At 69.4% G+C, this 56,571-nt stretch carries 50 protein-coding genes, 1 pseudogene and 1 riboswitch (2 of these 52 only partly in view); of the genes and pseudogenes, 32 read left to right on the top strand and 19 right to left on the bottom strand.

Going from position 1 to position 56,571, the window contains the following annotated elements:
• Nucleotides 1-133 carry the 5' end (the start) of a ribonucleotide-diphosphate reductase subunit beta gene (locus tag AFR_RS35860; RefSeq protein ID WP_041841393.1) on the bottom strand. The gene continues 863 nt to the left of window position 1, outside the view, so the window shows 133 of its 996 coding nt (coding positions 1-133); its start codon is at nt 131-133; its stop codon lies beyond the left edge, outside the window.
• A complete protein-coding gene (locus AFR_RS35855; RefSeq protein WP_023561727.1) occupies nt 134-2,527 on the bottom strand; it encodes a ribonucleoside-diphosphate reductase subunit alpha in 2,394 nt (797 codons plus the stop codon).
• 136 nt (nt 2,528-2,663) lie between these two features.
• A riboswitch (cobalamin riboswitch) is annotated at nt 2,664-2,872 on the bottom strand.
• Between the two features lie 113 nt (nt 2,873-2,985).
• Here AFR_RS35855 and AFR_RS35850 point away from each other — a divergent pair.
• A complete protein-coding gene (locus AFR_RS35850; protein ID WP_023561726.1) occupies nt 2,986-3,648 on the top strand; it encodes a UdgX family uracil-DNA binding protein in 663 nt (220 codons plus the stop codon).
• On the opposite strand, the gene AFR_RS35845 is transcribed toward AFR_RS35850, so the two are convergent.
• Nucleotides 3,620-4,321 (bottom strand): GNAT family N-acetyltransferase, encoded by a 702-nt coding sequence (locus tag AFR_RS35845; RefSeq protein WP_041841392.1) that lies wholly within the window; start codon nt 4,319-4,321, stop codon nt 3,620-3,622. The two genes, AFR_RS35850 and AFR_RS35845, sit on opposite strands and share 29 nt — an antisense overlap.
• A gap of 73 nt (nt 4,322-4,394) precedes the next feature.
• Between AFR_RS35845 and AFR_RS35840 the strand changes: the two genes are divergently transcribed.
• The 6 genes and pseudogenes from AFR_RS35840 to rny all read left to right on the top strand — a co-directional run bounded on the left by AFR_RS35840 (nt 4,395) and on the right by rny (nt 13,456).
• Nucleotides 4,395-4,595 carry a DUF3046 domain-containing protein gene (locus AFR_RS35840; RefSeq protein WP_023561724.1) on the top strand — a complete coding sequence of 67 codons (201 nt, stop codon included), beginning with the start codon at nt 4,395-4,397 and terminating at the stop codon, nt 4,593-4,595.
• A gap of 202 nt (nt 4,596-4,797) precedes the next feature.
• Nucleotides 4,798-5,844, top strand: a complete 1,047-nt coding sequence (recA, locus tag AFR_RS35835) for a recombinase RecA (protein WP_023561723.1) — start codon at nt 4,798-4,800, stop codon at nt 5,842-5,844.
• 1,160 nt (nt 5,845-7,004) lie between these two features.
• Nucleotides 7,005-7,580 (top strand): annotated as a pseudogene (locus AFR_RS35830) (regulatory protein RecX); the annotation flags it as partial.
• A gap of 1,065 nt (nt 7,581-8,645) precedes the next feature.
• Nucleotides 8,646-9,413 carry a hypothetical protein gene (locus AFR_RS46480; RefSeq protein WP_148308181.1) on the top strand — a complete coding sequence of 256 codons (768 nt, stop codon included), beginning with the start codon at nt 8,646-8,648 and terminating at the stop codon, nt 9,411-9,413.
• A gap of 1,349 nt (nt 9,414-10,762) precedes the next feature.
• Nucleotides 10,763-11,356 carry a hypothetical protein gene (locus AFR_RS46475; RefSeq protein WP_148308180.1) on the top strand — a complete coding sequence of 198 codons (594 nt, stop codon included), beginning with the start codon at nt 10,763-10,765 and terminating at the stop codon, nt 11,354-11,356.
• 375 nt (nt 11,357-11,731) lie between these two features.
• Nucleotides 11,732-13,456 (top strand): ribonuclease Y, encoded by a 1,725-nt coding sequence (gene rny / locus AFR_RS35815; protein ID WP_023561719.1) that lies wholly within the window; start codon nt 11,732-11,734, stop codon nt 13,454-13,456.
• 1,044 nt (nt 13,457-14,500) lie between these two features.
• Here the strand turns inward: rny and AFR_RS35810 are convergent.
• Nucleotides 14,501-15,325, bottom strand: a complete 825-nt coding sequence (locus AFR_RS35810) for a helix-turn-helix transcriptional regulator (RefSeq protein ID WP_023561718.1) — start codon at nt 15,323-15,325, stop codon at nt 14,501-14,503.
• Nucleotides 15,326-15,451: 126 nt separating this feature from the next.
• Between AFR_RS35810 and AFR_RS35805 the strand changes: the two genes are divergently transcribed.
• The gene (locus AFR_RS35805; protein WP_041843180.1) at nt 15,452-15,658 is read left to right on the top strand and encodes a tautomerase family protein; all 207 of its coding nucleotides are present in this window, start codon (nt 15,452-15,454) and stop codon (nt 15,656-15,658) included.
• A 45-nt stretch (nt 15,659-15,703) separates the two neighbouring features.
• Here the strand turns inward: AFR_RS35805 and AFR_RS35800 are convergent, their stop codons facing one another.
• From AFR_RS35800 to AFR_RS35785, 4 genes are all read right to left on the bottom strand, one after another.
• The gene (locus tag AFR_RS35800) at nt 15,704-16,582 is read right to left on the bottom strand and encodes an amino acid ABC transporter permease (protein ID WP_023561716.1); all 879 of its coding nucleotides are present in this window, start codon (nt 16,580-16,582) and stop codon (nt 15,704-15,706) included.
• Entirely contained in the window at nt 16,579-17,253 is a 675-nt protein-coding gene (locus tag AFR_RS35795; RefSeq protein WP_023561715.1) for an amino acid ABC transporter permease, read from the bottom strand. Before AFR_RS35795 ends, AFR_RS35800 begins: the two co-directional genes overlap by 4 nt.
• A gap of 80 nt (nt 17,254-17,333) precedes the next feature.
• Nucleotides 17,334-18,191 carry a glutamate ABC transporter substrate-binding protein gene (locus AFR_RS35790; protein ID WP_023561714.1) on the bottom strand — a complete coding sequence of 286 codons (858 nt, stop codon included), beginning with the start codon at nt 18,189-18,191 and terminating at the stop codon, nt 17,334-17,336.
• Between the two features lie 126 nt (nt 18,192-18,317).
• On the bottom strand, nt 18,318-19,064 hold the full coding sequence (locus tag AFR_RS35785; protein ID WP_023561713.1) for an amino acid ABC transporter ATP-binding protein: 747 nt from the start codon (nt 19,062-19,064) through the stop codon (nt 18,318-18,320).
• Nucleotides 19,065-19,308: 244 nt separating this feature from the next.
• Between AFR_RS35785 and AFR_RS35780 the strand changes: the two genes are divergently transcribed.
• Genes AFR_RS35780 through AFR_RS35770 form a run of 3 tightly spaced genes read left to right on the top strand, consistent with a single transcriptional unit; the run spans nt 19,309 to nt 22,663 of the window.
• Nucleotides 19,309-19,689, top strand: coding sequence for a hypothetical protein (locus AFR_RS35780; RefSeq protein WP_023561712.1), 381 nt, complete (start codon nt 19,309-19,311; stop codon nt 19,687-19,689).
• 21 nt (nt 19,690-19,710) lie between these two features.
• Complete coding sequence (gene miaB, locus AFR_RS35775; protein WP_023561711.1) at nt 19,711-21,201, top strand: tRNA (N6-isopentenyl adenosine(37)-C2)-methylthiotransferase MiaB; 1,491 nt, start codon at nt 19,711-19,713, stop codon at nt 21,199-21,201.
• Between the two features lie 40 nt (nt 21,202-21,241).
• Nucleotides 21,242-22,663, top strand: a complete 1,422-nt coding sequence (locus AFR_RS35770; RefSeq protein WP_023561710.1) for a GGDEF domain-containing protein — start codon at nt 21,242-21,244, stop codon at nt 22,661-22,663.
• Here AFR_RS35770 and AFR_RS35765 read toward each other — a convergent pair whose 3' ends face one another.
• Nucleotides 22,664-23,377, bottom strand: a complete 714-nt coding sequence (locus tag AFR_RS35765) for an SDR family oxidoreductase (RefSeq protein WP_023561709.1) — start codon at nt 23,375-23,377, stop codon at nt 22,664-22,666.
• 69 nt (nt 23,378-23,446) lie between these two features.
• Between AFR_RS35765 and AFR_RS35760 the strand changes: the two genes are divergently transcribed.
• The gene (locus AFR_RS35760) at nt 23,447-24,349 is read left to right on the top strand and encodes a LysR family transcriptional regulator (protein ID WP_023561708.1); all 903 of its coding nucleotides are present in this window, start codon (nt 23,447-23,449) and stop codon (nt 24,347-24,349) included.
• On the opposite strand, the gene AFR_RS35755 is transcribed toward AFR_RS35760, so the two are convergent.
• A complete protein-coding gene (locus AFR_RS35755) occupies nt 24,292-24,627 on the bottom strand; it encodes a winged helix-turn-helix transcriptional regulator (RefSeq protein ID WP_023561707.1) in 336 nt (111 codons plus the stop codon). The two genes, AFR_RS35760 and AFR_RS35755, sit on opposite strands and share 58 nt — an antisense overlap.
• A gap of 55 nt (nt 24,628-24,682) precedes the next feature.
• On the opposite strand from AFR_RS35755, the gene AFR_RS35750 reads away from it, so the two are divergent.
• Both AFR_RS35750 and AFR_RS35745 read left to right on the top strand, forming a co-directional pair.
• A complete protein-coding gene (locus tag AFR_RS35750) occupies nt 24,683-25,144 on the top strand; it encodes a group II truncated hemoglobin (RefSeq protein WP_023561706.1) in 462 nt (153 codons plus the stop codon).
• A gap of 7 nt (nt 25,145-25,151) precedes the next feature.
• Nucleotides 25,152-26,099 carry a threonine ammonia-lyase gene (locus AFR_RS35745; protein WP_023561705.1) on the top strand — a complete coding sequence of 316 codons (948 nt, stop codon included), beginning with the start codon at nt 25,152-25,154 and terminating at the stop codon, nt 26,097-26,099.
• A gap of 80 nt (nt 26,100-26,179) precedes the next feature.
• Here the strand turns inward: AFR_RS35745 and AFR_RS35740 are convergent, their stop codons facing one another.
• Complete coding sequence (locus AFR_RS35740; RefSeq protein WP_023561704.1) at nt 26,180-27,388, bottom strand: DUF349 domain-containing protein; 1,209 nt, start codon at nt 27,386-27,388, stop codon at nt 26,180-26,182.
• Nucleotides 27,389-27,560: 172 nt separating this feature from the next.
• On the opposite strand from AFR_RS35740, the gene miaA reads away from it, so the two are divergent.
• From miaA to AFR_RS35725, 3 genes are read left to right on the top strand one after another with little or no spacing between them, the layout of a single operon-like run.
• The gene (gene miaA / locus AFR_RS35735) at nt 27,561-28,478 is read left to right on the top strand and encodes a tRNA (adenosine(37)-N6)-dimethylallyltransferase MiaA (RefSeq protein WP_041841390.1); all 918 of its coding nucleotides are present in this window, start codon (nt 27,561-27,563) and stop codon (nt 28,476-28,478) included.
• An 8-nt stretch (nt 28,479-28,486) separates the two neighbouring features.
• Nucleotides 28,487-29,329, top strand: coding sequence for a diaminopimelate epimerase (gene dapF / locus AFR_RS35730; protein ID WP_041843177.1), 843 nt, complete (start codon nt 28,487-28,489; stop codon nt 29,327-29,329).
• Nucleotides 29,329-30,108 (top strand): glycerophosphodiester phosphodiesterase, encoded by a 780-nt coding sequence (locus tag AFR_RS35725; protein ID WP_023561701.1) that lies wholly within the window; start codon nt 29,329-29,331, stop codon nt 30,106-30,108. Before dapF ends, AFR_RS35725 begins: the two co-directional genes overlap by 1 nt.
• A gap of 736 nt (nt 30,109-30,844) precedes the next feature.
• On the opposite strand, the gene AFR_RS35720 is transcribed toward AFR_RS35725, so the two are convergent.
• Complete coding sequence (locus AFR_RS35720; RefSeq protein ID WP_041841389.1) at nt 30,845-32,305, bottom strand: NAD-dependent malic enzyme; 1,461 nt, start codon at nt 32,303-32,305, stop codon at nt 30,845-30,847.
• A 172-nt stretch (nt 32,306-32,477) separates the two neighbouring features.
• On the opposite strand from AFR_RS35720, the gene hflX reads away from it, so the two are divergent.
• The 3 genes from hflX (at nt 32,478) to AFR_RS35705 (ending at nt 37,923) form a co-directional block, all read left to right on the top strand.
• Nucleotides 32,478-33,869, top strand: coding sequence for a GTPase HflX (hflX, locus tag AFR_RS35715; RefSeq protein ID WP_023561699.1), 1,392 nt, complete (start codon nt 32,478-32,480; stop codon nt 33,867-33,869).
• 87 nt (nt 33,870-33,956) lie between these two features.
• Nucleotides 33,957-36,071: a hypothetical protein gene (locus tag AFR_RS46955; protein ID WP_023561698.1), complete on the top strand. Its 2,115-nt coding sequence runs from the start codon at nt 33,957-33,959 to the stop codon at nt 36,069-36,071.
• A 1,069-nt stretch (nt 36,072-37,140) separates the two neighbouring features.
• Nucleotides 37,141-37,923 (top strand): IS5/IS1182 family transposase, encoded by a 783-nt coding sequence (locus tag AFR_RS35705; RefSeq protein WP_023561697.1) that lies wholly within the window; start codon nt 37,141-37,143, stop codon nt 37,921-37,923.
• A gap of 644 nt (nt 37,924-38,567) precedes the next feature.
• Here AFR_RS35705 and lexA read toward each other — a convergent pair.
• Nucleotides 38,568-39,365: a transcriptional repressor LexA gene (gene lexA / locus AFR_RS35700; RefSeq protein ID WP_023561696.1), complete on the bottom strand. Its 798-nt coding sequence runs from the start codon at nt 39,363-39,365 to the stop codon at nt 38,568-38,570.
• 268 nt (nt 39,366-39,633) lie between these two features.
• Here lexA and AFR_RS35695 point away from each other — a divergent pair, with 268 nt between their 5' ends.
• The 4 genes from AFR_RS35695 (at nt 39,634) to AFR_RS35680 (ending at nt 44,701) form a co-directional block, all read left to right on the top strand.
• Entirely contained in the window at nt 39,634-39,957 is a 324-nt protein-coding gene (locus tag AFR_RS35695) for a LysM peptidoglycan-binding domain-containing protein (RefSeq protein WP_238547180.1), read from the top strand.
• 311 nt (nt 39,958-40,268) lie between these two features.
• A complete protein-coding gene (gene nrdR / locus AFR_RS35690) occupies nt 40,269-40,799 on the top strand; it encodes a transcriptional regulator NrdR (protein ID WP_023561694.1) in 531 nt (176 codons plus the stop codon).
• 29 nt (nt 40,800-40,828) lie between these two features.
• Nucleotides 40,829-43,723 (top strand): vitamin B12-dependent ribonucleotide reductase, encoded by a 2,895-nt coding sequence (locus tag AFR_RS35685; RefSeq protein WP_023561693.1) that lies wholly within the window; start codon nt 40,829-40,831, stop codon nt 43,721-43,723.
• A 201-nt stretch (nt 43,724-43,924) separates the two neighbouring features.
• Nucleotides 43,925-44,701, top strand: coding sequence for a barstar family protein (locus AFR_RS35680; protein ID WP_023561692.1), 777 nt, complete (start codon nt 43,925-43,927; stop codon nt 44,699-44,701).
• A 16-nt stretch (nt 44,702-44,717) separates the two neighbouring features.
• Here AFR_RS35680 and AFR_RS44275 read toward each other — a convergent pair whose 3' ends face one another.
• Nucleotides 44,718-46,382: an SGNH/GDSL hydrolase family protein gene (locus AFR_RS44275; RefSeq protein WP_023561691.1), complete on the bottom strand. Its 1,665-nt coding sequence runs from the start codon at nt 46,380-46,382 to the stop codon at nt 44,718-44,720.
• A 234-nt stretch (nt 46,383-46,616) separates the two neighbouring features.
• On the opposite strand from AFR_RS44275, the gene AFR_RS35670 reads away from it, so the two are divergent.
• Together AFR_RS35670 and AFR_RS35665 are read left to right on the top strand one after the other, a co-directional pair.
• On the top strand, nt 46,617-47,483 hold the full coding sequence (locus AFR_RS35670) for a PASTA domain-containing protein (RefSeq protein WP_148308179.1): 867 nt from the start codon (nt 46,617-46,619) through the stop codon (nt 47,481-47,483).
• Nucleotides 47,480-48,157 carry a hypothetical protein gene (locus AFR_RS35665; RefSeq protein ID WP_023561689.1) on the top strand — a complete coding sequence of 226 codons (678 nt, stop codon included), beginning with the start codon at nt 47,480-47,482 and terminating at the stop codon, nt 48,155-48,157. Before AFR_RS35670 ends, AFR_RS35665 begins: the two co-directional genes overlap by 4 nt.
• 9 nt (nt 48,158-48,166) lie before the next feature.
• On the opposite strand, the gene AFR_RS35660 is transcribed toward AFR_RS35665, so the two are convergent.
• Nucleotides 48,167-48,721: a TIGR03086 family metal-binding protein gene (locus tag AFR_RS35660; RefSeq protein ID WP_023561688.1), complete on the bottom strand. Its 555-nt coding sequence runs from the start codon at nt 48,719-48,721 to the stop codon at nt 48,167-48,169.
• 65 nt (nt 48,722-48,786) lie between these two features.
• Between AFR_RS35660 and AFR_RS35655 the strand changes: the two genes are divergently transcribed.
• Entirely contained in the window at nt 48,787-49,572 is a 786-nt protein-coding gene (locus AFR_RS35655; protein WP_023561687.1) for a helix-turn-helix domain-containing protein, read from the top strand.
• Here AFR_RS35655 and AFR_RS35650 read toward each other — a convergent pair.
• Nucleotides 49,566-50,072: a hypothetical protein gene (locus AFR_RS35650; protein ID WP_023561686.1), complete on the bottom strand. Its 507-nt coding sequence runs from the start codon at nt 50,070-50,072 to the stop codon at nt 49,566-49,568. The two genes, AFR_RS35655 and AFR_RS35650, sit on opposite strands and share 7 nt — an antisense overlap.
• A gap of 63 nt (nt 50,073-50,135) precedes the next feature.
• Between AFR_RS35650 and AFR_RS35645 the strand changes: the two genes are divergently transcribed.
• Nucleotides 50,136-51,197: a hypothetical protein gene (locus AFR_RS35645; RefSeq protein ID WP_023561685.1), complete on the top strand. Its 1,062-nt coding sequence runs from the start codon at nt 50,136-50,138 to the stop codon at nt 51,195-51,197.
• Between the two features lie 64 nt (nt 51,198-51,261).
• Complete coding sequence (locus tag AFR_RS35640) at nt 51,262-52,476, top strand: MFS transporter (protein ID WP_023561684.1); 1,215 nt, start codon at nt 51,262-51,264, stop codon at nt 52,474-52,476.
• A 9-nt stretch (nt 52,477-52,485) separates the two neighbouring features.
• On the opposite strand, the gene AFR_RS35635 is transcribed toward AFR_RS35640, so the two are convergent.
• Complete coding sequence (locus tag AFR_RS35635; protein WP_023561683.1) at nt 52,486-53,400, bottom strand: alpha/beta fold hydrolase; 915 nt, start codon at nt 53,398-53,400, stop codon at nt 52,486-52,488.
• Between the two features lie 21 nt (nt 53,401-53,421).
• Nucleotides 53,422-53,877: a hypothetical protein gene (locus AFR_RS35630; RefSeq protein ID WP_023561682.1), complete on the bottom strand. Its 456-nt coding sequence runs from the start codon at nt 53,875-53,877 to the stop codon at nt 53,422-53,424.
• Between the two features lie 59 nt (nt 53,878-53,936).
• Between AFR_RS35630 and AFR_RS35625 the strand changes: the two genes are divergently transcribed.
• Nucleotides 53,937-54,170 (top strand): DUF5522 domain-containing protein, encoded by a 234-nt coding sequence (locus tag AFR_RS35625; protein ID WP_023561681.1) that lies wholly within the window; start codon nt 53,937-53,939, stop codon nt 54,168-54,170.
• Between the two features lie 64 nt (nt 54,171-54,234).
• Nucleotides 54,235-54,789, top strand: a complete 555-nt coding sequence (locus tag AFR_RS35620; RefSeq protein WP_023561680.1) for a hypothetical protein — start codon at nt 54,235-54,237, stop codon at nt 54,787-54,789.
• Between the two features lie 12 nt (nt 54,790-54,801).
• On the opposite strand, the gene AFR_RS35615 is transcribed toward AFR_RS35620, so the two are convergent.
• On the bottom strand, nt 54,802-55,473 hold the full coding sequence (locus AFR_RS35615) for an iron-dependent transcriptional repressor DtxR (protein WP_052359878.1): 672 nt from the start codon (nt 55,471-55,473) through the stop codon (nt 54,802-54,804).
• A 196-nt stretch (nt 55,474-55,669) separates the two neighbouring features.
• On the opposite strand from AFR_RS35615, the gene AFR_RS35610 reads away from it, so the two are divergent.
• Nucleotides 55,670-56,571 carry the 5' portion of an acetoin utilization protein AcuC gene (locus tag AFR_RS35610; RefSeq protein WP_023561678.1) on the top strand. It continues 283 nt past the right edge of the window, so 902 of the gene's 1,185 nt are visible here — the first part of the coding sequence; its start codon is at nt 55,670-55,672; its stop codon lies beyond the right edge, outside the window.

The raw sequence follows: 56,571 nt of genomic DNA, 5'->3' as shown, positions 1-56,571 counted from the left end.
GGTCGGCGAGGTCGGAATGCAGGTCGACCTCCTCGACGGTCCAGGTGTTCTTGATCGCGTCCTTGAAGCGGTCGAAGAAGTGCGGGTACTTCATCGGCCGCAGGGTCAGGTCCATTCCGGGATCAAGCAGCATTTACTGACACGCCTCACACGACTCGGGGTTCTCGAGGGAACAGGCCAGGGCTTCCTCGTCGGAGACCGGGGCGACGGCAACCGTCACCGCCGGTGCGACGGACACCGTGGCCTGCTGGATGCGCGTCGCGGGCCGCGAGCGCAGGTAGTACGTGGTCTTGAGCCCGGCTTTCCAGGCGTAGAGGTACATCGACGAGACCTTGCCGATGGTCGGTGCGCTCATGAAAAGGTTCAGCGACTGCGACTGGTCGATGTAGGGCGACCGTGCGGCGGCCACGTCGATCAGCGCCTTCTGCGGCAGCTCCCACGCCGTCCGGAAGAGCTCCCGGACGTCGGCAGGCAACGCCTCGATGCCCTGCACCGAGCCCTCCGCGCGCTTGATCTGCTCGCGCACCGCCGCCGTCCAGAGTCCGCGCGCCTTCAGCTCGCGTACCAGATAGGTGTTGATCTGGAGGAACTCGCCCGACAGGGTCTCCCGCTTGAAAAGATTGCTGACCTGCGGCTCGATGCACTCGTAACAGCCGGCGATGGAGGCGATCGTCGCCGTCGGCGCGATCGCGATCAGCAGCGAGTTGCGCAGCCCGGTGCCGGCGATCCGCTCCCGCACCGCGGACCACCGGGCAGTCTGCGTCGGGGTCACACCCCAGAGATCCGGTTGCAGGTCACCGCCGGCCGCCCTGGTCTCCGCGTACGCGGGGTGCGGGCCGAAGCGTTCGGCCAGGGAGGCCGAGGTCTCCAGCGCCGTCAGATAGATCTCCTCCGAGACGCGCGTCGAGAGCTCCTTGGCCTCGGCGGAGTCGAAAGGCAGCCGCAGCGAGAAGAACGCGTCCTGCAGACCCATCAGCCCGAGCCCGATGGGACGCCAGCGCGGGTTGCTCGCCGCCGCCTGATCACTCGGGTAGTAGTTGATGTCGATGACCCGGTCGAGGAAAACAACCGCGGTCCGCACCGTCTCCCGCAGCTTCTCCCAGTCCACGTCGCCGCCGCTCAGGTGTGCGCCGAGGTTGATCGAGCCCAGGTTGCAGACCGCCGTCTCGTCGTCGGAGCTGACCTCGAGGATCTCGGTGCACAGGTTCGACAGGTGGATGGTGTTGCCGGGGCGGCCGGTCTGGTTGGAGAGGCGGTTCGACGGGTCTTTGAAGGTCATCCAGCCGTTGCCGGTCTGCGCGAGTGTGCGCATCATCCGGCCGTACAGGTCACGGGCCTTGACGGTTTTGACCGCCTTCTTCTCCGCGATCCGGTAGGCCTGCTCGAACTCCTCGCCGTAAAGGTCCGGCAGGTCGGGGGCGTCGCTCGGGTCGACCAGCGACCACATCTCGTCGGCCTCGACCCGGCGCATGAACTCGTCCGGGATCCAGTTGGCCAGGTTCAGGTTGTGGGTGCGGCGGGCGTCCTCTCCCGTGTTGTCACGCAGTTCGAGGAATTCCTCGATGTCGGGGTGCCACGGCTCGAGGTAGACGCAGGCCGCACCCTTGCGACGTCCGCCCTGGTTGACCGCCGCGACGCTGGAGTCGAGCGTCCGCAGGAAGGGCACGATGCCGTTGGACTGGCCGTTGGTGCCGCGGATCAGGGCGCCGCGACCGCGCACCCGCGACCAGGAGATGCCGATACCGCCGGCAAATTTCGACAGCCGCGCCACCTGCTGGTACCGCTCGTAGATCGAGTCCAGCTCGTCCTTCGGCGAGTCCACCAGGAAGCACGACGACATCTGCGTGTGCCGCGTGCCCGAGTTGAACAACGTCGGCGAGCTGGGCAGATAGGCCAGCGACGACATCAGCCGGTAGAACGCGATGGCCTCGCCCGCCGACGTGGACAGGCCGCAGGCGACCCGCAGCAGCCAGTACTGCGGTGTCTCCACGACCAGGCGCGTCTCGGGGTGCCGCAGCAGATAGCGGTCGGCGACGGTCCGCAGGCCGAAATACTCGAACCGCAGGTCACCGGTCAGGTCGACGGCGTCGTCGAGCTTGCGGGCGTTCTTCGCGACAAAAGCAGCGGTCTCGTCGCCGATAAGCCCTTCCGCACGGCCGCGGGCGATGGACTGGCTGAAGCTCGCGATGCCCTGACCGCGGACCTCCTTGTCGACGAAGGCCGCCAGCAGCCGCGCCGCCAGCCGCGAATACTGCGGCTCCTCGCCGATCAGCTCCGCCGCCGTCTGGATCGACAGTTTGTCGAGCTCAGCCGTGGTTGCGCCGTCGTAGAGACCGCTGATCGTCTTGGTCGCCACCCGCAGCGGGTCGACCTCGTCGAGGTCGGCGACCCAGCGCTCGACCGCTTTGACGATCTTGTTGACATCCACCGACTCGGTGTCGCCGTTGCGCTTGCGAACCTGCATCGCATGTTTGCGTTGCTCGGGTACGCCCGGTTCGGACGCAGTCTTCTCCTGCGTGACCGTCATGAACACTCTCTCCTCGCGAGCCCGTTCCGAAGTGGTCTCCGGGCGCGCAGGAGGACGCCGGTGGACACGCCGATGTCGAGCGCGTACACCTCAGTGGCGTCGGCCGTCCCACGCGGCCTCGGACCACCGCACGCGGAAGCGTGCGGTGCGCTGGCAGGTCTTCGGACTCGCGGGCCTGACCGATCTCCGGTCTCCTACTGGCCGTCGCTTCCCAGGCCGGGGCCCAGTGCTGTTGACGGCGGTCGTTCCCACTCACCGCTGCGGGGCAGTCCCGGTTTTCCACCGGGTTCCCTCTTGCCTCGGACGTCCCGTCGGGACGTCCGAACCAGCTGCAGCAACACCATATCTAGGTGCGACTCGAAACGCGCAACCCCACATGTCGTGTCGGCGTGTCGAATCGTGCTCGTTCAGGTGAGGACTCACGCGTGGACCGGGCGGATGGGGGTAGAAACGTGTCCATGGCAACAACACAAGCCCCGCCGGGGGCTCAGGAGTTCGTCCCCGCCGATACGCACACCCTCGACGAGCTGAAATCCGCGGCGCCCGGATGCCGCGGCTGCGAGCTCTACGAGGACGCGACCCAGGTGGTCTTCGGCCGCGGTGCTGCCCACGCCCGCCTCGTTTTTGTCGGCGAGCAGCCCGGCGACATCGAGGATCAGCAGGGACTGCCGTTCGTCGGACCGGCCGGCCGGCTGCTGCGCGACGCGGTCGGCGACGCCGGCATCGACCCGTCGACGATCTACCTGACCAACACCGTCAAGCACTTCCGTTTTGAGCTCCGCGGCAAGCGGCGCATCCACCAGACTCCCGGTCCCGCGCACATCACCGCGTGCCGGCCCTGGCTGGTCGCCGAATTTTCCCTGCTCAAGCCGGATCTGGTCGTGGCGCTCGGCGCGACGGCGGCGAAGGCCCTCTTCGGACCGTCGTTCCGGGTGACGAAGTCCCGAGGCGAGCTGCTGCCCTGGCCTGCCTCGGCGCAGCGACCGCAGGACTTCCCCGTGGCCGAGTCCAAGGCGCTGGCCACGATCCACCCATCGGCGGTCCTGCGGGCCGACGACCGGGACACCGCCTACCAGGGCCTGGTCGACGATCTCAAGATCGCGGCAGCCGCTCTTTCTTGACCGGTACGCGCAACGACACAGTGGTGTTCTCCTTGCGCCGGACAAAACCGAGCGAGGTGAAAAGCCTGTTCGCCGGTGTGTTGGTGGCCATGGTGTGCAGGAACGGCCGCTCGCCACGGTCGTAGATCGCCGCCGCCAGGGCCCTGACCAAGCGGGCGGCATACCCCCGGCCGCGATGGGCGGGATCGGTGCACACCGCGCTGATCTCCGTCCAGCCGGGCGGATGCAGTCGTTCGCCCGCCATGGCGACAAGCCGTCCGTGCTGCCGGATGCCCAGATAGGTGCCCAGCTCGATGGTGCGGGGGCGGAACGGCCCCGGCTCGGTCCGGCTCACCAGATCGATCATGTCCGGAACGTCGGCGACCGTCAGGACAATGGCTTCGGAGTCGAGTGCTGCCGGCACCTTGCCATCGATGAGCTGGAACGCGGTACTGGTCCCGCGGATCTCCCAGCCGGCATCCTCGGGCGGTCGGGCGGAGATCGACATCTCCGTGCCGGGACCGGCGAGCTCAGCCAGGTCCTCCCAGGAGCGCGGATCGCCAGGATCGGCCAGAGCGAAGAAAGGTGCGACCTCCGGGTCGTACCTGCCGGCCTGCCCGATAATTCGCGCGAATCGGGCGTGCGGACCCGTCAGTGACGCCCAAGTCGGCTGGTCGAGAACATCGACTGTCATTCACAAATAGTGATGTGCGTCTCAGGGTGGAGCGCATCCGGGGCCGCCCTTGGACCGCGGGTACGCTTTTTCCGTGCGGTTGACAGACTTCTGGGGGCGCCTCGAGCAGGCGTTCGGCCCCGCGTACGCGAGAAGCCTCGCTACCGATCAGAGTTTTTCGGCGCTCCAGGGACGCACCATTGAAGAATCCATCGCTCAGGGTGTGGACACGGTGACTATCTGGCGAGCAGTGGTGGCCGCGTACCCCGATCGGGTGCCTTCCCGCCTGCAGTGACCCCTCTTTAGTACGTTTGTTCTGGCGTGTCACTCGTCTGTAGTACAAGTGTTCGGCTATTGTCCTCAGCGGCGTGGTCATCCACAGCTCACGGCCGGGCGGCCGTTTTCTGTCAGACCCAACGTCTAGCGTGACCCGCGTGGTGATGAACAGAAACTCTTCGGCGAAGACGCCTGGTAAGTCGAGTGCAGGGGTGGCGGACATGGTGGCAGGACCTGATCGGGACAAGGCGCTGGACCTTGCTCTCGCGCAGATCGACAAGCAGTTCGGCAAGGGCTCGGTGATGCGCCTCGGGGAACGGCCCGTCACGCAGATGGCCGTCATCCCCACCGGGTCCATTGCCCTCGACATCGCGCTCGGCGTCGGCGGTCTGCCGCGCGGCCGCGTCATCGAGGTCTACGGACCGGAGTCCAGCGGTAAGACGACGGTGGCCCTGCACGCGGTGGCCAACGCCCAGCGCAACGGCGGCATCGCCGCCTTCATCGACGCGGAGCACGCGCTCGACCCCGACTACGCCCAGGCTCTCGGTGTCGACACCGACGCCCTGCTGGTGTCCCAGCCGGACACCGGTGAGCAGGCGCTCGAGATCGCGGACATGCTGATCCGCTCCGGCGCGCTCGACATCATCGTCATCGACTCGGTGGCCGCGCTCGTGCCGCGTGCCGAGATCGAGGGCGAGATGGGCGACAGCCACGTGGGTCTGCAGGCCCGGCTCATGAGCCAGGCCCTGCGAAAGATCACCGGCATCCTGAACAACTCCGGCACGACCGCCATCTTCATCAACCAGCTCCGCGAGAAGATCGGCGTCATGTTCGGCTCGCCCGAGACGACGACCGGTGGCCGAGCGCTGAAGTTCTACTCGTCGGTGCGTCTCGACGTGCGCCGCATCGAAAGCCTGAAGGACGGCACCGACGTCGTCGGTAACCGCACCCGCGTCAAGGTCGTCAAGAACAAGGTCGCGGCGCCGTTCAAGCAGGCCGAGTTCGACATCATGTACGGCAAGGGCATCTCTCGCGAGGGCTCGCTGATCGATGTCGGCGTCGAGCAGAGCATCGTCCGCAAGTCCGGCGCCTGGTACACGTACGACGGTGACCAGCTGGGCCAGGGCAAGGAAAAGGCCCGCGAGTTCCTCAAGGAAAACCCGGACGTCGCGGCCGAGATCGAGAAGAAGATCCTGGAGAAGCTCGGCGTGGGCCAGACCACCGGCGACGCCGCCGGCGGCCCGGAGCTGCCCCCGGTCGACTTCTGATCGATGCGACCTCCGACGACGAGGCGATCCGCTGGTGCACCCGGCCTTCACGGGCCGGGTGACTCCACACCTGTCCACCCGCACAGCTGTCCGTCGGTGCGGTTCGCCGCACTGGCGGGCGGTCCTGCGCGCATTCCGGCGAAGGGCTGAGCCCGATGGCCGGCCGACGTGGCGCCCGCGCGGGCAGGGGCTGGGACGCAATCCCACCCCGTCCCGATGACGAAAGTTCCCCGGACGGTGAGCTCCGGCCCGGCAACCCGGAACGCGGCAACGTAACGGGTCGCCGAAGCCGGAGCTCGCCCACCGACCCCGACCCCGACCCCGACTCTTACTCCGACCCGGCCGACGACGACTCACCTGTGCGCGGCGGCACCTTCGGCGAAAGTGGCAGCGGATCAGGCTCGGCCGGTGGCGGCGCTTTCGGCAGCAGCGGCAGTCGCTCCCGTTCGGGCGGCGCCGCTTTCGGTGCCAGCGGAAGTCGCTCCGGCTCTTTCGGGAGCAGCGGCAGCCGGTCGGGCTCGAGCGGTGCTTTTGGTAGCAGTGGCAGCCGGTCGGGTTCGAGCAGTGCTTTTGGTAGCAGCGGGAGCCGCTCCGATTCGGAGGGCGGTGGCTCACGCTCGCGTCGCGGCGGCAGCAGCGCTTTCGGCCCCGCTTTCGGTTCGAGCGGCAGTTCCGGCGGCGGTCGCAGCACCTCTGGCAAAGGCCGACGAGGTGGACGCCGGTCCGCAAGCCGCGGCGACGAGTTCTTTGACGACGGTCCAGCGAGTGAAAGCGCACAAGACGACGGCGTGTTCGCCGGCCCCGACCACTCAGATCGTGATGCCACGACCCGTGACGGCTATCCGTTCGGCGAGAATCCATCGGGCCGCTACCCACTCAGTGCTGCCTCGCTCGAGGGCCTTCCACCTGGTGAAAGCTCTTCTGGGCGTTATCCGCTCAGTGCCGCTTCGCTTGAGGGTCGCCTACCTGGTGAAAGCTCTTCTGGGCGTTATCCGCTCAGCGCTGCTTCGCTTGAGGGCCGTCTACCCGGTGAAAGTCCCTCCGGGCGTTATCCCCTCAGTGCTGCTTCGCTCGAAGGCCGTTCACCTGGCGAAAGCCCTTTCGGACGTGCTGCAGATGATGCCGCGCAGGGCGGTGACACGCGGGGGAGAGGCAAAGGCCGTCGTGGTCGGGCGGCGGATCGCCCGCCCGAGCCGCCGCGTACCGAATCCGAGATCGCCCGTGAGATCTGCCTCCGGCAGCTGGCCGTCCGGCCCCGCACCCGTGCGGAGCTGGCGAAGGCGCTCGCCCGCAAGGAGATCTCCGAGGAAGTGATCGCCGAGGTTCTCGACCGGTACGACGAGGTCGGCATCATCGACGACGCAGCCTTCGCCCGCATGTGGGTGTCCACTCGGCACCAGGGCCGCGGTCTGGCCCGCCGGGCACTTGCCAACGAGCTTCGGCAGCACGGCGTCGACTCCGAGATTGCCTCCGAGGCCCTGGAGACCCTCGACGACGACGCCGAGGCCACAGCGGCCCGGGCCATGGTCGACCGCAAACTGCGTTCGGCGCGCGGCACCCCCGACCAGGTGTTCCGACGCCTGGTCGGCATGCTCGCCCGCAAGGGTTATCCGGCCGGCGTGGCAATCCGGGCAGTGAAGGACGCTCTGGCTGCCCGCGACGAGGAAGCGGCGGAGTTCGCCGACCAGATCGACCCCGACGCCATGGCGGACGAAGCGACCGACTCACTCTCCTGACCAGCCCGCCGATACCCCGCGCTGCGCAAGCTCTACCCGCGGCAGCGCCTGCCTCACGCGCGGGTCATCAGCGCGGTCAGGGCGGCGATGGCCTCGGGGGTGCGGCGGCCGAGCCGGCATCCGTGGTCCGTAGGCGCGGCTGAGCAGGCGTGGTCGAGTAGGCGGAAGGCCAAATCCAGGGCCGAAGCTGACACCCGCCGTGTCGGTGCGCCGGGTTGAGCGCGGCGCATTGAGGTCGTGTGATTCGGCGCTCGCCCGCCCCGCCCCGCTCCCGCCCCGCGTGCTTGCCCGCCCTGCTCGCCCGCCTGCCCGCTCGCTCGCCCCGCTCACTCGCTTACTCGCCCGCTCGCCCGCCCGCCCGCGTGCTCGCCCGCCCCGCTCACTCGCTTACTCGCTTACTTGCCCGCCCGCGTGCTCGCCCGCCCTGCACGCCCGCCCTGCTCGCCCGCCTGCCCGCGTGCTCGCCCGTCCCGCTCACTCGCTCGCCCGCTCGCCTGCCCGCCGTGCTCGCCCGCCCCGCTCGCTCGGGCAGGCGGCTCCACTGATCCTGCCTGCGGTACCCGCGAGGTCGCCCTCAACTGCGTCCGCGCAGAATCGCCGTATCCGATCGGGATACACCACCCGGGCGGACTCAGCCCATTCCCTTGGGCGCTCGCCGAGCCGCGGCGCTCGATTGCGGTTCACTGAAGCCCCATCTGACGGTCATTCCGATAACGCGAAGCCGCATCCCCAGCGGCCTGACGCAACCGATTTCGACACTCCCGCGATAGGCAATCCGATTGGCTATTCGTGGCTTAATCGTGACGTCTCTGAAGGCCTTGATCACCTTGTCGGAGCCTTCGCGTCGAGCAGCCGCGCACCCTGCGACATGCACCCCTACAAGCTCGGTGTCCGACTTCAACCATATTGTCAATGGTGGATAGAACGGTGGCGTTCCATCGGGTAAGTTGCTCATCGGACTGCGGGGATCTCTGTCCACTGAAGATGGAGCGATCCTTCGACTGTTGACAGACGGGGAGGAAAATGAAGACCAAACATCTCGCGCGCCATCGTGGCGTGCGTGCGATGGCTCGGCTGAGCGTCATCATCGGCGCTGTGGGTGTGGCCGCGCTTGCGGGTGCTTCGGCTGCCAGTGCTTCGACTGTGGAGATTTCCACGCGCGGTGTTGTCGTTCTTGCGGAGCCGGCCGGGACCGAGGGTGGCGTGACCACCAAGGTCGAGCAGGACCCGCCCGGCGATCCGGAAGACCCGCCGGGCGACCCGGACAACCCGCCCGGTGAGGGCGGCGGCGAAGAGCCCACCGATCCGGGTGGCGAAGACCCGGGTGGCGAGGACCCGGGTGGCGAGGACCCGGGCGGTGAAGACCCGGGTGGTGAAGATCCCGGTGGCGAAGACCCGGGCGGCGAGGACCCGGGTGGTGAAGATCCCGGTGGCGAGGACCCGGGTGGCGAGGACCCGGGTGGCGAGGACCCGGGTGGCGAGGACCCGGGTGGCGAGGACCCGGGTGGCGAAGAGCCTGGTGACGGCGACAACGGTCCCGGCGACCCGACCACCCCGCCGGACTCCGGCACCGGTGGCGGCAACGGCACCGATGACGGTGGCGACAACAACGGTGGCGGCAACGGTGACGACGATGGTGGCTCCGGCAACGGGGGCAACAACGGCGACTCCAACGACGCCGGCGGCACCGGTGGTTCCGACAACGGTGGCGGCCTGCCCGTGACCGGCTTCAACGTCGTCGGCCTGGCCGGCGTCGGTGCGGCGATCGCCGCCGGTGGTGTCGGGCTGGTGCTGATCACGCGGCGTCGTCGTCCCGAGGGTGCTGACGCCTGATCGGGTCCGGACCGCATAAGGTTCTGACCGGCCGGCACACACGACGGCCTGGTAACACCGTTCGACGCGACCTCGGTCGATCCGGGCAACTGAAGTAAGGCAATGGACCCGCGGCCCCGCCAGGCTGCGGGTCCATTGTCGTCGATGGATCTTCGCGGGACCTCGCCGATGGCGCCGAACTGGTAATCTGCTGCGTCGTGACAGACGACTTCCACCCAGCTCGGCGCGGTGGCGGCTCCCTCCCGGAGGGCCCCGACGCGACAGCTCAGGTCGTCCCGCACAGTGCGCCCGGAGGCCCGGCCCAGCACGGGGTTTCGCAGCCGGAAATCCCTGGTCAGCGATCTGCTCCCAGCGGCGATCAAGCCGGACGGCCGGCATTTGAGCCTACGACCCACCCGGTTGCCCACCCTCCGACCGGCCCGGCCGCGGCTGTGACACCGACCGGCGATTCCGCGGACGTCACTGCCACATTCACCGTGTCTCCCGCCACACCGGTCCCGCATTACGCGGCCGCCGGTCCGAGCCCCACCCCACCCGAGCCTGCGCCCGGTGACCAAGTCGGCACCGCCGCGGGTGACAACGCTGAAAACAACAACGTGACCAGTCAGCAGTACGGCTACGGCCCGTTCCACGGAAGCCCGCAGCAGCCGAGCGACACCCACCCCGCCGCAACCCCGAACGCACCGACATCCGGCACGCCGCCGGTATCAGCCGCAGGCCCCGGCCACGAAACCAGCCAGCCAGGACCGGGCCACACCAACCCGACCTCCGGCGCCGGCCCGGGCTACGGCGAGAGTCCGACCTCGGGCGTCGGCCCCGGCCATGGGAAGACCCCGGTCTCGGGTCCGGGTTTCGGAGGGGGCAATCCGACCTCCGGCGCTGGCCTGGGCTACGGGAACACGCCGACCTCGGGCGCAGGCCCCGGCTATGGGAACACGCCGGTCTCGAGCGCGGGCCCAGGCTTCGGAGCGGACAACCCGACCTCAGGCGCAGGCCCCGGCTATGGGAACACGCCGGTCTCAAGCGCGGGCCCAGGCTTCGGAGCGGACAACCCGACCTCAGGCGCAGGCCCCGGCTACGGCAACACACCGACCTCGAGCGCCGGCCCCGGCTACGGAGGCGACAACCCAACCTCCGGCGCCGGCCCCGCCTACGGTGAGAACTACAGCACCTCGAGCCCCCCGAGCTGGTCGTCAACCGACCCGATCTCCGGCAGCGGAGCCGCCGCCGACCCCTACGGCTTCTCGGTAGCTCCAGCCTTCGGCGGCGGTCCCCGCATCGAGCCCACCCCGAAACAGCCCAAGGGCCGTTACCTCATCCCAGCCCTGGCCGGCCTGGTCGCAGGCCTCTTGATCTTCGGTACCGGCGGCTTCTTCGCCGGCCGTGCCACCGGCGGCACGGACACCCCCGCACCCCCAGCACCTCCCGCCCCGACGGCCACCGCACCCGCTGGCCTCGGCCCGTACGAGCAGAACCAGGTCGCTCTCAACCAGCCGAAACTCACCGGTTCGCTGGCGGTGATCTCCCAGGGCTGGTTGCCGAACCTCTCCGGCTGTTCCCGCAGCGGTGAGAAGGGCGGCCCCGTCCTGAACAAGGGGGAGAAGGTACGCGTGCGCTGCGAGATGGACGCGATGAGCGCGATCTTCGTGGAGTACGCCACCGACGCCGACCGGGACAAGGCGCGGGTCAAGACGCTCGGGCAGAACGTCGACGCCCGGAAGCTGACCCCTGGTGTCGGGCCGGCGACCGAACGGGCGACACCCTCGGGGCGGACGAACGGCAACTACGTGGAGTTCGCGTACCCGGCGTCGGGCAAGACTGTCAGTGGCATCTGGTGGGATGACGCTGCCACTCCGGTGGCTGCTTATCTGCTCGCGTACTGGAAGGAAGGCACCGGGTCTCAGTGGGAGCCGATGCGCGACATCTGGGCCCGCTACGCCTGAATTGCCCAGCAACGTACCTGAGCAGGGCGTGAGCGTGTCTGTGCCTAACGTCCCATCCACTGCCGAATCATGAGTCCTTGACCGAAGCGGCACTTGCGACCTAGCCTCGCGTTACACAAGGTTTGCTCGACCATCGCAGGCTAAGCGCACAACATAGAACGCATCACATTACGGCATCACTTCAGGCGCAGGGCGCCGTCGATGCCTCCACCGCCCGCAGACCGCGCGGGCGGTGGCCAGACATACCCGGCGGTCGGTCTTCGACGCCGCAGCAGGCGCCGTAGGCTGGTCACGCCCGCGGTCTGCCGCCTTGGTCGGGCATCCCTACGGAGATCCGGCGCAGCCATGCGCCGCGGCGAGGGGAGACGCGGCGAGATGACCGCCCTGGATTGGGTGCTCGTGGTGGCGATCGTCGTTCTTGCCGCCTTCGTGGTGATCGGCCTGGTCCTCGGCGCCCGCGCTCTGCGCCAGCTGCAGGAGAGCAAAACCGCCGACCGCGACCGCCGTGAGCAGACTCTCGACGCCGCCAAGGCCAAGGTCGACGACGCGAACGCCAAGGCCGCTTCCGTCCGCGCCGAGGCCGCCGCCGCCAAGGCCGAGGCGACCGCCGCGCGGGCCGAGGCCCGCCGTGTTCTCGACGACGCTCACGGCGAGGCCGACACGATCCTCGAGCACGCGCACCGCCAGGCCGAGTCCGACGCCGAGCAGGTCCGGACCGCCGCCCGCCGCAGCGGCGAGCGCGAGGTGGCCCTGCTCAACGCGACCGCCAAGGAGCAGGCCGCCGAGGTCGAGCGCCGCGCGGCGCGGATCGACGAGCGGGAGCGCCTCCACGCCGACGAGGTCGAACGTCTGGTCGAGCGTGAGCGTCGCCTCGCCGCGATGGACGCCGACCTGGCGTCCCGCGAGGCCGCCCTGACCGCCCGCGAGGCCGAGTTGACCGCCGCCGAGGAGGGCCGCCGCCGCGAGCTGGAACGCATCGCCGGTCTGACCGCCGACGCCGCCCGCACCGAGCTGATCGAGAACATCGAGACCCAGGCGAAGCGCGAGGCCGCGATCCTCGTCCGCGACATCGAGAGCGAGGCGAAGCACACCGCCGACACCCGCGCCCGGCACATCGTCGTCGACGCGATCCAGCGCATCGCCAGCGAGCAGACCGCGGAAAGCGTCGTCAGCGTCCTGCACCTCCCGAGCGACGAGATGAAGGGCCGGATCATCGGCCGCGAGGGCCGCAACATCCGCGCCTTCGAGTCCACGACCGGCGTCAACCTGATCATCGACGACACCCCGGAAGCGGTCCTGCTCTCCTGCTTCGACCCGGTCCGCCGCGAGGTCGGCCGCCTCACCCTGGAGAAGCTCGTCCTCGACGGCCGCATCCACCCGCACCGCATCGAGGAGGTTTTCGACAGCGCGAAGAACGAGGTCGAGCGCCTCTGCGAACGCGCCGCCGAGGAAGCCCTCGTCGACGTCGGCATCACCGACATCCACCCGGAGCTCGCCACGCTCCTCGGTCGCCTGCGATACCGCACCAGTTACGGCCAGAACGTGCTCAAACACCTCGTCGAGACCGCCCACATCGCCGGCATCATGGCCGCCGAGCTGCGCCTCGACGTCCCCACGATCAAGCGGTCGGCCTTCCTCCACGACATCGGCAAGGCCCTCACCCACGAGGTCGAAGGCAGCCACGCCCTGATCGGCGCCGACCTTGCCCGCAAGTACGGCGAGTCCGAGGACGTCGTCCACGCGATCGAGGCCCACCACAACGAGGTCCAGCCCCAGACCGTCGAGGCCGTCCTCACCCAGGCCGCCGACGCCTGCTCCGGCGGCCGCCCCGGCGCCCGCCGCGAAAGCCTCGAGGCCTACGTCAAACGCCTCGAACGCATCGAGGAGATCGCCGCCGGCAAGGTCGGCGTCGACAAGGTCTTCGCGATGCAGGCCGGCCGCGAGATCCGCGTCATGGTCCGCCCCGAGGACGTCGACGACATCGGCGCCGCGGTCCTCGCCCGCGACGTCGCCAAACAAATCGAAGAAGAACTGACCTACCCCGGCCAGATCCGCGTAACGGTCGTCCGCGAGTCCCGGGTGACGGAGTTGGCCCGCTAAAGCCCCAAAGCCGGGTCAAGTTCTGGATGTCGTGCCTGAGTGCATGGCACCGATCGTCGCTCCCGCCGAGACCGTTCGCTTCGCTCCCTGCCAGGTCCGTGCGCACTCACCCTCGGCCGCTCCGCGCCCAACCCGACGCTCAGCGCTCCGCGCACGCTCAAAGCCGGTGGGCTTTCTCAGCGGTCGACCACGCCAGTCAGCGCAGCGCACGCTCAAAGCCGGTGGGCTTTCTCAGCGGTCGACCACGCCAGTCAGCGCAGCGCACGCTCAAAGCCGGTGGGCTTTCTCAGCGGTCGACCACGCCAGTCAGCGCAGCGCACGCTCAAAGCCGGTGGGCTTCCTGAGCGGTCGACCACCCCAGTCAGCGCAGCGCACGCTCAAAGCAGGTGGGCTTCCTCAGCGGTCGACCCACTCCGGTCAGGGCTTCGCGCACGCTGAAGATTTGTGCTCCGTGCGAGCCGGCCGGGTGGGCATTGAAAGCCCAACTTCACGGAAGTCGGGTGTCGGGGTGCGGGTGGTTGAGTGTCTGTGGTCTTTCATCGCGGTCTATCTGGCCCTGCCCGGTGCTTTGCGCTTGCTCGCCGTGGGTGGTTCGAGCGGTCTCAAGGCCCAACTTCACGGAAGTTGGGCCTGGGGACGGCGTGGTTGAGGGACCGGTGTGCATTGATCGCGGTCTCCCTCACCTGCTCGGGGCCTCGCGCATGTTCAAGATCGGTGGTTCGCGCGAGCGGGGCGCGCCCGGGTCTCAACGGTTGACCCGTTTGCGGTCGGGGCTTCGCGCAGGCTGAGGGACAGGTTGTCTTTGCGGCGGCTCGCCCACGCCTCGAGGTCGACCAGCACCTGTGCGGCCGGCACGGCTTCGAGCACCCCGGTCAGTGTGGGTAACGGTGGCGTTCGGTCGACGACCAGGGCGGCACGGTCCGGATCGTGTTGTCGTTGATGAATGTCCGAACGGGCAGGCCCGGAGACCTGGGGCCGCCGCGGAATCAATGGCGTTCGGTGGCAAATCGCTGAGCCCACTCGGCCAAAGACGATGGAAACCTCTCATCGGTCGACCTCCGAAAGACTCTGCGTGCCTATCACCGACAGTAGGCGGAGTTGTTCGACTGCGTCGCCGCCGATCGGGGCTGTGAAGAATTGGAGGCGTTGATGGCCGTCTTCGCTGAACAGGTTCTGGCAGTTGATGTCGATGATGCCGAGTGACGGATGGTTGATGCGTTTGCGTTCACCGCGGCGCACCGCCACATCACCCGTTTTCCACAGCGCGGCGAATTCGTCACTCGAGCGCAGTAATTCGGTCACCATGGTGCGGGCGGTCGTGTCGTGGTTTCTGCGGGCGACCGCCGCGCGCAGGTCGGAGACCAGCACCTTCGAATGGTGCGGGTGGTCCGCCGGGGGATAGATCAGGCGGCTCGCGGGGTCGGTGAACCAGCGGTGGAGGAAGCTGCCCTGCGCCGGCCCGAGCAGCGCAACGGCGAGCCTGTTCTGCACCACCGTTTCGTGCAGGTCGGTGAGGATCTGCGCCGGTGTGGTGTCGAGGCGGTCGAGCAGCGTCAGCATCGCCGGCTGGACGTGGGAGCTGACGCCGCCCGGTGTTGCCCGGCCGGCGAGGCGGAACAGGTGGTCGCGTTCGTCGGTGTCCAGGCGCAGTGCTCGGGCGAGTGCCGCCAGCATCTGCGGGGACGGCTGGGCGCCGCGGCCGCGTTCGAGCTCGATGTAGTAGTCGACCGAGGCGCCGGCGAGGTGGGCGACCTCGTCGCGGCGCAGGCCGGGGACCCGGCGGCGAGGGCCGGTGGGCAGGCCGACCTCCGCAGGGGTGGTCCGGGCGCGGCGCGTCTGGAGGAAGGCGCCCAGCTCAGCCAGGTTCATGCTGCCAGTGTCGCTGACGCCGGCGGCCGGAGGCAGGGGATGGCGTCCCCCGGGTGAGCGGCTCCTGGATCAGCCGGGACGAGCAGGCCACTGTCGGGGTGCAGCCACCAAATGAAGGAGAACGCCATGCCATTCGCCAACCTCAAGGTTCCCGCCGGTCTGCTCACGCCCGAGCAGAAGGAGACCCTCGTGCACAAAGTCACCGACCTGTACGCGGAGACCTTCGGCGACGACGTCCGCGACAACACCATGGTCCTGGTCGACGAGGTGGTCGACGGCGGCTGGGGGATCCGCGGCGAGGTGCTGACTCTCGCGAAGCTCAGCGGAAACTGAAAATGCGCCCGGTGCCGAGAGGCACCGGGCGCAGTTCCGAAAAACCTACGCGCCGACCGCCTCGCCGGTTTCCACAGTCGCGGCCGGACGCGGACCGGAGTTCTTCGGGGCTTTGCCCTGGCGCCGGGTGCGGCGTTCGAGCCAGCCCGCGAAGGCCGTCAGTGACGCGTTCACCGCGATGTAGATGATCGCCGCCACGATCGCCGCGGCCACGATGTTGCCGAAGTTCGCCGCCAGGGTGTTGACGCCGTCCTGGAGCAGCTCGGAGTAGCCGATGATGTAGCCCAGCGCGGTGTCCTTCACCAGGACGACCAGCTGGCTGACGATGACGGGAAGCATCGCCCGGGCGGCCTGCGGCACGAGGATCTCGCGCATGACCAGGCTCTTGCGCATGCCGATGGCGTACGCCGCCTCGCTCTGCCCGCGCGGGACCGACTTGATGCCGGCGCGGAAGGCCTCGGCCAGGACCGAGCCGTTGTAGAGCGTGAGCCCGATGACCACGGCCCAGAACGGGTCCATCGGCGCCTCGGTGATGAACGGGACGCCGTAGAAGATGAAGAACATCAGCAGCAGCAGCGGCACGGCGCGGAAGAACTCCACGATGATGCCGCTCGGCACGCTGAGCCACCAGTGTTCGGAGAGGCGCCCGACCGAGAAGACGATGCCGAAGATCAGCGAGAGGACCATCGCGACGGCGGCCGCGCTCAGGGTCGCCCACAGACCCGGGAGGATGTAGTCCGTCCAGGTCGACGACTCGGTGAACGGCTTCCACAGCGCCGCCGCCCACTGGCCCTTCTCGTCGAACTTGCGGTAGATCCAGTAGACCAGCGCGAGCAGACCGAGGCCGAAGACGACGGTCAGGATCGTGTTGCGGATCTTCGCGCGGGGACCCGGGTGGTCGTAGAGGACGGCGTCGGCGCTCATCGTTTCACCGCCAGGCGGTTGGCCAGCCAGCCGAAGCCGTAACCGGTCGGGATCAGGACGAGCGCGAACGTCCCGGCGAAGACCAGGAAGATCGGGATGACCGCGTCACCGTTGGCGTTGATGAGTTCCTTCATCGCGTTCGAGGACTCCATCAGGCCGATCGTGCCGACGATCGTGGCGTTCTTGGCCAGGGCGATGAAGATGCTGCCCAGCGGCGCGATCACCGCCCGGCCCGCCTGCGGCAGGATGATCATCGTGAGGGTCTGGAAGAACGACATGCCGATCGCCCGCGCCGCCTCGGCCTGACCGGCCGGGACGGTGTTGATGCCCGAGCGGATCGCCTCGCACACGAACGCGGCCGTGTAGACCGACAGGCCGACCACACCGAGCCAGTAGTTGTTCGTGTCGATGTCGTCCGACAGGGTGACGCCGAGCGTCGAGAACAGACCGAAGTAGCAGAAGAACACGATCAGTGTCAGTGGGGTGTTCCGGAACGTGTTGACCCAGGTCGTGCCGACAAGACGCAGCACGGGGACCGGTGACACCCGCATCGCGGCGAGCAGGACGCCGAGCACGAGGGCACCGACGGTGCCCGCCGCGGTCAGTTTCAGGATCCAGAGGAACCCCGTCACGTACACGTCGATGTTGGTGGGATCGGAGAAGACGTCCATCGTCCTCGCTTCCTCGCGCTGCGGCAGGGAACGACCGGGCGGGGCCGGCTTGTCGCCGGCCCCGCCCGCCTATCGGTGGATCAGCTGCAGTTGGTGAGCTTGGTGACGTCGAGCTCCGGCGCCGCCGTGCCGCTCTTGCCGAGCGTGTTGTCCCACGCGGCCTTGTACGAACCGTCGGTCGCCGAGGCCTTCAGGATCTCGTTGATCTTGTTGCAGCCCTCGGAGTCGTCCTTCTTCAGGCCGATGCCGTACGGCTCCTCGCTGAACTTCTTGCCGACGACCTTGAACTTGCCGGCGTACTGGTCCTGCGAGGCGTACCCGGCGAGGATGATGTCGTCGGTGGTGACCGCGTCGACCTGTCCACCCGCCAGCGCCGTCACGCACTTGGAGTACGAGTCGAACTGCTGGAGCTTCGCGTCCTTGTAGTCGGTCTGGATCCGCTTGGCCGGCGTGGAACCGGAGACGGAACAGACCTTCTTGCCGGCGAGCGACTCGGGGCCGGTGATCGTCGAGGCGGTCGGGACGAGCAGGTCCTGGCCGGCGATGTAGTACGGGCCGCCGAAGTTGACGACCTTCTTGCGCTCGTCGTTGATCGTGTAGGTCGCCACGACCAGGTCGACCTGACCCTGCTGGATGAACGGCTCACGGTTGGCCGACACGGTCGTCTTGTATTCGATGCCGGTCTCGGGCACGCCGAGGCCCTTCGCGATGATCTTCGCGATCTCGATGTCGAAGCCGGTGTAGGTGCCACCGGTCTGCAGGCCGAGGCCGGGCTGGTCGGCCTTCACACCCACGACCAGCTTCTTGTCGCTGGTCGCCTTGCCGACGATGCCCTTGGCGCCGGAATCCGAACCGCTGTCGTCGCCGCCGCCACATGCTGCCGCGGCCATCGCCAGGGCGAACGCTCCGGCTACTGCCGTCATACGGGTGATGCGCATCGTCCTGCTCCTCCTGCTGGAAACTGCGTACTGCTGGAAACTGCAAACATTCTGAACCTGCGCGTGCACTGCAAAAGCTTCAAGTGAACTGTCGGATGCCGGTTCCGAGGTATCCGGAGTGGACAGTCAGTGAGTGAGGATCTTGGAGAGGAAGTCCCTGGCGCGCTCGCTCTTGGGGTTCTCGAAGAACTCGACGGGGGGCGCCGACTCGACCAGCTGACCGTCGGCCATGAAGACCACCCGGTTGGCGGCGTGTCGGGCAAAACCCATCTCATGGGTGACGACGACCATCGTCATGCCCTCGCGGGCCAGGGCCGTCATGACGTCGAGGACCTCGCCGACCATCTCGGGGTCGAGCGCGCTGGTCGGCTCGTCGAAGAGCAGCGCCTTGGGCTGCATGGCCAGCGCCCGGGCGATGGCGACACGCTGCTGCTGGCCGCCGGAGAGCTGGGCGGGGAACTTGTCCGCCTGGCTGGCGATGCCGACCCGGTCGAGCAGGCTCATCGCGCGCTCACGGACGACCGCCACCTTCTCGCCCCGGACCTTGACCGGACCCAGCATCACGTTCTGCAGGATGGTCTTGTGGGCGAAGAGGTTGAACGACTGGAAGACCATGCCGACCTCGCTGCGCAGTTTGGCCAGCGCCTTGCCCTCGGCCGGCAGCGCCTGCCCGTCGAACGTGATCGTGCCCGAGTTGATCGGCTCGAGGCGGTTGATCGCCCGGCACAGCGTCGACTTACCCGATCCCGAAGGTCCGATCACGACGACCACCTCGCCGCGGTCGACGGACAGGCTGACATCCTGCAGGACGTGCAGCGGGCCGAAGTATTTGTTGACGCCCTCGAGAACGATGAGAGGCTCGCTTGTCGGCACCGTCGGACCACCGTCCCGTCGTTGGGTTCACTCGGATGGGGTCACTCTATTGGCGCGGTTGTATCGGTTCACACCGAGATTGGTCACGGAGCGGTAACTGTGCAGGTGCGAAGGGGAAGTGATGTCCACGATGAGCGGTATGGCTGACCCCGATCCGAGCGACGGACTTTGGAGTTGGTGTGCCGCCGGACGCCTCGATGAGGCAGTTGTCCGGTCGGCGGTGTCGGGAGCGTTGCAGCTTCCTGTGACGACACTGGACGTCCCCGTCGATGGAGCGGTGCTCTGTGACGTGTGGCACGTCGACGGCGATTTCCCGACCCTGATCGAGTGTTACCTCGCCCCGGCCGACCTCGCGGAGGCGACGATCGCCAGCGCCGTCTCGGTCCGGCTCGGCGCCGAGCTCCTGCTCCCCGACGACACCCTCAACCCTTCCCGGTACGTGCTGGCCGAGCCCGACGGGACATTACGGGCGGTGCACGTCGACGAGATCGAGACCGACGACGGTACGGAGCGCCGCCACCTGCGCCCCTGCACCGGCGACGACCCGGCGTGCGCCCTCGGCCCCGGCTGTGGCCGTTCGCGGTGGAAACCGGTCCCGACACCGGAGCGACCCGCAGCCGCCTAGGGACTACCCTGGTCAATTGCCATGACTACCGAGACACAGGGCGCCTCCCGCACCTACGACGTGCGCACGTACGGCTGCCAGATGAACGTGCACGACAGCGAGCGCATCTCCGGGCTGATGGAGGGCGCGGGGTACGTCCGCGCGGCCGACGCGGACGCGGCGGACGTCGTGGTCTTCAATACGTGCGCGGTCCGCGAGAACGCCGACAACCGCCTCTACGGCAACCTCGGCCGCCTGCGCCCGACGAAGGTGAAGAACCCCGACATGCAGATCGCCGTCGGCGGCTGCCTGGCCCAGAAGGACCGCGGCGACATCGTCAAGCGCGCGCCCTGGGTCGATGTCGTCTTCGGTACGCACAACATCGGCTCGCTGCCGGCGCTGCTCGACCGCGCCCGGCACAACCAGGAGGCCGAGGTCGAGATCCTCGAGTCGCTCGAGGTCTTCCCGTCCACGCTGCCGACCCGCCGCGAGTCGACCTACGCCGGCTGGGTGTCGATCTCGGTGGGCTGCAACAACACGTGCACCTTCTGCATCGTGCCGGCGCTGCGCGGCAAGGAGAGGGACCGCCGCCCCGGTGACGTGCTCGCCGAGGTCGAGGCGCTGGTCGCCGAGGGTGTCCTCGAGGTCACCCTGCTGGGCCAGAACGTCAACTCCTACGGTGTCGAGTTCGGTGACCGGCTCGCGTTCGGCAAGCTGCTGCGGGCCTGCGGTGACGTCGAGGGCCTGGAGCGGGTGCGTTTCACCAGCCCGCACCCGAAGGACTTCACCGACGACGTGATCGCCGCGATGGCCGAGACGCCGAACGTCTGCCACTCGCTGCACATGCCGCTGCAGTCCGGCTCCGACCAGGTGCTCAAGGCGATGCGCCGCAGCTACCGCTCGGAGAAGTACCTCGGGATCATCGACAAGGTCCGCGCCGCGATGCCGGACGCCGCGATCACCACGGACATCATCGTGGGCTTCCCGGGCGAGACCGAGGACGACTTCGAGCGCACCCTCGACGTGGTGCGTCAGGCCCGCTTCTCCACCGCCTTCACGTTCCAGTATTCGAAGCGCCCGGGCACCCCGGCCGCGACGATGGAGGAGCAGCTGCCCAAGCAGGTCGTCCAGCAGCGGTACGAGCGGTTGATCGCCACGCTCGAGGACATCACCTGGGCGGAGAACAAGAAGCAGATCGGGCGTACGGTCGAGGTCCTGGTCGCCACCGGTGAGGGCCGCAAGGACGAGCGGACCGGCCGGATGAGCGGCCGCGCCCGGGACGGCAGGCTCGTCCACTTCGCCACCGGCGACCTGACCGGCATCCGGCCGGGTGACCTCGTGCAGACCGAGATCACGTACGCCGCCCCGCACCACCTCAACGCCGACCGCGCCCCGCTGAGCCACCGCCGCACGCGGGCGGGCGACGCCCACGAGGCCGGCCGCGCGCCGCGGACAGCCGGGGTGTCCCTGGGTCTGCCGACGCTGGGCGTCCCGGCGCCGCTGCCCGCGACCACCGGCGGCTGCGCCGTCTAGAAAGGCTCATGACCACAGGTCCCCGGCCGATGCGGGGACCATGGTCCTGCGCTGGTACGCCGTGGTGTCCTTCGCCCTGGTGGCGGGATACCTGGCGGTGCCGTACGACCTGCGCACGGTCCCGTTCCTGCTGGTGACCCTGGCCGCGCTGGTCGCGGTCGTCGCCGGGGTACGCCGCAGCCCCGTCACCGCCCGCGCGCCCTGGTGGCTGTTGCTGGCCGGCCTGGTGGCCTTCAACGTCGGCAACCTCGCCTGGTTGTGGATCTACTACCTCCAGGGCGTGACCGGCGACGGTACGGTCGCTGACCTCTTCTACATCGTGGCCAACCTGCTGCTGCTCGCCGGGGCGATGGTCGTCGTGGTGCGGCGCGGCCGGCGGGACATCGGTGGTGTCATCGACTCCGCGATCATCGCGCTGGCCCTCGGTGGCCTGCTCTGGGACACCGTCCTGCTGCCGCAGCTGACCGCCGCCGATGCTCCGGTGGACCGGCAGGCCGCGCTATTCGTCAACGTGCTCGTCATGGCCGGCTCGCTCGGCGCGTTGCTGCGGGTGACGCTGGTGGCCGGGGAGCGGCTGCCGGCGATGTGGATGCTGTCCCTCGGGCAGGTCGCCGGTCTGGTCGGCAACCTGTCCGCCGCGCTGACCATCGACGCGGTGACGGGCGACCGCGCCGACTGGACCAACGTGCCGTTCCTGGCCGGGTACGCGTTGCTCGGGTGTGCGGCCCTGCACCCGTCCGCGGCCCGCATCACCCGGCCCGGCCCGCCGCCCCGCGATGATCTGTCGGTCGCCCGCCTGACGTTCCTGGGCACGATGACCGCGCTCATTCCCGTGGTCGGTGGCGGCCGCGTCGTTTTCGGGCTGCCCACGGACGGGTTGCTGATCGCCGTCGGGTCCGCCGTGGTGATCCCGCTGGTGATGGTCCGCGTGTCGCGGTTGTCGACCCAGCGTCGCCGCGCCGAGCAGGCCCTCGTGCGGATGGCCACCCACGACGCGCTGACCGGGCTGCCGAACCGGGCTGCGTGCCTGGACCGGCTCACAGCCGACCTGACCGGGCCCGGCGTGGCCGTGCTCTTCTGCGACCTCGACGGCTTCAAGGCGGTCAACGACCGGCTCGGCCACGCCGCCGGCGACGAGCTGCTGGTCGCGGTCGCGGACCGCCTCCGCGCCTGTGTCCGCGACCAGGACCTGGTCAGCCGGTTCGGCGGTGACGAGTTTGTCGTCGTCTGCCGCGACGACGACCCGCGGGCCACCGTCGACGCCGTCTGCGCCCGCATCCGCGACATGGTCGCCCGGCCGATCGTCGTGGCCGGTGAGAGCGTCCGCATCGGCGTCAGCGTCGGTGTGGCCTTCGCCGGCGCGGCGAGCAGCACCGACGACCTGCTCGGCCACGCCGACGCCGCCATGTACACCGCCAAGCAGTCGAAGTCGGTCGGCGCCCTCAGCCTCGCCCTCGCCTGATCACCAGGGGATGCGGCCGTTGTCGTCGTAGAAGCCGCCCGTTGTGCCGTCCGGGCCCAGGGTGGCCAGCCGCAGGACGATCGCGGCGCCCTGTTCGGTCGTGCGGGTACCGCGGAAGCCGTTCAGGTCGGTGGCCACAAAACCCGGGCAGGCCAGGTTGACCAGGATGCCTTCGCTGCTGAGCTCCCGGGCGTACTGGACGGTCAGGGAATTGAGGGCCGCCTTGGACGGGACGTAGGCGGCGCTGACGGGCGAGCTCCGGTGCAGCGGGTCGTCCGGGTCGCTCTGGGCCGTCAGCGACCCGCCTTTGCTGGACACGTTGACGATGCGCGCGGCGGGGGAGCGGCGCAGCAGGGGCAGCATCGCGTTGGTCACGGTCAGGACGCCGAAGAAGTTGACGTCGAACACCGCGCGGACCAGCGCCGGATCGACGGTGCTCGGCGCCTGCTCCCATCCGCCCGAGATGCCGGCGTTGTTGACCAGCACGTCGAGCCGCCCGAACCGGTCGGTCAGCCGGCCGGCGGCGGCCCGCACCGAGCCGGCGTCGGTCACGTCCAGGACGACCGACTCGACGCCCAGCTCGGCCGCAGCTTCCTTACCGCGTTGTTCGTCGCGGGCGCCGATCACCACCGTCGTACCGAGTTCTACCAGGCCTGCGGCGATCTCCCGGCCGATGCCCTTGTTGGCCCCGGTCACCAGGGCGATGTTTGTCATGCTTCGAGCCCACCACCGCCGCGGCTCGAGCGGAAAGACCGGTTGAATCAGGCGCGATACCCTCAGGGTATGGAGCGGCTGGAGACCCGGGAACTGGCGTACTTCATCGCGGTCGCCGAGGAACTGCACTTCGGCCGGGCGGCGGCCCGGCTGGGCATCGCGCAGCCACCGCTGTCGCGCGCGATCAAGCAGCTCGAGCACCGCCTCGGGGTGACGCTGCTCGACCGGGACAGCCGGCGGGTGCTGCTGACCGAGGCCGGCGAGGTGTTCCTCCACGAGGGGCGCAAGGCCATGGACGCCGTGGCGGCGTCGGCCCGGCGGGCCCAGCGCGCAGGTCAGCCCGTACGCCGGTTGGTGCTGGTCATGAAGCCGATCAGCGACGGCGGTCTGCTCGGCGACATCCTGTCCCGGTACGAGCAGGAGGCCGAGGCGATCCCGGTCGAGGTGCTGCTGTGCGGCGTCGCCGAGCAGGCCGTCTGGTTGCGGGAGGGCCGCGCCGACGTCGGGTTGCTGCATGCCCCCCACGACGACTTCAGCGGTTTCGACGTCGAGGAGTTGTTCGTGGAGGGTCAGGTCGTGGTCCTGCCCCGGACCCACCGCCTGGCCGACCGGGAGACCCTGCACCTCGCCGACCTCGAGGGCGAGACGCTGCCCCGCCTGCGCGGCCAGGACGACACCACCGCGACCGGCCCGGTGGTGCAGGACTCGACGCAGTTGCTGCAGATGATCGCCCTGGAACGCACGATCGCCGTGCTGCCCGCGTCGGCGAGCCACTACCTGCGGCGGGAGCTCGTCTGTGTGCCGCTGGTCGACGCCGCGCCGATCACGGCGGCGCTGGCCTGGCCCGAACGCAGCACCTCGCGGGCGCTGGCGGCGTTCGTCCGGGTGGCGGCCGAGATCGCCGAGAAGCACCGTCACGGGACGTCGATGGACACTCCGGTGCGTTCGGCGCGGGCCACACCCCAGTCGTAGAGGGCCTGGAGCACCGGCGTCAGGCTGCGACCCTCGTCGGTGAGGTCGTACTCCACGTGGGGCGGCACGGTGCCGAGATCCTTGCGGCTGATCAGGCCGTCGGCCTCCAGCTCGCGCAGACGCTGGCTGAGCATCTTCTCGCTGATGCCCGGGGTCAGGCGGCGCAGCTCGCCGTACCGGTGCACGCCCTCCTTGAGGTGGGCCAGCAGCACGGTGCGCCAGCGTCCGCCGACCACGTCGACGGTCAGCTCGACCGGGCAGGAGTAGCTCTTGGGCACGCACCATTATGTGCGTTCTTGCCGTGGGGTGCGGTGCCGTGCTGGGCTGGTGCGCATGGGGGAGACACCGACGCTCTACGAGTGGGCCGGCGGCACCGACGCGTTCGTGCGCCTGACCGATGTGTTCTACGACCGGGTGGTGAAGGACGACCTGCTCGGGCCGCTCTTCGCCCGGATGGATCCGGGCCACGCCAGGTACGTCGCACTGTGGCTGGCGGAGGTCTTCGGCGGACCGCCGGCCTATTCGGCCGAGCACGGCGGTTACGCGACCATGGTCGCCAAGCACATCGGCATGGCCATCACCGAGCCGCAGCGCCGGCGCTGGGTCAACCTGATCCAGGACGCCGCCGACGAGGCGGGCCTGCCGGGCGACCCGGAGTTCCGGGCGGCGTTCCTCGGCTACGTCGAGTGGGGGACCAGGCTCGCGCGGCTCAACTCGCAGCCCGGCGCCGACGTCGTCTGCCAGGCCCCCGTGCCGCGCTGGGGCTGGGGAGTGGCGCCGCCGTGGCAGGGATGATGGGGGAATGGATCTCAGCTTCGCCGACGTGGCCGCCGCCCGGGACATCGTCTACCGCCACCTGCCGCCGACACCGATGTGGTCGTACCCGGTCCTGGACGCGGCCGTAGGCGCCACCGTCCACGTGAAGCACGAGAATGTCCAGCCGGTCGGCGCGTTCAAGGTGCGCGGTGGTCTCACGCTGCTCGACGCGATGTCGGCCGAGGACCGCGCCCGCGGCACGGTCAGTTACTCCACCGGCAACCACGCACAATCCCTGGCGTACGCCAGTGCGGCGTACGGCGCCCCGTGCACAGTCGTGATGCCGGCGGCCGCGAACCCGGCCAAGGCGAACGCGGTGGCGGCCCTGGGCGCCGAGGTGATCCTGCACGGGCCGGACCTTGAAGCGGCCCAGCACCACGCCGAGGCCCTGGCCCGGGAGACCGGCGCACGGCTGGTCAGCCCGGGTGACACCCCGGAACTGCTGGCCGGTGTGGGCACGCTCTACCAGGAGATCCTCGAGTCGCAGCCGGACCTGGACGCGATCCTGGTCCCGATCGGCAGCGGCACCGGCGCGAGCGCGGCTACGGTTGTCGCCCGCGAACTCGCCCCGAAATGTCACGTCATCGGGGTGCAGTCCGAGGCCTCCCGCGCCGCCTACGACTCGTGGCGGACGGGCGAGCTCGTCAAACGCCCCAACCGCACCCGCGTCGACGGCCTGGCCACCGGCCGCGGCTTCGACCTCCCGCAGCGCCTGATGCGCAACGGCCTCAGCGACTTCCTGCTGGTGACGGACGACCAGATCACCCAGGCGCAGCGCCTGCTCGCGACGAAGGCCCACACGCTCGCTGAGGGCGCCGGCGCCGCAGCCCTGGCCGGCGTCCTGTCCCGCCCCGACCTCTTCACCGGCAAGCGCATTGCGGTCGTCTGCACGGGCGGCAACGCGAACGACGCAGAACTCGCCGCGCTGGTCTGAGCGCGTCGTCACGGCTGTGCGCGTACAGGAAAAAAGAAGGAGCGGCGGCAAGCCGGAGCTTGCCGCCGCCCTCGGAAGAACTAGTTCGCTTGCTCGGCCAGGGACAGGAACTGCCGCTTCGAGGAGAGCGCCTGCTCGGCTTCCTTGATGCGGCGGTTGTCGCCGGCCGCCTGGGCCCGGGCGAGACGCTGCTCGGCCTCGGCCACCTGCTCGCGCATTTGCTGGAGCAGCGGGTTGTCCTGCGGGGCCGTCTTGCGCCAGGCCGAGTCCATCGCGACCCGGATGCGCTCCTCGGCGGCCCGCCACCGGCGGTCCAGGCTCGCTGCCGACTCGCGCGGCACACGACCAGCGTCGTGCCAGGCAGCCTGCGCGTCACGCAGTTTGTTCTGCGCGCCGCGAGGGTCGGCGTCGACGTCGAGCGCCTCGATCTCGGTGAGGATCGCCTGCTTCTTGTCGAGGTTGCCCTTGTACTCGGCGTCGCGCGCCGAGAAGACCTCGCTGCGGCGGGTGAAGAAGGCGTCCTGCGCGGCCCGGAAACGTTCCCAGAGGCGCTGTTCGGCTTCCTTCGCCGCGCGCGGTGCGGCCTTCCACTCGTTCATCAGGTCCTTGAGGCGGTTGGCCGTCGTCGACCACTCGGTCGAGTCCGACAGGCTCTCGGCCTCCTTGACCAGCTCTTCCTTGGCGGTCTGCGCCTGCTTGCGCTGGCCGTCGAGGGTGGCGAAGTGCGCGCCGCGGCGGCGGGTGAAGCCGTCACGGGCGGCCGCGAAGCGCTTCCACAGCTCGCCGTCGGTCTTCTTGTCGACGCCGCGGATCGTCTTCCACTCGTCGAGGATCTCCTTGAGCCGGTCGCCGGCGCTCTTCCAGCCCGTCGACTCGGCGGCGATCGTCTCCGCCTCCTCGACCAGGGTGGTCTTGCGTGCCAGCGCCTCGCCGCGGGCCACCTCGCGGGCGGCCTTGGCCTCTCCGGCCTTCTCGTCCGCGACCGCGGTCAGCCGGTCGAGGCGGGCGGCGAGCCCCTCGATGTCGCCGACGACGTGCGCCTCGTCGAGGCTCGCGCGAATCCTCTTCACGCTGGTCAGCGAGTGCGTGGCGTCGGCGGCACCGGACTTGAGGCGGGCCTCGATGAGGTCGACCTCGGTCACCAGGTCCGCGAAGCGCCGGGCGAAGTGGGCCAGGCCCTCCTCGGGCGTGCCCGCCTGCCACGAGCCGACCACGCGGTCGCCCTCGGCCGTCTTCACATACACGGTGCCGTCGGCATCCACGCGCCCGAAGGCCGTCCAGTCGTTCATGAGCCCACCCTCGTTCTCCCGGCGGTGCGAGCGTCGCTGCCCGTGACCGCCGCCATAGCGCAGTCGAATGCCATCATCCCATCGGCATTCTTTCTCGCGCATTGTCACAGGTCCAACCCGGTTCCGGGGAAGCGCCCGAGGATGACCGTGACCAGCCCGTTACGGTGGCTCCGTGCCATTGCTCCCTCCTCCCGGGGTCGTCGCGGTCGTCGGACCCACCGCGGCCGGCAAATCCGCCCTCAGCCTGGCCCTCGCCCACGCCCTCGGCGGCGAGGTCGTCAACGCCGACTCCATGCAGCTCTACCGGGGTATGGACATCGGTACGGCGAAGCTCCGCACCGACGAGCGGGAAGGCGTTCCGCACCACGTCCTCGACGTCTGGGACGTGTCCGAGCCCGCGAGTGTGCAGGCCTATCAGGCGCTGGCCCGGGCCGCGGTCGACGACATCGCCGCCCGGGGCAAGGTGCCGCTGCTCGTCGGCGGTTCCGGGCTCTACGTCCGTGCCGTTCTGGAAGAGTTCGAATTTCCCGGCACGGATCCCGCCATTCGGGACCGTCTGGAGCGCGAGCTCGCCTCGGAGGGCACTTTTTTCCTGTACGAGCGACTCCGCGAACTCGATCCGGTCGCCGCCGAGAAGATCCTTCCCACCAACGGTCGACGCATCGTCCGGGCCCTGGAAGTGATCGAGTTGACCGGCGCACCCTTCACAGCGGCACTGCCGTCACCAACTCCTCACTATCAGTCAGTGCAGATCGGTGTCGACCGTGACACCGCGGAGCTGGACCAGCGGATCGCCGACCGGGTCGACCTGATGTGGGCCGCCGGCCTGCTCGACGAGGTCCGCGGTCTCGACGGCCTGCGCGAGGGCCGCACCGCCGGCCGGGCGCTCGGTTACCAGCAGGCCCTGGCCCAGCTCGACGGCGACCTCACCGAGGACCAGGCCAAGGACGAGACGGTACGCGCGACCCGCCGTTTTGTCCGCCGCCAGCGCTCGTGGTTCCGCCGCGACCCACGGATCACCTGGCTCGACGGCGCGTCCGGCACCCTGACGGAGGACGCGTTGGCGGCCTGCGCGGCGGTTGCGCGATGATGGACCGCGTGTTGTTCACCAAGGGCCACGGCACCGGCAACGACTTCGTCATCCTCGGCGACCCCGACGGGGCGCTCGACCTGACACCCGAGCTCGTCGCGGCGCTCTGCGACCGTCACCGCGGCATCGGCGCGGACGGCGTGCTGCGGGTCGTGCGCAGCGCCAAGCACCCGGACGGTGCCGGCTTCGCGGCCGACGCCGAGTGGTTCATGGACTACTGGAACGCCGACGGCTCGATCGCGGAGATGTGCGGCAACGGCGTCCGCGTCTTCACCCGCTATCTGCTGGCCAACGGCCTGGCGACACCCGGCCCTTCGGGCCTCCCGGTCGCCACCCGGGCCGGCGTCGTGCGCGCGGTGATCGACGACCAGATCATCGCGGTCCACATGCGCACCCCTGATGTGTACGCCGCCAGCACCGCAACCGTCGGCCCCCTGACCTTCCCGGGTGTCGCCGTCGACTGTGGCAACCCCCACCTGGTCTGCGGCCTGCACGACAGCCTCCCGCTGAGCTCCCTCGACCTGCACCACGCACCCGGTTTCGACCCGGCGCTGTTCCCCGCGGGCGTGAACGTCGAGTTCACCACGCAGGGTGAGCCCGTCGAGGGTGCCGACCTCCACGTGAACATGCGCGTCTACGAGCGCGGCTCGGCGGAGACGCTGTCGTGCGGCTCCGGCGCCCTCGCGGTCGGCGCGGTCGCGCTGCGGGACGCCGGCCTGACCTCGGGTGTTGTCGCCGTGGACCTCCCCGGCGGCCGCCTGACGGTCACCGCGGACAACTCGGCCTGGTGGCTGGCGGGCCCGGCGGTGCTGGTCGCGACGGGTGAGGTCGACCTGGCGGCACTCGTCTGATGGCGGGGCTGCACAACGTGGCGCACCGCGGCTACTCCGCGGTCGCGCCCGAGAACACCCTGCCGGCGCTGGCCGCGGGGGTGCTGTCCGGCGCGACGTTCATCGAGTTCGACGTACGGACCACGGCCGACGGCGTGCCCGTGGTGATCCACGACCGGACGGTCGACCGGACCACCGACGGCACCGGCAAGGTCTGGGAGCTGACACTGGACGAGGTGTCCGCACTGGACGCAGGCTCCTGGTTCTCCCCGGCGTACGCCGGCACGCGTGTGCCCCGCCTGGCCGAGGTCCTGGAGCTGCTGCGACCCCACGCGGTGCTCACGCCCACAGCGGACGTGACCTCGTTCGAACGGCCCCGTGTCGAGCTGCTGCTGGAGATCAAGCCGCCCGCGACGCTGGAACAAGCCAAGATCATCATGGGTCAGGTCGTCGACGCCGGCTTGTTGGATCGTACGGTCGTCCAGAGCTTCGACCCGAACATCGTCCGGCTCGTGGCGGAAGCGGCCCCGGAGGTCCGTCGTGGCCTGCTGCGGGACGGCTTCGACACTTCGCAGGTCGACGTCGCCCGGGAGCTGGGCATCGTCTACTGCAACCCGTCCATGAACGCCGTGATCGGCTCCCCGGAGACGGTTGCCCAGCTGGCTGAGGCGGGAGTCGCCGTCATGCCGTGGACGGCGAACGACGTGTCGCTCTGGCCCGACCTGCTCAAAACGGGCGTTGTTGGGCTGATCTCCGACCGTACGGGGGAATTGACGGGCTGGGCCGCCGCGCGCAGGTGAGCGGGGGAAGCGGCCCGGGTCCCGCGAAGGCCCGACTTCATTGAAGTTGGGCCAATGTCTTGCTTGCCGTCTGCCGCCCGCTGCTAGGCGGGGAGGCGGCCCAAGCTCGACTTCATTGAAGTTGGGGTGACGTCCCGCCTGGCCCGCCGCCTGCCGCTGAGCAGGGGAGGCGGTCCAAGCCCCACGAAGGCCCGACTTCATTGAAGTTTGGGGTGACGTCTTGCTTGGCCCGCCGCCAGCTGCTGAGCGGGGGAGGCGGCCCAGGCCCGACTTCATTGAAGTTGGGGTGACGTCCTGCCTGGCCCGTCGCCCGTCGCTGAGTGAGGGAGAGGGCCCAGGCCTGCCGAAGGCCCGACTTCAATGAGGTTGGGGTGACGTCCTGCCTGGTCCGCCGCCCGTCGCTGAGCGGGGGAGGCGGTCCAAGTCCCACGAAGGCCCGACTTCATTGAAGTTGGGGTGACGTCCTGCCTGGTCCGCCGCCCGTCGCTGAGCGGGGAAGGCGGTCCAAGTCCCACGAAGGCCCGACTTCATTGAAGTTGGGGTGACGTCCTGCCTGGCCCGCCGCCCGTCGCTGAGCGGGGAAGGCGGTCCAAGTCCCACGAAGCCCCGACTTCATTGAAGTTGGGGCAACGTCCCCGCCTGGCCCGCCGCCCGTCGCCGAGCAGCGGAGGCGACCCAAGCCCACCGAAGGCCCGACTTCAAGGAAGTCGGGCCAACGTCCCGCCTGGCCAGCCGCTCAGAAGGTCTCTTCCGGAGCGGTCTCGAGCTCCACCTCGGGCACAGCCGCCGGGTTGGCCGGAAGCGGCCCGCCCTTGACGACCTGGCGAATCGCCGCCGCCACCGCCGGAGTGACCCGCGGGTCGAAAACACTCGGGACGATAACGGTCGGGTTGAGCTTGTCCTCACCCACGACGTTCGCGATGGCCATAGCAGCGGCCAGCGCCATCTCCTCGGTGAACTCCTCCGCGCTGACGTCGAGCATGCCCCGGAAGACACCCGGGAACGCCAGCACGTTGTTGATCTGGTTGGGCTGGTCCGAGCGCCCTGTCGCGACCACCGCAGCGTGCTGACGGGCCTCCCGCGGGTCGACCTCGGGGTCGGGGTTGGCCAGCGCGAAGACGATCGACTTGTCCGCCATCTTCGCGATGTCGTCACCGGTGAGCAGGTTCGGCGCGCTGACCCCGATGAACACGTCCGCGCCGACGATCGCGCCCGCCAGGTCGCCCTGGTAATTGTTGCGGTTGGTGTGTTCGGCCAGCCACTGCCAGGACGCGTTGAGGTCTTCCATGCCGCTGTGCAGGGCACCCTGCCGGTCGTACGCGATGATGTCGCCGACGCCCTGGCGCAGCAGCAGTTTCATGATCGCCGTGCCTGCGGCCCCGGCGCCCGAGACCACGACCCTGACGTCGGCGAGGTTCTTGCCGACCACCCGGAGGGCGTTGGTCAGCGCGGCGAGCACGCAGATCGCCGTACCGTGCTGGTCGTCGTGGAAGACCGGGATGTCGAGCAGCTCGCGCAGCCGCATCTCGATCTCGAAACACCGCGGCGCCGCGATGTCCTCCAGGTTGATGCCACCGTACGCGGGGGCGATCGCCTTCACGATCGCGACGATCTCGTCGGTGTCCTGGGTGTCCAGGACCACCGGCCAGGCGTCGACCCCGCCGAACCGCTTGAAGAGGGCGGCCTTGCCCTCCATGACGGGCATCGCCGCGGCCGGGCCGATGTTGCCGAGCCCGAGCACCGCCGAGCCGTCACTGACGACGGCGACCGTGTTGCGCTTGATGGTGAGCCGGCGGGCGTCGGCCGGGTTCTCCGCGATGGCCATGCAGACCCGGGCCACACCCGGCGTGTACGCCCGGGACAGCTCGTCACGGTTACGGAGGGCGACCTTGGAGTTCACCTCGATCTTGCCACCGAGGTGCAGCAGGAACGTCCGGTCGGAGACCTTGCGGACGTCGACGCCGTCCTGCGCCTCCAGCTGCTTGACGACCTGGTCGGCGTGGCTGGAGTCGGCGGTGTCGCAGGTGAGGTCGACGAGTACGCGGGTGGGGTCGGAGTCGACCACGTCGAGCGCCGTCACGATCGCACCGGCCTCGCCGACGCAGGTGGTGAGCCGGCCGATGGACGAGGCGTCGGCGGTCACGGCGATGCGGATCGTGATCGAAAATCCTGCACTGGGCAGGCGGGTGGTCACCACGGTGTTCCCTCCGTCGTTGGCGGGTGCGTACCCGCATTGTTGCGCTTCGGGAATAGCGGCCACCAATCCGGTGGTTACTGATGAGTCAGACACTCTGCGACAACGCCCCGCGCCGTTATGTGGATGCGCTCGCACCCCGGGCATGCCACGATCGGGCGGAGGAGGTCACCTTTTGCGTACTGAAGTATCCGAACCCGACGTCACCACCGGTGAGCTGGAGCTCGAGGAGCGCCACTCGCTGCGCCGGGTCGCCGGTCTCTCCACCGAGCTCACGGACGTCACCGAGGTCGAGTACAGGCAACTGCGGCTCGAGCGTGTCGTCCTGGTCGGTGTCTGGACCGAGGGCAGCATCTCCGACGCGGAAAACTCCCTCACCGAACTCGCCGCCCTGGCCGAGACCGCCGGCTCCGAGGTCCTCGAGGGTCTCATCCAGCGCCGCGGCCGCCCCGACGCCGCCACCTTCATCGGCCGCGGCAAGGTCGACGAGCTGCGCGACGTGGTCATCGCGACCGGCGCCGACACGGTCATCTGCGACGGCGAGCTGTCGCCGTCACAGCTGCGCAAGCTCGAGGAGCAGGTCAAGGTCAAGGTCGTCGACCGGACGGCGCTGATCCTGGACATCTTCGCCCAGCACGCGAAGAGCAAGGAAGGCAAGGCCCAGGTCGAGCTGGCCCAGCTGCAATACCTCCTGCCGCGACTGCGCGGCTGGGGTGAGTCGCTGTCCCGGCAGGGTGGTGGCGCCGGTGGCTCCGGCGGCGGCGTCGGCACCCGCGGCCCCGGTGAAACCAAGATCGAGACCGACCGCCGGCGGATCAACACCCGCATCTCGCGGCTCAAGCGCGAGATCAAGAGCCTGCGGACGGTACGCCAGACCAAGCGCTCGAAGCGTACGAACAGCGGTGTGCCCGCGGTCGCCATCGCGGGGTACACCAATGCCGGCAAGTCGAGCCTGCTCAACAGCCTGACGTCGGCGGGTGTGCTGGTGGAGGACGCGCTGTTCGCGACCCTCGACCCGACGACCCGCCGGACGGCCGCCGAGGACGGGCGCGTGTTCACGCTCTCCGACACGGTCGGCTTCGTCCGGCACCTGCCGCACCACATCGTCGAGGCGTTCCGCTCGACGCTCGAGGAGGTGGCCTACGCCGACCTCGTCGTGCACGTGGTCGACGGCGCCCACCCCGACCCCGAGGGTCAGGTGTCGGCGGTCCGCGAGGTCCTCGGTGAGGTCGGCGCCGACCGCATCCCCGAGCTCCTCGTCGTCAACAAGATGGACGCGGCCGACGAGGAAACCGTTCTGCGGCTCAAGCGGGCCTGGCCCGACGCGGTCTTCGTCTCGGCCCGCTCCGGGCTGGGCATCGACGAGCTGCACGCGGCGATCGCCCAGCGCCTGCCGCGGCCGGCCGTCGACCTGCGGGTGCTGCTGCCGTACGACCGGGGAGACCTGGTCGCCCGGATCCACCGCACCGGCCAGGTCCTCGACACCCGGCACACCGAGGACGGCACCGAGCTCCGCGTCCGCGTGGGCGAGCAGCTCGCCGCCGATCTCGAAGGATTCCGTGTGTAGCGGTGTCGATTGTCCGATACTGGACGGCTGACCAGCGTTGATCCACGCGTAACACCGGTACGGGACGCCGCATGCGACACTGATCGGATGCGGCGTCTCGTGTTCCCGGTCATCCTTGCCTCCGGGCTGGTGATGTTGGGGCCCGTGCCCGCCTCAGCCGAGCCCGCCCCCGCGGCCCCCTCGGCGAAGGCAGCGGCCGGCAAGAAGGTTTGCAAGATCACCAGCTCTTCCTTGCCGGAGCTGTCGGGGATCGTCGCCACGAAGAACGGCTTCGCCGTGGTCAACGACGGCGGCAACGACGACAGCCTGAGCAAGGTCTTCTTCCTCGACGACAAGTGCGAGATCACCAAGCGCGTCGACTACACCGGTGACGGCCCGCGCGACACCGAGGACATGGCGCTCTCCCCGGACGGCAAGACGATCTGGGTTGCCGACATCGGCGACAACAACGTCCGTGACAACCCGGACGACCCGCGCGGCACCGTCGGCCTCTGGTCCATGCCGTCCGACGGCTCCAAGCGGCCCAAGCTCCACCGTCTGGCGTACCCGGACGGCGACAAGCACGACGCCGAGGCGCTGCTCCTCAACGGTGACGGCACCCCGATCATCGTGACCAAGGAAACGGTCGGCAAGCCCTCCGGCATCTACGTCCCGACGGGCCCCCTGAAGGTCAACAACGACGAGGGCGTCAAGCTCAAGAAGGCCGGCGAGGTCACCCTCCCCCGCACGAACACCGCCGGCAGCCCCCTGGCCCGCCTGGCCCAGGGCGTCGTCACCGGCGCCGCGGTGGCCCCGGGCGGGTCGAAGGTCGTCCTCCGCACCTACCTCGACGCCTTCGAATGGGACGTGGCCGACGGCGACGTGCTGGCCGCCCTCAAGGGCAAACCCCGCCAGACCGGCCTCCCCAACGAACCGTTCGGCGAGGCCATCACCTACGGCACCGACGGCAAACAGTTCTTCACGGTCTCGGACATCGCCTCGTCCCCCGACCCGGAAGCGGACAGCTACATCCTCCGCTACACCCCGGCCACCAAGGTCGTCGAAGCCAACGCCCTCGCCGCCGACGGCAAAGGCGGCGCCGACAAAGCCTCCTGGTACTCCGACCTGAGCCTCACCGACATCACCTACCTGGTCAGCGCCGTAGGCATCCTCGGCGCCATCCTGGTCGGCGCGGGCATCTTCGGCATCGTCCGCTCCCGCAAGAAGCGCCCCCCGGAGCCCGCCACCAAGAGCGTCGACCCGACCGGCCCCAAGCCCCTGGACGCCGAAACCGAACTCCTGTCCGTCGGCGGCGCTGCCGCTTTGCAGCGGCCTGGTGTGTACGGCGGCAACCGCCCACCGGCTGGAGCCCCATCGGGCCCTGTCTACGGCGGTAAGCCCGAAGTGGCACCCAAGAAGGGCAGCGGCGTCTACGGCGGTGCCGCGGGTCGTCCGCCGCAGGGCCAGCCTCCGGCTCGTCCGGGCCAGGGCCAGCCTGCCGGTCGTCCGGGCCAGCCCGCTGCGCGCCCGGGCCAGCCTGCTGGGCGGCCGGGTCAAGGTCAGCCCGGTGCACGTCCGGGCCAGGGGCAGCCTGCTCGTCCCGGTCAAGGTCAGCCTGTACGCCCCGGCCAGGGCGGTCCGCCGCCGGCCGGTCGCCCGGGCGGTGGCGGTCGTCCCGGCGGAGGTGCTCAGCCGGCTCAGCCTGGTCGTCCTGGCGGTGGCGCTCAGCCGGCCCAGCCCGGTCGCCCCGGTGGTGGCGCTCAGCCGGCTCAGCCCGGCCGCCCTGGTGGTGGCGGCGGGGCTGCCCAGCCCGGTCGCGGAGGCCAGCCTGGCCGTCCCGGTCAGGGTGGTCAGCCCGGTCGCCCTGGTGGTGGTGGCCAGCCCGGCCGTCCCGGTGGCGGCGGTGCCCAGCAGCCCGGTCGTCCCGGAGGCGGCGGTGCCCAGCAGCCCGGCCGTCCCGGTGGTGGCGGCGGCGGTGGCGGTCGCCCCGGTGGTGGCGTCTACGGCGCTCCGCCTCCTCCTCCGCCCTCCACGGGCCGCCCACCCGGCGGCTCGCAGCGCCCATCCGGCTTCGCCGGCCCTCAGGGTGGCGGCGGCAGGCAGCCCGGCCGCCCGGACGCCCGCGACGACGGCATGAACAACTACGCCAACCTCAACGGCGCGCCCCGCCGCGAAGGCCGCTTCGACAACCCCGGCTACGGCCGCGGCCCGCGCAACTACTGATCCCAAGTCACACCCCAGGCCGGTTCCCACCACGAGGTGTGGCACCGGCCTGGTTTCTTTCCAGCCGAGCCACATTCGGGCCGAATCCAACTCGAACCCGCTGAGCACCGCTCGCTGTCCCGCCGCGCGCCGGACCTGCCCCTGGTTGAGGTGGGCGCCAGTCTGGTGGTTCTGCTTGAAGTGAGCGCCCCGAGCCCGGGGTTCTGCTCGTCCGGCCACGTTGAGGGCTGAAGTTGGGCAGTGAGCGAGCCGGTAAAGGCCCAACTTCCTTGAAGTTGGGCGGTGGGCGGTCTGTTGATGGCCCGACTTGCTGGAAGTTGGGCAGTGAGCAGGCAGTTAAAGGCCCGACTTCCTTGAAGTTGGGCAGCGAGCAGGCAGTTAAAGCCCCGACTTCCTTGAAGTCGGGGAGCGGGTGGGCTCGGGATGAGCCGACTTCCCGAAAGTTGGAGGCCAGGGGTGGCCGCACGTCCGCAAAGCGTGGCGGCTGGGGTTGCACGCAGGCTCGTGACTGCCCGACTTCCTTGAAGTTGGGCAGTGGGCGGTCTGTTGATGGCCCGACTTACTGGAAGTTGGGCAGTGATCAGGCAGTTAAAGGCCTGACTCCCTTGAAGTTGGGCAGTGGGCGGTCTGTTGATGGCCCAACTTGCTGGAAGTTGGGCAGTGATCAGGCAGTTAAAGGCCCGACTCCCTTGAAGTTGGGCAGTGGGCGGCTTGGTGATGGCCCGACTTCCTTGAGGTTGGGCAGTGGGCGGGCTGTCGATGGCCCGACTTCCTTGAAGTTGGGCGCTGAGCGGGTTGGTGATGGCTCGACTTCCTTGAAGTCTGGGGCCGGCGGCCGCCGACGCCCGTGAAGGCGTGGTGGCAGTCGCGCTGCATGCGGGCTCGTGGATGGCCCGACTTCCTCGAAGTTGGGCTGTCAGTGAGCTTGTGATGGCCCAACTTCAAGGAGCCTTTTTCATCGTGTTGGTGCTGGCCGCGATGGCGGCTGCGGGTCGGGTATCGATGAAGGTGAGGCTCCCGGTAAGACAGCAGTCGACCAAGATCCGATGCCCCAACCGGGAGCCTCACCATGCTGTCTTACCCCGCCACGATCTCTCTGTCCAGCCAGTCCCTGAACCACCTGACCACCCTCATCCGCCACCACCGCCGGCAACTACGGTCACGGTGGCGGGCCCTGGCCCCGGCCCGGCAAGCCCTGCTCGCCCTGGCCCACCTGCGCAACGGCGACACCTACCACCGCCTGGCCACCGGCTTCGCCATCAGCACCACCACCGCCTGGCGATACGTCCGCGAAGCCATCGACCTACTCGCCGAAACCGCCGACAACCTGGCCACCGCCATGACCCGGATCCGGCGGCTGTCGTTCGCAATCCTCGACGGCACCCTGATCCCGATCGACCGGGTCGCCGACGACAAGGCTTACTACTCCGGTAAGCACCGCCGGCACGGTATGAATGTCCAAGTCGTCGCCGACCCGGCCGGGCGGCTCATCTGGGCCTCACCGGCGCTACCGGGCAGGGCACATGACCTGACCGCGGCTCGCACCCACGGTCTGATCGAGGCCCTGGCCAAGGCTGGTGTGATCACCTTCGCCGACCGGGCCTACCAAGGCACCCAAAGCCCGTTGATCACTCCGTACAAGAAACACAAAGGCCGCAAAGTCTTCACCGCCTGGAACAAGCAATTCAACCGCGATCATGCTGCGATCCGCGCCAACGGTGAACGCGCCAACGCCACTCTCAAGCAGTGGAAAGTCCTGGTCCAGGTCCGCTGCAGCCCCGGCCGGACCACAGCGATCGTGCAGGCCATTCAGGTTCTACACAGCGTTGAGGCAGCTGATCACACACGATGAAAAAGGCTCAAGGAAGTCAGGGAGCGGCTGGACTCGGGGCGATCCGACTTCCCGAAAGTTAGGGGCCAGAGGCGGTCCCATGCCCGCGAGACCGTGATTGCAGTCGAGCAGCAGCGTTGCGAGCGTGCCTACCGACTTCCTTGAAGTTGGGCTCTGCGCGGGCCGTGATGGCCGACTTCCCTGAAGTTGGAGCTGTGGGCGGGCCGTGATGGCCCGACTTCAAGGAAGTTGGGGCTGCGGGCAGGCCGTGATGGCCCAACTTCTCTGAAGTCGGGCAGTGGTTGGGCCTTGGATAGCCCAACTTCAAGCAAGTCGGGCAGTGAGCGAGCCTCGATAGCCCCACTTCAGGGAAGTCGGGCTATGTGCGGCGCCCTGGGCCGGGATTGCCTTCGCGAAGCTGGAGGGCCAAACGCGACTTCTCGAACCCATGCGACCTCACAACCGCCCAACTTCCGTGAAGTTGGGCGGAACGACGGGGCGTAGCGGGCTGGCTCGAGGCCAGGGTGGCGAGAGACCGACGTTCCAGGCAGCCGATAGGACACAAGCCCACCTGGACTCCAAAGGCCACCTGATCGCGCCGAGTCAAGACAAGCACGACCAAGGGCGGCGGCGGCACCGGAAAGCGCCGCCGCCGAACAGGAGGGTCAGACCCGGCGGAGAACGGCGACCACGCGACCCATCACCGTGGCGTCGTCCCCAGGGATGGGGTCGAACGCCGGGTTGGCCGGCATCAGCCAGACATGGCCGTCCCGCTGGCGGTAACTCTTAACGGTCGCCTCACCGTCGATCATGGCCGCAACGATGTCGCCGACGTTGGCGGTCGGCTGCTGACGAACAACGACCCAGTCCCCGTTGCAGATAGCGGCGTCGATCATCGAGTCGCCCTTGACCTCGAGCATGAAGACGTCACCCTCACCGACGAGTTCGCGGGGGAGGGGGAAGAACTCCTCCACGGCCTGTTCGGCGAGGATCGGGCCACCGGCGGCGATGCGGCCGAGCAGCGGCACGTAGGCCGGTGTGGGCCGGGCCGACCGGAGGGTCTCGTCGTCGACCATCTCGCTGGGGGCGCGGACGTCGACCGCGCGGGGGCGGTTCGGGTCGCGGCGGAGGAAGCCTTTCTTCTCCAGCTCCTTGAGCTGGTAGGCCACGCTCGACGGGGAGACCAGGCCGACGGCCTCGCCGATCTCGCGGACGCTCGGCGGGTATCCGTAGCGTTCCACCCAGTCGCGGATGAATTCGAGGATCCGGCGCTGGCGGGCGGTCAGGTCGGCGGTGACCAGGTCCGGGAACTGGCTGACCACCGGCGTGACGGCGCGCAGCTGGGGCGCGTCACCGCTGCGGGCGCGGGACGGCGTCCGGCGGCGCATGGCCGCTTTGGTGTTGGCGGCCTCGGGCTGCAGTTCCTTCTGGTGTTGCCGGCTCGTGCGGTCGTCGGTCGACACGTCGGCCCTCCTGTCGGCCAGTGCCTTCTCGGCACGTGGTGCGCTCGCGGAGCCGGGCAGTTGCCGTGGGGATGGACTTGTGCCCGGCTGACCCCTCTTGACCGAGAACCGTAACGGCGCCGTGCGACATATTCAAACATCTGTACGACTTTCTCGCGGCGTGTCGCCCGGAAGTGCTCGACTTCCGTACGCCTGTTCTGATAGACCGTCGTACGGGCGTTCTATCGAACGCTTGTCCGAGGGACGTATGCGAGGAAAGGAATATGCCGTGGTGACCACTGGTATGCGCCGGCAGCCGGCACCGTTGCGGTTGACGCGCCGGGGACGTGTCGTGGTGCTCACTTTCTTCATCCTGCTCGCGTCTCTCGCCAGTGCCGTGTTGTGGACCACTGCTTCCCGGGCCGACGATCCCCCCGCCGGTCCGGCGCCGACCGTTGTCGTTCAGCCGCACGACACGCTGTGGTCGATCGCGAGCCGGGCGGATTCCGGGCGCAGCCCGCGTGAGGTCGTCGCGGAGATCCGCAAGCTGAACGGTCTCGACACGTACTACATCCACGCCGGTGACACCCTGGTTCTCCCGCGAAACCACTGAGAAGCGTTTTTGATCAAGGCGTTCGGGTGCTGCCCGTGACCGGTGCGGCACCGGTCGTGTTGAGGTAGAAAATACGGCGCGCCGACCCGCCGGTGAACTTGCGTCGGCGTCCGCAGCGGCATAACGTCAACCCCAACATCTAGTAGTTACAAGGGTGTAAGTCATCCACAGGTTGGGGTCAGGCAGCCCCGGCATCCACAGGTTCGTCCACAGCCACGAGGTGGGAAACACCACCGCGGGGCTGTCGTTCGGCGTGCCCGTGGGGCGGTCTGCCAGCCCGCGGATGGCCGCCCGGCGACAGGGGGATTTCGGTGCGGTGTCCGTACTGCCGGCATGCCGACTCGCGGGTGGTCGACTCGCGGGAAGCTGAGGACGGTCAGTTGATCCGTCGCCGGCGGTCGTGTCCCGAGTGTGGCAAGCGGTTCACCACGGTCGAGGAGGCCGTGCTGGCGATCGTGAAGCGCAACGGCGTCACCGAGCCCTTCAGTCGGACCAAGGTCATGAGTGGCGTCCGCAAGGCCTGTCAGGGCCGGCCCGTCGACGAGGACTCGATCGCTCTGCTCGCGCAGAAGGTCGAGGAGACCATCCGGGCCAAGGGTGCGGCGGAGGTGCCGAGCCACGACGTGGGTCTGGCGATCCTCACGCCGCTGCGCGAGCTGGACCAGGTGGCCTACCTCCGGTTCGCGAGCGTCTACAAGTCCTTCGACTCGCTGGACGAGTTCGAGCGGGAGATCACCGAGCTGCGTGAGGCGGCGACCGCCCGTGAGGCGGCAGCGCGGCACGTGGTCTCCCCGCGGCCGGGAAACCGGCCGCCCAAGATCACTACACCGGAAAAAGCTTGATGCAGGAAGCAATCGAGGGGGAGCACCAAATGGCCGGTGACGGCATGACAGCAGGCAAGCAGCGGAGTCGCGCTACCAACGGGGGTGCCGCAGTCGGGGGGCTGCGGGTCGAGCGGGTCTGGACCACCGAGGGTGTCCACCCGTACGACGAGGTCGAGTGGGAGCGCCGCGACGTCGTCATGACGAACTGGCGGGACGGCTCGATCAACTTCGAGCAGCGCGGCGTCGAGTACCCGACGAGCTGGAGCGTCAACGCCGCCAACATCGTCACCACCAAGTACTTCCGGGGTGCGGTCGGCACCGACACGCGGGAGTGGTCGCTCAAGCAGCTGATCGACCGGGTCGTCAAGACCTACCGCAAGGCGGGCGAGGACAACGGCTACTTCGCTAACCCCGGCGACGCCGAGATCTTCGACCACGAGCTGACCTGGATGCTGCTGCACCAGGTGTTCAGCTTCAACTCGCCGGTCTGGTTCAACGTCGGCACGTCGTCGCCGCAGCAGGTCAGCGCCTGCTTCATCCTGTCCGTCGACGACTCGATGGACTCGATCCTCGACTGGTACAAGGAAGAGGGGTTGATCTTCAAGGGCGGCTCCGGCTCGGGTGTCAACCTCTCCCGCATCCGCTCCTCCCGTGAGCTGCTCTCCTCCGGCGGCACTGCCAGCGGCCCGGTCAGCTTCATGCGCGGCGCGGACGCCAGCGCCGGCACGATCAAGTCCGGTGGTGCGACCCGCCGCGCGGCCAAGATGGTCATCCTCGACGTCGACCACCCCGACATCGAGGAGTTCGTCACCACCAAGGCCCGCGAAGAGGACAAGATCCGGGCCCTGCGGGACGCCGGCTTCGACATGGACCTCGGCGGCAGCGACATCGTCTCGGTGCAATACCAGAACGCCAACAACTCGGTACGCGTCAGCGACGAGTTCATGCGGGCGGTCGAGGAGGGCACCACGTTCGACCTCCGGGGCCGGCTGCACGGCGAGACGATCGAGAGCATCGACGCCAAGAAGCTGTTCACCGAGATCGCCAAGGCCGCCTGGGAGTGCGCGGACCCCGGTCTGCAGTACGACGACACGATCAACGACTGGCACACCAACCCGGAGACCGGCCGCATCACCGCGTCCAACCCGTGTTCGGAGTACATGTCGCTGGACGACTCGTCCTGCAACCTGGCCTCGCTCAACCTGATGAAGTTCCTCAAGGCCGACGGCGGCTTCGAGGTCGAGAAGTTCGTCCGCAGCGTCGAGTTCGTCATCACCGCGATGGAGATCTCGATCTCGTTCGCCGACTTCCCGACCAAGAAGATCGGCGAGACCACGCGGGCCTACCGCCAGCTCGGCATCGGGTACGCCAACCTCGGCGCCCTCCTGATGGCCTCGGGCCTGCCGTACGACTCCGAGGGTGGCCGCAGCCTCGCCGCCGCCATCACCTCGCTGATGACGGGTGTGGCCTACCGCCGCTCCGCCGAGATCGCGGGTGTTGTCGGACCGTACGAGGGTTATGCCCGTAACGCCGACGCCCACAAGCGGGTCATGCGCAAGCACGCCGCGGCCAACGACGAGATCCGCCCGGCGGGCACCGTCGCCACCGCGCTGGTCCGTGAGGCCACCAAGCAGTGGCAGAACGGCAACAAGATCGGCGAGCGGAACGGCTGGCGCAACGCCCAGGCTTCCGTGCTCGCACCGACCGGCACCATCGGCCTGATGATGGACTGCGACACCACCGGCGTCGAGCCCGACCTGGCCCTGGTCAAGTTCAAGAAGCTCGTCGGCGGCGGCTCGATGCAGATCGTCAACCAGACGGTCCCGCGCGCGCTGCGCAGCCTCGGTTACCCCGAGGAGCAGGTCGAGGCGATCATCGAGCACATCGCCGACCACGGCATCGTGGTCGACGCCCCCGGCCTCAAGCCGGAGCACTACCCGGTCTTCGACTGCGCCATGGGCGAGCGTTCCATCGCCCCGATGGGCCACGTGCGCATGATGGCGGCCGTCCAGCCGTTCATCTCGGGCGCGATCTCCAAGACGATCAACATGCCGGAGTCGGCGACCGTCGAGGACATCGAGAACGTCCACTACCAGGGCTGGAAGCTCGGCCTCAAGGCACTCGCGATCTACCGCGACAACTGCAAGGTCGGCCAGCCGCTGTCCGCGGCCAAGCCGAAGAGCGCCGTGGCCGCGGTGGCCGAGGTGGCCGCTGCCGCCGCCGAGCCGGTCGTCGAGAAGGTCGTCGAGTACCGCCCGGTCCGCAAGCGTCTGCCCAAGAAGCGCCCGTCGGAGACGGTCTCCTTCTCGGTCGGTGGCGCCGAGGGTTACCTCACCGCGTCGTCCTACCCGGACGACGGCCTCGGCGAGGTCTTCCTCAAGATGTCGAAGCAGGGTTCCACCCTGGCCGGTGTCATGGACGCCTTCTCGGTGGCGATCTCGATAGGGCTGCAGTACGGCGTCCCGCTCGAGACGTTCGTCAGCAAGTTCACGAACATGCGCTTCGAGCCGGCCGGCATGACCGACGACCCGGACGTCCGCATGGCCGCCTCGGTGATGGACTACATCTTCCGTCGCCTGGCCCTGGACTTCCTGTCCTACGACGCCCGCGCCGAACTCGGCATCTTCACCGCCAAGGAGCGCGCAGCGCAGATCCAGGCGGAGGCGGCGGCCGAGACCGCAGGTGTGGACCTGGCCGGCATGGCAGCGTCCGCACCGGTCTCCGCCCCGGTCGGCGCGGCCTCCACCCCGACGGCGACGGTGCCCGCGGCCGACGCCGAGCGGGAGGCCCCGTCCCCGGTCGGTTCCTCGACGGAACTCCTGGAGATCGTCCTGGGCACCTCGGCGGACGCCCCGCTCTGCTTCACCTGCGGCACCAAGATGCGCCCCGCCGGCAGCTGCTACGTCTGCGAAGGCTGCGGCTCGACGTCCGGCTGCAGCTGATTTCCGGCGGAGTCCTCTGAAGGGAACTCCGCGGGTCAGTGTTGATGAAGGGGTCCGGCTGCGAAGCCGGGCCCCTTCGCTGCAGCGAAGGGGCAGCGGAGGCGGATCCACGTGGTTGATGAAGACTCGAGTCTTGAGGACCGACGATGGCACTGGCGCGAAGCCGTCCCCCTTCGCTGGCTGCTGGTCGACGAGCCCGTCATGGGCGGACCGGACGCTGCGATCGCGGTGTGCGCTGACATCGACGGGCTGTTCACCGATTCGCCGCTCTCGGTGCGCGAGACGACACTTCTGGGGTGTCTGCCCCACCCTCCGCTGAGCCGTGCTCTGGACGCGCTGGCCAAGGGCGCGGGCAACCCGGGTGGCGCTCTGCATCGCCGGGCGATCGACGCGTTCCTCTACAGCGTGGATCGGAACGGTGTGGCCGATCGCCTGGTCGATTCCCAGCTCCGGGCGTCGGTGACCGGAGTGCGTCCCTCGGTCCTGGCCGCCGGCCTCGTTGATGTCACGCTGGACAGTGCGATCTCCGAGACGATGCCGAGCTCGGCACGGACCATCTGGGACCTGTGGCACGCCGGCGGCCCGACCGAATCGGGCCTCTGGGCCGGTTGTGACCGGGAGCTCCGGCATCACTGGTTAGGTGCGGCCCTGGCTCATCATCGGGCCGATGTCCGTGACAAGCCCGCGGGCCGCACCTACGAGCTCGACGGACGCCACATCACCGACGTCGAGGGTTTCTACTGCGCCATCGGCGAGGCCGTCAACGGTCCTGGTGGCTACTTCGGCTGGAACGGCGCTGCACTCCACGCCTGTGTGACGGGACGGTGGGGCGCCGAGTGGCCGTTCCGCCTGATCTGGCGGGACGCCGAGGTGGCCCGTACCCATCTGGTCGCGGGAGCCGGCCCCGGCGGGCCTGCCACGTTCGACGAGATCCTTCAGTGGCTCGCTGAGGACCAGATCGAGGTCGAGCTGCGGTAACCCACTAGATGCCTGGTCAGTTCAGCTTGTCCTTGACCGCCCGGGCGTAGTCGCTCTGCCCGTCGGTGTTGGGGTGGAAGCTGCGGTTGTCCGGGTCCTTGTGCACGTTCTTCGAGTCGGTGCTCTTCTGCAGCCCGTGCAGGATCACCCCGTTGAGGTGCGGCGTCACGTCGCAGACGCGGTCCCGGTCGAACTGCTTGTTCACACCGTCGGCGAGGACAACCTGCGCGGGACGGCCCTGGGCCTTCAGTGTCTCGTTGGCCTTGTCCACCGCCTTTGCGATGAGGGCGTTGCCGCGGTCGAGGACCTCGTTGAGGTAGTCCGCGTCGGCCTTGGACACGTAGACGGGGATCGAGGCGAACGCCACACCCTTGGCGCCGGCGTGTGCCGTACCGACTCGGCAGGAAGGTGTGAGTCGCAGCGGGAGCTCGCGGTAGAAGGCTTTGCCGGAGGCAAAAAGCCGGGGGTACTGGGCGACGACCACTTTGCCGTCCAGGGCGATGCGCCCGGCGACGAAGCTGTAGACGTCGGCCAGGCTGCGTTCCTGACCGCCGATCGTCATCGTCCCCTCGAGCTTCTTCAGGCCGTCTTCCGCCGTTGTGTGTGCTGTCCGGCCGGACTGCCGGCACCCGGGTGATCCCCGTTGGCGGAGCTGGTCGAAGACACAGTCGGCGACGATCTTCGAGAAGCCGACGTCGTTGCCGCCGATGGTCATCGTCACCAGCTTGGTCGAGTCCGACAGGTGTGACACCTGAGGCGCTTCGTCGCCGCGCTGGGTGAAGAAGTCGTTGAGGACCCCGCCGGAGCAGGCCGCGAACTTCCACTGGTCACCGGAGAGTTTGCGCGTCGCCGCGATGTTGGTCGCCCACGCCTTGCTCGAACGGTGGCAACCCCGCGAGCCGCCCGTCGGGGGATCGGGAATCACCGTGTCCTTGAAGAACGTGTTCTCCGGTGAGCCCTCACCGGAGGAGTACGAGTCACCCATCGCGACGTACGCGAACCCAGCCCCACCCGTGCTGCTGATGCGCAGGTCGACGTCGGTGAGGTCGCAGGTGGTGTCACCCGCGTCGTCGACCACGAGGATGATCCGGCTGCCCTTGGCCACGGTCTGCGCCGACGTCGCGGCGCCCTCGATGGTGGAGGTGCCGCCGTTGTCGAAGGCGCCGCTCGCCAGCGGGGTGGCCGGGCCCAGACCCAGCGGGACGATGCCGAGCTTCCAGCTCACGCCGTTGCCGCACGTGGTGTCGGCGTCCCACAGCCGTCCGCGGATGTCGACGCGTCCGCTGACCGGCGAGGTCCACATGATGACGGCGTCCGTGCTCATCGGGTGCACCACGACGGTTCCGGCCGGGATCGTGAACGGTGTCGTGCAGGTCCCGGCGGCGTTGGTGATGTCGCCACCTGACCCGTTGTGCCCGATCAGGGGCAGCCCGGACGGATCACTGAAGGCGCGGTAGCCACCGAACCCGCAGTTGCCGCCCGTGTACGCGGTCAGCGGCCGGTACGTCCCGGTGTCGAATCCGGAGCCCTGCGCCAGCGTCCACACGCCGTCCGGGGTCGGGTTGACCGGTGCCGCCGCGGTGAACACGTCGGCCGGTGTCCACGCCGCAGCCGGTGCAGCGGCCGCGCTCTGACCCGTCGCGTGCAGGGTGCCGGCGGCGAGAAGCGCCGCCGCAACCACCGTCAGCCTCGTACGTATAGTCGTCAATGTCCGTCCGCCCTTACTTTCTGTGCCTGATTGCTGGCGTGACGGTAACCAAAGGTGACTGCCGGGGGTAATACCCTTCCGCGTTATGGCGGCGGCCGGACGGCCGGACGGGCAGGGCCGGAACGGGGAACCCGGCCTGGCTGCGCACCTTGCCGCCGATGATCACCAAAGGACACGAGGGGACGGACAGGCGACCCCGTTCAGGCGATGACACACCCGGATCCGGCCCGCCCGGCCGGGCCCGCCATGATCATCCCTGCGGTCGCCAGGGTGGCGAGCCGGTACGGGGTGACGGGAGCCGGACAGCCGATGACCGCGGGTGCCACCGACCGGAAGAACCGCTGGCTTCGTCTTCCGGCCGGCCTGGTCCTGCTCGTGGTGTTCCCGCTGATCGCGGCCGGTTGGGCCGTCTACACCGTCGCCCTCCGCATCCTGCACCGCAACACGGCCTCGGCGCCGTCGCCCGCCCGAACGGCCGTCGCCGCGCTGATCATCATCGTGCTCGGGACGGCCGGTGCCGGCGTGTATGTCCTGTCAGCACGCCCGAGCGAATCGGTCGTGGCCGTCCAGACCCAGCCGGTCCCGGCCCAGCCGATCCCGACCCCGGAAACCACGCCGGCAGCGAGCGTCCCGCCGGGCGCTGTCATGCCTGATGCGCTCGGTATGCCGTTGCCCGCCGCCGAGAGTCTGGTCCGGTCGATCGGCCTGCGCTACGTCTCCACGGACCGTTCCCCGCTCGGCCGCCGTCTCACCATCGACACCAGCTGGACGGTTGTCGCCAGCAACCCGCGCGCGGGCCGGCCCGTTTTTGCCGGTGGTCGTGTTGCCCTCTACGCCCTCAAGAACAACGAGGCGGCGTGGTTCGCGGCCCATCCGGTGATGCCGCGGCTGGCCGCCGGCGCGACGTCCGCGTCCCTGGTCGGGCCCGGTGACCAGCTCGCCGACGTCGAGGAGCTCGTCAGCTTCACCGAGGGCGCCCGGCCCGGCACCGTTCCCGCCGCGGGCCGGCGGCTGCGACCCGGGCAACTTATCGTGGTGACAACAAAACCCGGTAACCCGACAATCGTCCGGTGACCAGCAGCCTCGAACTTCGTGTGACCGTTCCCGAGCCGGACCAGCGGGGTGCCACCTGCGAGATCCGGCCCGTGGTGGACGGTCGTGACCTCCTCGCCGAGGCCGACTTCACCGAGGGCCCCGGCATCGACCCCACCAAGGCCGGCTCGCTGGTCGCAACCCCCGATCCCCGCGAGGTTCTGCTGGCGGAAGCACTGTGCACCGAGGGCTGCTGCGGCTCGATCAACGTGACCGTCCGCCGCGAGGGTGATCAGGTGCTGTGGACCGCCTGGCGCAACCCGGACAACGAGGACCTCGTTCTGCCCGACTTCACTTTTGACGCCGGTGACTACGACCGCGAGATCACCCGTGCGGCGGCCGACCTCAGCTGGGAGTGGCCCGCCCGCACGGTTGCGCGACTGCTGAAGGCCGACCTGTTCGCCCGTACAGAATGGCAGGAGGGGTGGGGTTTCGAGGTCACCGCGGTGTCCGCCTGGCCGTGGCAGCGCGACCAGATCAGCGTGTTCCTGTTCGCGCCGGACCGCGCGGCGATCGCGGCCGGCCGGCCCTACCTGCAGTACCAGCTGGCGCTCCCGGTCACCGACCGCGACCCCGCCGCGCAGGCCGCCGAACTGGCCGCGCAGCTCACTGCCGGTGATCCACGCACAACAGCCGAGATCTGCGGACGCGGCTAAAGGGCAGGGCTAGGGACGCCAGGCCGGGTCGCGGCCGGTCAGCCCGAGCATCCGGTCCAGCGTCGGTGCGGTCGGCGGCACCGGCACCTCCCGGCCGTACGCCTGCATCTCGCGGCCCAGCTCGGCGGTCTTGGCGACCTCGTCGTACAGAAAATCCTGGAGTCCGGGGTCCCAGGAGATCTCCTGGCCGGTCGCGCGGGCCAGGTCCCAGCCGTGCACGACGATCTCGCCGACGGCCATCGCGCCGATCATGCCGGCGGGAAGCTCCTGCGGGCCGCCCATCGAGGTGGTGCCCTCCCAGGCCGCCGGCACCGACCACGCCTCCACGAGCTGGCCGATCTGGCGTTCGAGGCGTTCGAGAAGGTCCCCGTCGGCCGGTGCCTCACCGTCCGAGTGACGGCTGGCCCGGGCGAGCGCAGGCCCCCAGTGCAGCATGTGCTCCACCAGCGCCCGCACGTCGAACTCGGTGCACGGTGTCGGATTTCCGAGCTGGCCGGGCTCGATGGCGCGGACAACAGCGAGGGTCGGGGGCGCGGCCAGGGCGGCGAGTGCGTGTTCCTGCATGACCGCCGACGATAGGCCCCGGCAGCCCCGCCCGTCTTGAAAAAACGCGACGCTACGCTGCAGTCATGGTCCGGGACGCGCGCGAGCTTCGCGGTGCCTGGGCCACCTTCCAATCCCACCGGTACGCCGACCCGCCGCCGGATCTGGCCGCGTACGTGTCGAATTTCTGGTTCGCCGAGTGGGATCTGCGCGGGCAGGAGCCGTACCGGCAGAAGATCGTCCCCTACCCGGCCGTGCACCTGACCTTCCGCGACGGCGCCGCCCTCGTCCGCGGCCTGGAACGTGGTCACATCATCCGTGTCCTCGAGGGTCGCGGTGAGGTCTTCGGGGTGACGTTCCGTCCCGGCTGCTTCCGGCCGTTCCTCGGAGTGGCCGTCTCGACCATCACCGGCCGTTCCCTGCCCGCCGAAGACGTGTTCGGCCCGGACCTGCCGAAGGCGCCGGACACAGGGGTTGACAGCGCGGCCCGGATGATCGATGACGTCGGTGCGTTCCTGCGCGGGCGCCTGCCGGAGCCGGATCCGCTGGCCGAGCAGGCGGCCGCCATCGTCGCGCAGGTCCGGGCCGAGCCGCAGCTCACCCGCGTCGACGCGCTCGCCGCCCACGCCGGTCTGGGCGTCCGCCGGCTGCAGCGCCTGTTCAACGAGTACGTCGGTGTCGGTCCGAAGTGGGTGATCCGCCGCTATCGCCTGCACGAGGTGGGGGAGCGGCTCGCGGCCGGCGCCGAGATCGACTGGGTCGGGCTGGCGATCGAACTCGGGTACGCCGACCAGGCCCACTTCGTCCGCGACTTCACCGCGATGGTCGGCGAGTCACCCACCGCGTACGCCCGGCGTTACCCGGCTCAGTAATCTTCGAAGAGGTCGTAACCGCTGGTGTCTGGCGGTGTGCACTCGACACCCTCGGCTCGCAGGTCGTCCTCGCTGACGGTCAGGTCGGCGCGTACGCCGGTGAAGGACACGACCAGCGCGTCGAGCATCTCGAGGTGTGCCTCCCGCGTCTGCGCGGTCAGCTCGGCGATCCGGCCACTGGCGGCGTTGACCCGTTCGCCGTTCTCACCGGCGTCCTCGAGGCGTTTGTTCAGCAGTCCGGCGTCGACAAAACCGGACCAGGGCGTACGGATCGCGAGCAGCGAGGCCACAGTGGAGTGGAAGAGCATGCGCAGGGCCGTGTCGCCGTCGACGCCGAGGCGGCTGTTGAAACGCCGTTCGAGTGCGTCGCGCAGGTCGACGTAGTACACCTTCAGCGCGGCGTTGTAGGACGTCGCGCCGGAGTAGTAGTCGCCGTACCCCTGCTCCAGCGAGCCCAGGTAGACCTCGATCAGGTCACGGCGGTCGTAGGTACGCGTCATGTCGGCTCTCTCCCCAAGATCGGGGGGCAGCGTACCGGAGGGGCGACCGCCTACGATCTGCCGATGTTCAGAAAGAGCGGTGAGCTGGCCCGAGCCTGCGACGTGGTGAACGATGTGGTCGCCCGGCGGGACGGCTCCGCGTTCGAGCCAGCGATGGAGCGCCTCGTACGGGCGATCCGCAAGGCGCGCGCCGCCGAGCTGGGGGATGCGGTCGAGCGGCTGACGCCGGCCCTCGATCGGGTCGCGCTGTCCGGTGGTGGCGCCCTCGCGCAGGTCGTGGGCGCGATCGCCGAGGAGAACCTGTCCGTGCTCCCGGTCCTGGTGCGCCGTGCGGCCGAGGCCATGGAGGAGGCGGCCCGGTTCGCGGCCCTGCACCGGGAGGCGATCGGGGAGCCGCCAGGATCCGATTTTGAGCCCGCGATCGAGCCGACGCTGGAGCGCGTCCGTGAGGCGGCGCCGAAGATGGGGCTCACCGGGGACGAGGCGGTCGCACTGGCCTGGACCTGGTTCTCCGGCAACGACTGGGTGCAGCCGGTGCTCTACCTCGCGCAGCGCAAGGACGTCCGGGTGGCGCTGCCGGAGCGGGAGCGGCTGACCCGGGTCACCACCGCGTCCACCGAACTCCTCGACACCGCGAGCTGGCTCCTCGGCCTGCTGCAGGTGCTCGACGACGAGCCGCTGATCGTCCTGCACCGCGGGACCGGCCGCGGTTACCGCGTCACCATCAGCGGGGTCGGTGACAACTTCCAGCTCAGCACCCTGCTCGCCGCCCGTCTGATGGGCCCGGAGGCGCAGGGCCTGCTCCCGGGCGTCCCGCCGACCAAGGCGATGATCGCGGCCGCGTCCGACGGCGAGCAGGAGATCCGCGGCGGCCTGGTGGGCCAGTTCAACCTGGTCGGCGCGGACGGGCAGTGGATCTGGAACGAGGGACGCCCGGCGGACATCCCGGTGCAGGACGGCGTCCGCGTCGTGGTCCTCGACCCGCTGCCGTACTCACGGTCCTGGAACTCCGGCCGCCTCTACAGCCGGATGTCGCCCACGGTGACGGTCGACGGGCCACTCGAACCCGCGGAGGCGGAGGCCTGGCTGGCGAAGGTGGCACCCGCCAACCCGACCGGCTTGTGAAGCGGGACCGTAATCACTGATCAACAGGGTTACGGTTCGCCACTTTAACGGTTAAGTTCGGGCGGTGACCGATGCTGCCCTGGACCGCCGTCGCCTCGAATCCGTCAAGGTCGCCGTCGGCATCACCTTTGCCACCAACGGTCTTGCGTACGCGGGCTGGCTGGCCCGGGCACCTGCCGTGCGGGAGGATCTGGGCCTGAGCTCCGCGGGCCTGGGTCTGCTGTTGCTCTGCATCTCCGTCGCGGCCATCGCGACGATCCCGCTCGCCGGCCCGCTGGTGCAGCGCTTCGGCCCGGCCCGGGCGGTCCTGCTCGGCAGCATGTCCGTGGTGTTCGGCCTGGTCGGCATGGCCGGTGGCACGTTGACCGGCTCGGTGCCCCTCGCCGGCGCCGGCCTGGTCCTGCTCGGCATGGGCAACAGCACCTGGGACGTCGCCATGAACGTCGAGGGCGCCGACGTCGAACGCCGCCTCGGCCGCACGCTCATGCCCCGCTTCCACGCCGGTTTCAGCCTCGGCACGGTCGCCGGTGCGGGTGTCAGCGCCGCCGCCGCAGCCGCCGGTGTTGCGGTCTCGACGCAGCTGTTCCTCACGGCGATCCTGGCCGCGGTCGTGATGATCCTGACGGTCCGACGTTTCCTGCCCCACACCCCGGTGACGGCGGAGCAACGCTCGACCGGCCGCGTCCGGGACGCCTGGCGCGAACCCCGCACCCTGCTCATCGGCGTGATCATGCTCGGCTTCGGCTTCACCGAGGGAGCGGCCAACGACTGGCTCGCCATCGGCCTGGTCGACGGCTACCACGCGACCGAGACCATCGGCGCGATCGGCTTCGGCTTCTTCGTCACGGCGATGACTCTGGCTCGCCTCTTCGGCGGTCACGCCATCGAACGCTGGGGTCGCGTCACGGTCCTCCGCGGCACGGCGGCCTCCGCCCTGCTGGGCCTGCTGCTCGTGGTCTCCGGCATCAGCGTGCCGTTCGTGCTGCTCGGCGCCCTGCTGTGGGGCGCGGGTGCGTCCCTGGGCTTCCCGATCGGCATGAGCGCGGCGGCGGACGACCCGCTGCGCGCCGCCATCCGCGTCTCGGTGGCCGGCTCCATCGGCTACGGCGCGTTCCTCGCCGGACCGCCGCTGATCGGCCTCCTCGCCGAACACCTCGGCGTCCTGCGCGCGCTCCTCGTGGTGCTCGTCGCCATCGGCCTCGGCCTGGCTGCCTCGGGCGCCGCCCGCCCCCTCGCCCTCGGCCGACCCGCCGAGGACGAGCCCGCCACCCGCCCCTGACCGATCGGGTCAGTGGCCGCCGCTCAGGAAGTCGCCGATCAGGGAGGCGAGCAGCGCCGGCTGCTCGATCTCCATCGCGTGCGACGCGTCGTGGAGCTGCAGGTAGCGCATCCGCGGGTTCGCCTTCGCCGCCGCCGCGGCCTGCTCCACGAGGAACTTCCGGTACGCCGCGTACAGCTCCTCGAACGGTTCCTGGGCCGGGATGTCCCGCGTGGCCAGGACCGCGAGGGTCGGTGACGGCGTCGACGCGTACACGGGTCCGAGATCAAGCTCGGCCATCAGGGAGCGGATCGAACCGGCGGTCTCGGCCGACGGCCGCATGGTCGTCTCGCCGTCCTTGTGGACGAGGTTGCGACGGAAGCCCTCGATCCACACCTTCTCGTTGGCGCCCATGTCGCGGGCGGCCATCTGCTGACGTTCGACCAGGTCGGGCAGCGTTTCGGCCGGGATCGTGGCACCCATCCCGGCGTGCATCGAGTCGAACGCCGCGGTCAGTCGCGCCAGCTCGGCGGTCGCCTGGCCGGCGTCGAACCCGGGCAGCTGATCGGGCCGCGCCGGCGTCGGATTCCCGTCGAGGTTGACCACCCCGGGCGACTCCGGATGCCGCTGACCCCACAGCGTGGCCAGCATCCCCCCGAAGGAATGACCGACAACCGCAGGCCGATCCAATTCCATCTGTACGGTCACAGCAGCGATGTCCCCCAGCCCGGCATCCCACGACCACGCCCCGTCACCGGAACGCCCGTGCCCCCGCAGGTCCATGGTGATGACCCGGTGCCGTGGCCGCAGTGCGCGGGCGAGCGTGGTCATCATCGCGAGGTTCCCGCCGGCGCCGTGCAGCAGCAGCAACGGCGGCTGGTCACCACCGAAGTCGCGGACCGCGATGGGCAGCTGGCCGGCGTCGATCAGACGATCGTTGATCACAACAGAACTCCCAGCGGGTAATCATTCGGGTTGAGCGAGCAGGCGTTCGCGGACGGCCGCCGACGGGACTCCGCCGTCGGGGTGGCGGGGGAGCCGTCCGCGGCGGACCAGGTCGTGGACTCCCTGGCGGGTGATGCCGAGCATCGCGCCGGCCGTCGCGTACGAGACCGACTCCGCGGCCGGATGGCCGACCCGGCGGGCGACCACCGCGCCCAGCGGTGTGCGCCACCAGTCCACCGGCGGGTCGAAGGCGCGGTCGTCCGGGTAGAGCGTGGCGATCAGCCGGATCGCCGCACCCGCCGCCGTGACGTCGTCACCGTCGTGCATCTGGTCGGCCCAGCGGGCGGCGCGGACCCGGACCAGGCGGCGCAGCGCCTCGACCGCGTCGTCGCCCTCGAGGAGGACCTCGAGCGGGTCGAGCAGGCGGATGTCGAGCAGCCGCACGATCTGCTCCACCAGCTCCTTCTTCGACGGCACCCGGCCATCGTTCCGCTACTTGACATCAGCTGTCAAGTAGCGACGGCTACGCTGCGGTGATGGACAAGCGGGCACCGCGGGCACTCACCGAGCCGCATCCCGCCCGGCTCTCCCCGGCCCATCCCCGCCGTACCGACATTCTCGAAGCCCACGCCGCCGCTCTCGAGGCGGGACAAGCCGGCTATCCCGACCCGGACACCGGCCTTTTTGTCCTGACCGCCGGCTTCCTCGCCAAGCGCGGCACCTGCTGCGGACGTGGCTGTCGTCACTGTCCGTACGTCGACGACGCCTGAGGCGGACTTTCGCCCCTGCCCCCGCACGAAGTACGGTGTGCCCCGAATTATCGGGAGGACACTGGTGCGTTCGCGTCTCTTCGCCCTCGGCGCCGCCGTGGCACTGCTCGCCCTCGCGGGCTGCACCGACAAAGAGGCCGACGCGGCCACCCTGCCCCCGGTACAGATCGTGCAGCAGCCCGCGGCCTCGGCCGGTGGCGCCTGCATCCTCTGGGACTACGCGTTCATCGAGGAGAAGCTCGGCGTGAAGTTCAACGTCGCCGCGGCCGATCAGATCGACGACACCTCCACCTGCGTGGTGCAGACGGAACGCGACGACTGGCCGTACCTGGCGCTCTCGGTGGTGGAAAGCACCAAGGCCGACGCCGACCTCTTCACCGAGGAGCTCACCCCGAAGAAGGCCACCAAGGTCAAGGGTCTCGGCAAGGCCGGCTATCGCCTGATCAGCAAGGCCACGGGCGGCCACGGCCCGACCGTGGAGATCGGCTGGCTCAGCGAGGCGGCGCAGCTGCAGACACTGCGCTTCACCTTCGCGAAGGAGGCGTCCGGCGACGACGTCAAACAGATGTCGCCGAAACTGCTCTCCCTCGCCAAGGCGATGGACACCACCGGGGGCTGACCCCGGTCCGTGTCAGCGGGCGTCGACGAACACCCGCGACGCGACCTCACGCGGCAGCCGGATCTTGTCGCCGGACCGGTCGATGGTCACACCGTCGCGCTCCTGCGCCACGGTGACCGTCGCGCCCGGGTCTATTCCCGCAGCGTGCAGCTGGCGCAGCACACCCGCGTTGGTCTGCACGCTCTCGCAGATCCGCCGCACGACCACACTGCCGCTCAGACCCGGGAACGCCAGATTGCGCTCGCCGGAATTGATGACGGTCGAGCTGCTGCCGAGCGGCTCCTCGGCGGGCAGGCCCAGAACCTCGAGCCCCGGGATCGGGTTGCCGTACGGCGAGCGGGTCGGCTTGTTGAGCAGCTCGTAGACCTTGCGCTCGACGGAGTCGCTCATCACGTGCTCCCACCGGCAGGCCTCTTCGTGCGCCTCCTCGTAGGGCATGCCGATGACGTTGACCAGCAACAACTCCGCCAGGCGGTGCTTGCGCATGACGGCGACGGCGGCCACCCTGCCCTCCTCGGTCAGGAGCAGGTGGCGGTCGTTCTCGACGGTGAGCAGGCCGTCCCGTTCCATCCGGGCGACGGTCTGACTGACGGTAGGTCCGCTCTGGTGCAGGCGTTCGGCGATGCGCGCGCGCAGCGGCGGAACGCCTTCTTCCTCGAGTTCGAGGATCGTGCGTAGGTACATCTCGGTGGTGTCGACGAGATCATTCACGGTGCGGCCCTCCCAGCAGCGATATTACCTCGCAGCCGGGGGTTGACTTCGCGCCGACGAGGTGGGTCAAGTGACCCTACCGGACCCGCGGCGTCCATTGCCCGAATGGTGCAACTGGCGGGACCGGCGTCCCCGCAAAATGTCAGGCCGCCGTGGCAGCATGACGGGCATGGCGGAGTCGACGGCAGTGGTGTGGGACGAGGCTCTGCTCGCCTACGACATGGGTGACCACCCGATGGATCCGGTCCGGATCGAGCTCACCATGGCGCTCGCCCGTGAGCTCGGTGTTCTCGACCGAGCCGGGGTGCAGTTGCTGGTCCCGGAGCCGGCCGACGACGCGGCGCTGATCCGCGTGCACCGGCCCGACTATCTCGAGGCGGTCCGCATCGCGCCGCACGACCCGTTCTTCCGGGGCTGGGGTCTCAACACCCCGGACAACCCCGTCTTCGACGGGATGCACGAGGCCAGCGCCCGCATCTGCGGCGCCACCCTGGCCGCGGCCGAGGCCGTCTGGAGCGGCGCGGCCACCCGCGCGGTCAACGTCTCGGGTGGGCTGCATCACGCGATGGCGGCTCGTGCCGCGGGCTTCTGCGTCTACAACGACCCCGCGGTGGCGATCGCCCGGCTCCTCGACCTCGGCGCGCAGCGGGTGGCCTATGTCGACATCGACGTCCACCACGGCGACGGCGTCCAGACCGCGTTCTACGACGATCCCCGCGTCCTGACGGTCAGCCTGCACGAGTCACCGGCCGCCCTGTTCCCGTGGGCCTCAGGTTTTTCCACCGAGGTCGGCGGCCCGGGCGCGGAAGGCTCCGCGGTCAACGTCGCGCTGCCACCCGGCACCGGTGACGCCGCCTGGCTGCGGGCCTTCCACGCGATCGTGCCGTCGGTGCTGCGCGCCTTCTCCCCGCAGATCCTCGTCACCCAGTGCGGCGCCGACGCCCACCGCCTCGACCCGCTCGCCGACCTGCGGCTCTCCGTCGACGGCCAGCGCGCGGCCTACATCGCGCTGCGATCGCTGGCCGACGAGCTCTGCGACGGCCGCTGGGTGGCGACCGGCGGCGGCGGATA

The organism is Amorphoplanes friuliensis DSM 7358, from assembly GCF_000494755.1.
GTDB classification, from domain to species: Bacteria; Actinomycetota; Actinomycetes; order Mycobacteriales; family Micromonosporaceae; genus Actinoplanes; species Actinoplanes friuliensis.
This window is presented reverse-complemented; position numbering and strand designations above follow the sequence as displayed.

What these genes read in the sequence shown, in the direction of transcription:
- AFR_RS35745 (WP_023561705.1), top strand. Translation starts at nt 25,152, where the DNA reads ATGGATCTCAGCTTCGCCGACGTGGCCGCCGCCCGGGACATCGTCTAC.
- AFR_RS35770 (WP_023561710.1), top strand. Translation starts at nt 21,242, where the DNA reads ATGGTCCTGCGCTGGTACGCCGTGGTGTCCTTCGCCCTGGTGGCGGGA.
- recA (WP_023561723.1), top strand. Translation starts at nt 4,798, where the DNA reads ATGGTGGCAGGACCTGATCGGGACAAGGCGCTGGACCTTGCTCTCGCG.
- AFR_RS35740 (WP_023561704.1), bottom strand. Translation starts at nt 27,388, where the DNA reads ATGAACGACTGGACGGCCTTCGGGCGCGTGGATGCCGACGGCACCGTG.
- miaB (WP_023561711.1), top strand. Translation starts at nt 19,711, where the DNA reads ATGACTACCGAGACACAGGGCGCCTCCCGCACCTACGACGTGCGCACG.
- AFR_RS35800 (WP_023561716.1), bottom strand. Translation starts at nt 16,582, where the DNA reads ATGAGCGCCGACGCCGTCCTCTACGACCACCCGGGTCCCCGCGCGAAG.
- AFR_RS35795 (WP_023561715.1), bottom strand. Translation starts at nt 17,253, where the DNA reads ATGGACGTCTTCTCCGATCCCACCAACATCGACGTGTACGTGACGGGG.
- AFR_RS46955 (WP_023561698.1), top strand. Translation starts at nt 33,957, where the DNA reads ATGCGGCGTCTCGTGTTCCCGGTCATCCTTGCCTCCGGGCTGGTGATG.
- AFR_RS35680 (WP_023561692.1), top strand. Translation starts at nt 43,925, where the DNA reads ATGGGCGGACCGGACGCTGCGATCGCGGTGTGCGCTGACATCGACGGG.
- AFR_RS35765 (WP_023561709.1), bottom strand. Translation starts at nt 23,377, where the DNA reads ATGACAAACATCGCCCTGGTGACCGGGGCCAACAAGGGCATCGGCCGG.
- AFR_RS35750 (WP_023561706.1), top strand. Translation starts at nt 24,683, where the DNA reads ATGGGGGAGACACCGACGCTCTACGAGTGGGCCGGCGGCACCGACGCG.
- AFR_RS35845 (WP_041841392.1), bottom strand. Translation starts at nt 4,321, where the DNA reads ATGACAGTCGATGTTCTCGACCAGCCGACTTGGGCGTCACTGACGGGT.
- AFR_RS35660 (WP_023561688.1), bottom strand. Translation starts at nt 48,721, where the DNA reads ATGCAGGAACACGCACTCGCCGCCCTGGCCGCGCCCCCGACCCTCGCT.
- AFR_RS35615 (WP_052359878.1), bottom strand. Translation starts at nt 55,473, where the DNA reads ATGTACCTACGCACGATCCTCGAACTCGAGGAAGAAGGCGTTCCGCCG.
- AFR_RS35645 (WP_023561685.1), top strand. Translation starts at nt 50,136, where the DNA reads ATGTTCAGAAAGAGCGGTGAGCTGGCCCGAGCCTGCGACGTGGTGAAC.
- AFR_RS35685 (WP_023561693.1), top strand. Translation starts at nt 40,829, where the DNA reads ATGGCCGGTGACGGCATGACAGCAGGCAAGCAGCGGAGTCGCGCTACC.
- AFR_RS35855 (WP_023561727.1), bottom strand. Translation starts at nt 2,527, where the DNA reads ATGACGGTCACGCAGGAGAAGACTGCGTCCGAACCGGGCGTACCCGAG.
- AFR_RS35760 (WP_023561708.1), top strand. Translation starts at nt 23,447, where the DNA reads ATGGAGCGGCTGGAGACCCGGGAACTGGCGTACTTCATCGCGGTCGCC.
- AFR_RS35725 (WP_023561701.1), top strand. Translation starts at nt 29,329, where the DNA reads ATGGCGGGGCTGCACAACGTGGCGCACCGCGGCTACTCCGCGGTCGCG.
- AFR_RS35650 (WP_023561686.1), bottom strand. Translation starts at nt 50,072, where the DNA reads ATGACGCGTACCTACGACCGCCGTGACCTGATCGAGGTCTACCTGGGC.
- rny (WP_023561719.1), top strand. Translation starts at nt 11,732, where the DNA reads ATGACCGCCCTGGATTGGGTGCTCGTGGTGGCGATCGTCGTTCTTGCC.
- AFR_RS35655 (WP_023561687.1), top strand. Translation starts at nt 48,787, where the DNA reads ATGGTCCGGGACGCGCGCGAGCTTCGCGGTGCCTGGGCCACCTTCCAA.
- AFR_RS46480 (WP_148308181.1), top strand. Translation starts at nt 8,646, where the DNA reads ATGGCTCGGCTGAGCGTCATCATCGGCGCTGTGGGTGTGGCCGCGCTT.
- AFR_RS35850 (WP_023561726.1), top strand. Translation starts at nt 2,986, where the DNA reads ATGGCAACAACACAAGCCCCGCCGGGGGCTCAGGAGTTCGTCCCCGCC.
- AFR_RS35670 (WP_148308179.1), top strand. Translation starts at nt 46,617, where the DNA reads ATGACACACCCGGATCCGGCCCGCCCGGCCGGGCCCGCCATGATCATC.
- AFR_RS35705 (WP_023561697.1), top strand. Translation starts at nt 37,141, where the DNA reads ATGCTGTCTTACCCCGCCACGATCTCTCTGTCCAGCCAGTCCCTGAAC.
- AFR_RS35810 (WP_023561718.1), bottom strand. Translation starts at nt 15,325, where the DNA reads ATGAACCTGGCTGAGCTGGGCGCCTTCCTCCAGACGCGCCGCGCCCGG.
- AFR_RS35790 (WP_023561714.1), bottom strand. Translation starts at nt 18,191, where the DNA reads ATGCGCATCACCCGTATGACGGCAGTAGCCGGAGCGTTCGCCCTGGCG.
- AFR_RS35805 (WP_041843180.1), top strand. Translation starts at nt 15,452, where the DNA reads ATGCCATTCGCCAACCTCAAGGTTCCCGCCGGTCTGCTCACGCCCGAG.
- AFR_RS35625 (WP_023561681.1), top strand. Translation starts at nt 53,937, where the DNA reads ATGGACAAGCGGGCACCGCGGGCACTCACCGAGCCGCATCCCGCCCGG.